The organism is Aporhodopirellula aestuarii, assembly GCF_023701485.1.
GTDB lineage: Bacteria > Planctomycetota > Planctomycetia > Pirellulales > Pirellulaceae > Rhodopirellula > Rhodopirellula aestuarii.
Map to the genome: position 1 here is coordinate 230,687 of NZ_JAMQBK010000060.1, position 57,671 is coordinate 288,357.

At 55.4% G+C, this 57,671-nt stretch carries 42 protein-coding genes (2 of these 42 running past the window's edge); 23 read left to right on the top strand and 19 right to left on the bottom strand.

From position 1 onward, the window contains the following. On the bottom strand, positions 1-1,540 hold the 5' portion of the coding sequence (gene rtcR, locus NB063_RS21515; RefSeq protein ID WP_250930859.1) for an RNA repair transcriptional activator RtcR. It extends 74 nt beyond the left edge of the window; 1,540 of the gene's 1,614 nt are visible here — the first part of the coding sequence; the start codon lies at positions 1,538-1,540; its stop codon lies off the left edge, out of view. Positions 1,541-1,745: 205 nt separating this feature from the next. Here rtcR and NB063_RS21520 point away from each other — a divergent pair, with 205 nt between their 5' ends. Both NB063_RS21520 and rtcA read left to right on the top strand, forming a co-directional pair. Then, entirely contained in the window at positions 1,746-3,263 is a 1,518-nt protein-coding gene (locus NB063_RS21520) for an RtcB family protein (protein WP_322975275.1), read from the top strand. A gap of 6 nt (positions 3,264-3,269) precedes the next feature. Next, complete coding sequence (rtcA, locus tag NB063_RS21525) at positions 3,270-4,307, top strand: RNA 3'-terminal phosphate cyclase (RefSeq protein ID WP_250931177.1); 1,038 nt, start codon at positions 3,270-3,272, stop codon at positions 4,305-4,307. Here the strand turns inward: rtcA and polX are convergent. Next, complete coding sequence (gene polX / locus NB063_RS21530) at positions 4,296-6,029, bottom strand: DNA polymerase/3'-5' exonuclease PolX (protein WP_250930863.1); 1,734 nt, start codon at positions 6,027-6,029, stop codon at positions 4,296-4,298. The two genes, rtcA and polX, sit on opposite strands and share 12 nt — an antisense overlap. Before the next feature lie 201 nt (positions 6,030-6,230). On the opposite strand from polX, the gene NB063_RS21535 reads away from it, so the two are divergent. Further along, entirely contained in the window at positions 6,231-6,707 is a 477-nt protein-coding gene (locus NB063_RS21535) for a DUF6960 family protein (protein ID WP_407652681.1), read from the top strand. 433 nt (positions 6,708-7,140) lie between these two features. Here NB063_RS21535 and NB063_RS21540 read toward each other — a convergent pair whose 3' ends face one another. Next, positions 7,141-8,508, bottom strand: coding sequence for a PQQ-binding-like beta-propeller repeat protein (locus NB063_RS21540; protein WP_250930866.1), 1,368 nt, complete (start codon positions 8,506-8,508; stop codon positions 7,141-7,143). Between the two features lie 185 nt (positions 8,509-8,693). Here NB063_RS21540 and NB063_RS21545 point away from each other — a divergent pair, with 185 nt between their 5' ends. Then, complete coding sequence (locus NB063_RS21545) at positions 8,694-9,215, top strand: SixA phosphatase family protein (protein WP_250930868.1); 522 nt, start codon at positions 8,694-8,696, stop codon at positions 9,213-9,215. Between the two features lie 11 nt (positions 9,216-9,226). Further along, entirely contained in the window at positions 9,227-10,405 is a 1,179-nt protein-coding gene (locus tag NB063_RS21550) for a metallophosphoesterase (protein ID WP_250930870.1), read from the top strand. Positions 10,406-10,473: 68 nt separating this feature from the next. Here the strand turns inward: NB063_RS21550 and NB063_RS21555 are convergent, their stop codons facing one another. From NB063_RS21555 to NB063_RS21565, 3 genes are all read right to left on the bottom strand, one after another. Beyond that, complete coding sequence (locus NB063_RS21555; protein WP_250930871.1) at positions 10,474-11,679, bottom strand: helix-turn-helix domain-containing protein; 1,206 nt, start codon at positions 11,677-11,679, stop codon at positions 10,474-10,476. Between the two features lie 148 nt (positions 11,680-11,827). Next, positions 11,828-13,000 carry a cysteine desulfurase family protein gene (locus NB063_RS21560; protein WP_250930873.1) on the bottom strand — a complete coding sequence of 391 codons (1,173 nt, stop codon included), beginning with the start codon at positions 12,998-13,000 and terminating at the stop codon, positions 11,828-11,830. Further along, positions 12,997-13,629, bottom strand: coding sequence for a hypothetical protein (locus NB063_RS21565; protein WP_250930875.1), 633 nt, complete (start codon positions 13,627-13,629; stop codon positions 12,997-12,999). The genes NB063_RS21560 and NB063_RS21565 overlap by 4 nt, the downstream gene beginning before the upstream one ends. Before the next feature lie 220 nt (positions 13,630-13,849). Between NB063_RS21565 and scpB the strand changes: the two genes are divergently transcribed. After that, positions 13,850-15,145 (top strand): SMC-Scp complex subunit ScpB, encoded by a 1,296-nt coding sequence (gene scpB / locus NB063_RS21570; protein WP_250930876.1) that lies wholly within the window; start codon positions 13,850-13,852, stop codon positions 15,143-15,145. Positions 15,146-15,314: 169 nt separating this feature from the next. Here scpB and recA read toward each other — a convergent pair whose 3' ends face one another. Next, a complete protein-coding gene (gene recA / locus NB063_RS21575) occupies positions 15,315-16,436 on the bottom strand; it encodes a recombinase RecA (RefSeq protein WP_322975266.1) in 1,122 nt (373 codons plus the stop codon). Positions 16,437-16,631: 195 nt separating this feature from the next. Then, positions 16,632-17,165, bottom strand: a complete 534-nt coding sequence (locus tag NB063_RS21580; RefSeq protein ID WP_250930878.1) for a hypothetical protein — start codon at positions 17,163-17,165, stop codon at positions 16,632-16,634. Positions 17,166-17,608: 443 nt separating this feature from the next. Between NB063_RS21580 and NB063_RS21585 the strand changes: the two genes are divergently transcribed. Both NB063_RS21585 and NB063_RS21590 read left to right on the top strand, forming a co-directional pair. Continuing rightward, positions 17,609-18,502: an HDOD domain-containing protein gene (locus tag NB063_RS21585; protein WP_250930880.1), complete on the top strand. Its 894-nt coding sequence runs from the start codon at positions 17,609-17,611 to the stop codon at positions 18,500-18,502. Positions 18,503-18,684: 182 nt separating this feature from the next. Beyond that, positions 18,685-19,551, top strand: coding sequence for an SHOCT domain-containing protein (locus NB063_RS21590; RefSeq protein WP_250930881.1), 867 nt, complete (start codon positions 18,685-18,687; stop codon positions 19,549-19,551). A gap of 2 nt (positions 19,552-19,553) precedes the next feature. Here the strand turns inward: NB063_RS21590 and NB063_RS21595 are convergent, their stop codons facing one another. The 4 genes from NB063_RS21595 to NB063_RS21610 form a co-directional block, all read right to left on the bottom strand. Continuing rightward, positions 19,554-23,018, bottom strand: coding sequence for a hypothetical protein (locus NB063_RS21595; RefSeq protein ID WP_250930883.1), 3,465 nt, complete (start codon positions 23,016-23,018; stop codon positions 19,554-19,556). Then, positions 23,019-23,582, bottom strand: a complete 564-nt coding sequence (locus NB063_RS21600; RefSeq protein WP_250930884.1) for a KdsC family phosphatase — start codon at positions 23,580-23,582, stop codon at positions 23,019-23,021. It abuts the gene before it with no gap. After that, a complete protein-coding gene (locus NB063_RS21605; protein ID WP_250930886.1) occupies positions 23,579-24,712 on the bottom strand; it encodes a KpsF/GutQ family sugar-phosphate isomerase in 1,134 nt (377 codons plus the stop codon). Before NB063_RS21605 ends, NB063_RS21600 begins: the two co-directional genes overlap by 4 nt. Before the next feature lie 103 nt (positions 24,713-24,815). Then, positions 24,816-26,606, bottom strand: coding sequence for an arylsulfatase (locus NB063_RS21610; RefSeq protein ID WP_250930888.1), 1,791 nt, complete (start codon positions 26,604-26,606; stop codon positions 24,816-24,818). A 1,036-nt stretch (positions 26,607-27,642) separates the two neighbouring features. Here NB063_RS21610 and NB063_RS21615 point away from each other — a divergent pair. The 3 genes from NB063_RS21615 to NB063_RS21625 are packed head-to-tail and all read left to right on the top strand — an operon-like array spanning position 27,643 to position 30,467. Beyond that, positions 27,643-28,698 carry a DUF1559 family PulG-like putative transporter gene (locus NB063_RS21615; RefSeq protein ID WP_261367506.1) on the top strand — a complete coding sequence of 352 codons (1,056 nt, stop codon included), beginning with the start codon at positions 27,643-27,645 and terminating at the stop codon, positions 28,696-28,698. Beyond that, positions 28,689-29,108, top strand: a complete 420-nt coding sequence (locus NB063_RS21620) for a hypothetical protein (RefSeq protein WP_250930892.1) — start codon at positions 28,689-28,691, stop codon at positions 29,106-29,108. The genes NB063_RS21615 and NB063_RS21620 overlap by 10 nt, the downstream gene beginning before the upstream one ends. An 18-nt stretch (positions 29,109-29,126) precedes the next feature. Continuing rightward, a complete protein-coding gene (locus tag NB063_RS21625) occupies positions 29,127-30,467 on the top strand; it encodes a hypothetical protein (RefSeq protein ID WP_250930894.1) in 1,341 nt (446 codons plus the stop codon). A gap of 199 nt (positions 30,468-30,666) precedes the next feature. On the opposite strand, the gene NB063_RS21630 is transcribed toward NB063_RS21625, so the two are convergent. From NB063_RS21630 to NB063_RS21645, 4 genes are all read right to left on the bottom strand, one after another. Then, positions 30,667-30,963, bottom strand: coding sequence for a DUF1559 family PulG-like putative transporter (locus NB063_RS21630; RefSeq protein WP_250930896.1), 297 nt, complete (start codon positions 30,961-30,963; stop codon positions 30,667-30,669). Beyond that, positions 30,846-31,244 carry a hypothetical protein gene (locus tag NB063_RS21635; protein ID WP_250931182.1) on the bottom strand — a complete coding sequence of 133 codons (399 nt, stop codon included), beginning with the start codon at positions 31,242-31,244 and terminating at the stop codon, positions 30,846-30,848. The genes NB063_RS21630 and NB063_RS21635 overlap by 118 nt, the downstream gene beginning before the upstream one ends. 104 nt (positions 31,245-31,348) lie before the next feature. Beyond that, positions 31,349-32,110 (bottom strand): SDR family NAD(P)-dependent oxidoreductase, encoded by a 762-nt coding sequence (locus NB063_RS21640; protein ID WP_250930898.1) that lies wholly within the window; start codon positions 32,108-32,110, stop codon positions 31,349-31,351. Between the two features lie 179 nt (positions 32,111-32,289). After that, positions 32,290-33,831 (bottom strand): hypothetical protein, encoded by a 1,542-nt coding sequence (locus tag NB063_RS21645; protein ID WP_250930900.1) that lies wholly within the window; start codon positions 33,829-33,831, stop codon positions 32,290-32,292. 395 nt (positions 33,832-34,226) lie between these two features. On the opposite strand from NB063_RS21645, the gene NB063_RS21650 reads away from it, so the two are divergent. The 5 genes from NB063_RS21650 to NB063_RS21670 all read left to right on the top strand — a co-directional run bounded on the left by NB063_RS21650 (position 34,227) and on the right by NB063_RS21670 (position 42,407). After that, the gene (locus tag NB063_RS21650) at positions 34,227-37,163 is read left to right on the top strand and encodes a serine/threonine-protein kinase (protein WP_250930902.1); all 2,937 of its coding nucleotides are present in this window, start codon (positions 34,227-34,229) and stop codon (positions 37,161-37,163) included. A gap of 195 nt (positions 37,164-37,358) precedes the next feature. After that, positions 37,359-38,309: a diguanylate cyclase gene (locus NB063_RS21655; RefSeq protein WP_250930904.1), complete on the top strand. Its 951-nt coding sequence runs from the start codon at positions 37,359-37,361 to the stop codon at positions 38,307-38,309. A 168-nt stretch (positions 38,310-38,477) separates the two neighbouring features. Beyond that, positions 38,478-39,539: a hypothetical protein gene (locus tag NB063_RS21660; protein WP_250930906.1), complete on the top strand. Its 1,062-nt coding sequence runs from the start codon at positions 38,478-38,480 to the stop codon at positions 39,537-39,539. Continuing rightward, a complete protein-coding gene (locus NB063_RS21665; protein ID WP_250930907.1) occupies positions 39,540-40,274 on the top strand; it encodes a hypothetical protein in 735 nt (244 codons plus the stop codon). It begins immediately after the preceding gene. A 120-nt stretch (positions 40,275-40,394) separates the two neighbouring features. Continuing rightward, entirely contained in the window at positions 40,395-42,407 is a 2,013-nt protein-coding gene (locus tag NB063_RS21670) for a serine/threonine-protein kinase (protein ID WP_250930909.1), read from the top strand. Positions 42,408-42,575: 168 nt separating this feature from the next. On the opposite strand, the gene NB063_RS21675 is transcribed toward NB063_RS21670, so the two are convergent. Then, on the bottom strand, positions 42,576-44,405 hold the full coding sequence (locus NB063_RS21675) for a Xaa-Pro dipeptidyl-peptidase (protein ID WP_322975267.1): 1,830 nt from the start codon (positions 44,403-44,405) through the stop codon (positions 42,576-42,578). Between the two features lie 538 nt (positions 44,406-44,943). Here NB063_RS21675 and NB063_RS21680 point away from each other — a divergent pair. The 3 genes from NB063_RS21680 to NB063_RS21690 all read left to right on the top strand — a co-directional run bounded on the left by NB063_RS21680 (position 44,944) and on the right by NB063_RS21690 (position 48,588). Beyond that, on the top strand, positions 44,944-46,659 hold the full coding sequence (locus NB063_RS21680; protein ID WP_250930912.1) for a sulfatase-like hydrolase/transferase: 1,716 nt from the start codon (positions 44,944-44,946) through the stop codon (positions 46,657-46,659). A 203-nt stretch (positions 46,660-46,862) separates the two neighbouring features. Then, on the top strand, positions 46,863-47,588 hold the full coding sequence (locus tag NB063_RS21685; protein ID WP_250930914.1) for a LamG domain-containing protein: 726 nt from the start codon (positions 46,863-46,865) through the stop codon (positions 47,586-47,588). Between the two features lie 115 nt (positions 47,589-47,703). Then, positions 47,704-48,588 (top strand): ThuA domain-containing protein, encoded by an 885-nt coding sequence (locus NB063_RS21690; RefSeq protein WP_250930915.1) that lies wholly within the window; start codon positions 47,704-47,706, stop codon positions 48,586-48,588. 86 nt (positions 48,589-48,674) lie between these two features. Here NB063_RS21690 and clpB read toward each other — a convergent pair whose 3' ends face one another. Together clpB and dnaK are read right to left on the bottom strand one after the other, a co-directional pair. Further along, positions 48,675-51,353: an ATP-dependent chaperone ClpB gene (gene clpB, locus NB063_RS21695; protein WP_250930916.1), complete on the bottom strand. Its 2,679-nt coding sequence runs from the start codon at positions 51,351-51,353 to the stop codon at positions 48,675-48,677. A 191-nt stretch (positions 51,354-51,544) separates the two neighbouring features. Beyond that, on the bottom strand, positions 51,545-53,476 hold the full coding sequence (gene dnaK / locus NB063_RS21700; RefSeq protein ID WP_250930918.1) for a molecular chaperone DnaK: 1,932 nt from the start codon (positions 53,474-53,476) through the stop codon (positions 51,545-51,547). A 464-nt stretch (positions 53,477-53,940) separates the two neighbouring features. On the opposite strand from dnaK, the gene pheA reads away from it, so the two are divergent. The 4 genes from pheA to NB063_RS21720 form a co-directional block, all read left to right on the top strand. Beyond that, on the top strand, positions 53,941-55,002 hold the full coding sequence (gene pheA / locus NB063_RS21705; RefSeq protein WP_250930919.1) for a prephenate dehydratase: 1,062 nt from the start codon (positions 53,941-53,943) through the stop codon (positions 55,000-55,002). A gap of 177 nt (positions 55,003-55,179) precedes the next feature. Next, positions 55,180-55,788 (top strand): 30S ribosomal protein S4, encoded by a 609-nt coding sequence (rpsD, locus tag NB063_RS21710; RefSeq protein ID WP_250930921.1) that lies wholly within the window; start codon positions 55,180-55,182, stop codon positions 55,786-55,788. A 23-nt stretch (positions 55,789-55,811) separates the two neighbouring features. Then, on the top strand, positions 55,812-57,251 hold the full coding sequence (gene lpdA / locus NB063_RS21715) for a dihydrolipoyl dehydrogenase (RefSeq protein ID WP_261367509.1): 1,440 nt from the start codon (positions 55,812-55,814) through the stop codon (positions 57,249-57,251). A 370-nt stretch (positions 57,252-57,621) separates the two neighbouring features. Beyond that, on the top strand, positions 57,622-57,671 hold the start of the coding sequence (locus NB063_RS21720) for a TIGR04053 family radical SAM/SPASM domain-containing protein (RefSeq protein ID WP_250930923.1). Its footprint extends 1,159 nt past the window's final position; the window shows 50 of its 1,209 coding nt (coding positions 1-50); its start codon is at positions 57,622-57,624; its stop codon lies off the right edge, out of view.

Consider the following 57,671-nt stretch of genomic DNA (forward strand, 5'->3'; position numbering starts at 1 on the left):
TTTTGGCAAGTCGTGACACTTGAAACAATTCACGACCAGCGGCAGATAGCGTTTTGTTTTCGCGGCATACCTGAATGACGTCAGCCAATTGTGTGCGGTCGAATCGGTCAAGATTTTCGACGGCCTCTTCGCCCAAATAGGTTCTCAAAACTTCTTCGCAGCTTGGGCGGACGGAGGATGACTGCCAGTTCGCTTTCAAGCGTTCGATCTCTTCTCTAACGTGAGATAAGCCGATACGGCCGCCATCGGCGAGCGTTGCCATGCGAGTGATCGCTGCATTGAGGTCTCTGAAATTTGCTTTCCACGGTGTAGCGGGGTCGTTTGCAAATGCGAGAAACGCTTTGCGAGCTTCCCGATTCATGGTCACTTTATCACCCGTGGCCCGCGTGTATTGTTGAAGTTCAAAATCGATGTTGGGGTCAATGTCGGCGCGCCGTTCGGCGAGGCCAGGTAAGCGAAATGTCCAGAGGTTAATTCTCGCTAGCAAATCTTCTCGAAACACGCCTGCTCCGACTTCTGCGACAAGATCGCGATTCGAACCCGCGATCAATTGGAAATTGCTTTCGCTTGGTCGGTCTGCACCGACAGCCATGAATTGCTTTTCCTCGATTGCGCGCAGCAACATTGCTTGTTCGTCTAAACCGAGTTCTCCAATTTCATCCAGGAAAAGCATTCCGCCGTCAGCGGATTGAAGGAGGCCGGCGCGAGCACCGCTTGCCCCGGTGAAGGCGCCTTTGGTGTGCCCGAACAGGGTGGACATCGCTTGTTCCCCGCGAATCGTCGCACAGTTGACTTCGACAAACGGGCCTTCGATTTGCCGACGGTTTCGCTTGAGTTCGTAGATCCGCTTGGCGAGTTGTGTTTTGCCAGCCCCCGTCGGTCCCGTCATTAAGATGGGCGCCTGGGTGGCCAGCGAGACTTTTTCGATCCGGTCGATCAACGCATTGAACGACTTGTCCTTCGTTTCGATGCCGCGTTTGAGAATGGAGGTCGCTTCGTCGTGTTCTTGACTGAAACGTGTCGCCAATTGGTCGTACCGGGAGAGGTCCAAATCAACGATCTGATAAGACCCTTGCACCACATCCGCTGTGCGGTCTCGTGAACTATTGCCCGATGCGGGCGGCGATGATTGCAATAGTTTTGCCGGGATATGACGTGATTCTGTTAAAAGGAACAGGCAGATTTGTGCGACATGTGTGCCCGTGGTGATGTGTACCAAATAATTCTCGTGATCCGGATCAAAGACATAGTCGCGACTGAATTGATGCAGCGTTGAATACACCTCTTCGAAATCCCAGGGATCACTCAGGCAGATGGTATGCGTGTGGACGGTCGTTTCAGGAGAGACCGATTCAATATCTGACACCACTTGTCCAGCCAACTTCGTGTAGCGACGTTCAACCAACAATTCGAAGCGATCGACGATCAAATCGTCCTGTTGGCAGATGCCGACCGAGGGGCGCCAGGTGCCCCAGCGGTCACGAGATTTTCGGGGTTGATCGAGCTGCACGCCGAGAAGGCCAATGACGACAGTTTTCATGTATTATCCAAAATTATAAAGATGCCTCCTGTAGGATAGTTCAATATTGCTTTCTCTGCTCAGGTGACATTCGTTGAAATGACGTAAATCACTGCTGTGGAGAGAGTTATGGGTTTGGTGGGGTGTTTGGCACGTGCTCTGCATACGGAATAGTTAAGATTTGACTAGATACTCGAGTTACGAGGTTCCCATGACTGCAACGACAATGAATCGCCGCCCAACCAATGATCGAACCACTTACACGGGACCTCGCATGATTGCGACCGGCGAGGCGACGGCAATGCTGCCAACTGAAACGACGCCACCGATCAAGGTGTTCGGAACGCAAGCGATTCGAGAGACGTTTGACGATCTGTGCTTGCAACAAGCGGTAAACTCACGCTTAGCTCCAGGGGTGACGGATCTGGTGCTCAATCCGGATGCTCACTGTGGTTACGGTGCTCCGGTGGGGTGCGTGATGGTGTCTCCGACGCATATCTATCCAGGTCCGGTTGGAGTCGACATCAAATGCTCGATGAGTCTTCTGCAGTTAGATCTTCCCGCTGAAGCGATCGAGGACCGAAAAGTGCGTCGCGAGTTAATCTCCGCTATTTGCCGACGAACCCCAACGGGTGCGGGCAAAGGACAACGGCACGCGGAGAAGTCACGCCACGTTAATCGCTCACTCGGACGACAATTGGTTGTTGAGGGTGCCAGTGAAGACGTATGTCAATCGCTGGGAATTCCCACGTCGTGGACGTTCCGGTGTGAAGACGCATTTCATGTCGGACATGATGAAACGAGCGATGCACTCGGCGCGAGATTGGAGATGCTATTGGAGCGCCGCGATATGAGCAACTTCAGCGATAAGATGAAACAACTTGGTTCGTACGGTGGTGGAAACCACTTTGGTGAGTGCGAAGTCATTGAAGTGGGGGAGGGTGAACACGCTCGCGCAACTGCCGCCACCTTTGGACTGAAGGATGGCAATGTGGCATTTTTGTCGCATTGTGGATCACGAGGTTTTGGTCACAACTTGGCATCGGGACAGTTCAAGCATTTGCAATCGAAGTTTGATCAGTGGGGAATCCCGCTTCCTGCCGGCGATCGCGAGCTAGTCTACGCGCCGCTCGGCTCCGATGAAGCGAATGATTACATCAATGACATGTCGCTTGGTGCGAATTTCGCGACCGTGAACCATTTGCTCATCAACGCTCTCGTATTGGAGGCGTTTCAGGAAGTCATTCCGGGAACGAAAGGAAACCTGGTGTACTTCATTAGTCACAACATCGCACGAAAAGAGATTGTGGATAATCGGCCCGCATGGGTGCACCGTAAAGGTGCGACTCGCGCGATGCCGGGGGGACATCATTCTCTGGTGGGGACACCGTTTGCAAAAACGGGGCACCCAATCTTGTTGCCTGGAAATCCGCGAGACGGTTCGGCAGTGATGGTCGCTGATGAGGGAGCTTCCGCATCGTGCTACAGCGTGAACCATGGTGCGGGGCGTGTCCTCGGACGGCGTCACGCGAAGCGGGTGCTGGATCAAGCAACCGTGGATAGCGAATTCACCACGGGAGATATCCTGAGTAATTGTCGCAACTATCCGATCGACGAGGCTCCGGCCGCTTACAAAGACTTCGAAGAAGTCTTGCGATCGGTAAAAACCGCGGGACTGGCCAGCGAGGTTGCTCGCTTGAAAGCTCGTTTTGTCATCAAGGACGCTAGCAAGGCGGATGACTAAGTGAAAATGATTGAGATCGATGGAAGCGAGGGCGAAGGAGGAGGGCAAATTGTCCGTTCCTCCCTCGCCCTTGCGGCGGTCGCTGGAGTGCCGGTAAGGCTGATCAATATCCGTGGCGGTCGAAAAAAACCAGGGCTGTTACGCCAACATCTTGCCGGCGTCAACGCGATTGCGCGGATTAGCAATGCGGGGGTAGAAGGGGCGAATCTCGGTTCGCAGGTATTAACGATCACACCGGGCAAGCTTTGCGGTGGTGGGTACGCGTTTGAAGTTGGTTCAGCCGGGAGTGCAATTTTGGTCGCGCAAACGATCCTGCCTGCTTTGTTGCACGCGGATCGCGAGTCGACAGTGACAATTGGAGGTGGGACGCATGCCGCGTGGGCACCGCCATTCGATTTTTTCGCGAAGTGTTATCTGCCGCTGCTCGCAAAGATGAATGGTAATGTTAACGTGTCGATCGAATCGCACGGATTTTATCCGGCAGGTGGCGGCCGAATCGTGATGCAAGTTCAACCAACGTCGGCGCTGCGTGGCCTCTCACTGATGGATCGTCAAGGCGAATTGGACCCACTGGTGCAAGCATTGGTTGCTCGGATTCCTGAATCGGTCGGTAAGCGGGAGTGCGAAGTCATTCGTCGAAAAACCGCGTGGAACGATGATGCGTTTGAAGTGCATCCGATCACGAAGTCTGGAGGTCCAGGCAACGTTGTGATGATTGAGTGCGGTTTCGACAATGTGACGGAACTCGTGATCGGTTTTGGTAAATTGGGAGTCAAAGCCGAGCACGTTGCTCGATCAGTCTTACGCGAAGCACGTGTGTACCTCGCATCGGGAGTTCCCGTTGGCCCGTATCTCGCCGATCAATTGTTGCTGCCCATGGGGCTGGCTGCCAATTCAGGGCATGCGAGTGAATTTCGCACGACGTCGCTTTCAAAGCATAGCCTTACTCATATCGAGGTGCTCCGTCGCTTTCTAGAGATCGACGTTGCGGTATCCGAAGGTGACGATGGATCGGTCACTTTACGCGTGGGATCACTGTCCTAGTCGTTTGCGTAGTTTTAGGAAGTCTTTAAGGTCGAGCGTGTTAGCGATGTCGCCGGCGGTCAATCCGCCACGACGTGCTTGCAGAATACCGAATCGCATGACGTCCAAACCATCAATGTTGTGTGCGTCCGTGTTAACGACGATCGGAATTTTTAGGCGTTTTGCCGCGGCGAGATGAATGTCGTTCAGGTCCAAACGCGCCGGATTTGCGTTGAGTTCAAGGAACTTGCCATGTTCTTTGGCAGCTTTCATTACCGCGTCCATATCAACCGCGTAAGGGTCCCTGCGGTTGATCAGTCGGCCGGTTGGGTGAGCGATACAGTCGACGTGCGGATTTTCGATCGCTCCGAGAATGCGATCGGTGATTTGGTCACGTGGTTGTTTCTGTCCAAAATGCACGCTTGCCAGCACCCAATCCGCTTGGGCTAACACATCGTCGGGAAGGTCCATGCCGCCGGCTTCGAGGATATCGCACTCGATACCTTTGAAAATCGTTAAACGATCTTCGTATTCAGGTCGCACCTCATCGATGATTTTCCATTGCTCAAGCAGTCGTTCGGCCGTCAGTCCTCCGGCGACAGTGACACGTTGGCTGTGGTCGGTGATCGCGATGTATTTCAGGCCACGCTCGATCGCGGCGTCTGCCATCTCACGGATCGTATTTTGACCATCGGTGGCGGAAGTGTGCATGTGCAAGTCGCCTTGGATCTGGTCCAGTTCGACGAGTTCCGGTAGCTCATTTTTTTGCGCCCATTCAAATTCGTGTCGATCTTCTCGCAACTCCGGTGCAAAAACGGGTAGCCCGATCGAGGCGTAGACATCTTCCTCGGTTGCTCCCGCGATACGAGTGTCATCTTCGATTTTAAACACACCATATTCGTTGATTTTCAGTCCGCGTTCTTTGGCGATGCGTCGAACATGAATGTTGTGGGCTTGGCTACCGGTAAAGTACTGCAATGCTGCGCCAAATTGATCGGCGTCGACAAGCCGCATATCTACTTGAAAGGACTTAGCCACTCGAATTGAAATTTTGGTGTCGCCGCGGGCGATCGTCGAAGCCCGACCTGGGTAAGCCTCCAGATGATCCATTGCTGCGGCGCGGTCGTTGGCCACCGCGAGAAGATCGAGATCGCCTACGGTTTCGCGGCAACGTCGATAGCTGCCTGCCCACTGCATTTGCGAAATGCCGTCACAACCACGCATGTGTTCACTCAGCTCGGCGACAATCTTATCCGCAGCGGCCCAGTAAATTCTCTCGGACGCTGCTTTCGCGATCGCGAGTCCATCCAGGATTGAACTCTCAGTCTTCTTCCCAAAACCTTTGATCGCGGCGACCTTTCCTTCTCGACACGCAGCGGCGAGGTCGTCCAGCGATTTGATGTTAAGTTCATCGTGTAGCTTCGCCGCTTTCTTCGCTCCCAAACCGGGAATGCGGGCCATGGCGATCACGACTTCTGGAACGGCCTGTCGTAGTTCGATCAATTGCGGGAGGGATCCAGTGCTCAGCAAAACGCCGATTTTTTCAGCAAGCGTCTTGCCGATCCCGGATAGTTCTGCGAGATCGCGGTCGGAATCCGCTGCGATCTCACTAATCGGTTCATCCAGATCACGGATCGCGCGAGCTCCATTTTGGTAGGCACGGATGCGAAACGGGTTTTCGCCGCGAAATTCCAAGAGTTCGGCGAGTTCTTCGAAGACGGCGGCGATTGCAGAGTTGTCCATCGAGTTTATTTGCGAGCACGGAGGGGGAAGTTGAAAAGCGGAATCGCAGTTGGAGCGAGGACGTCGATCGCATTTTGCCATGAAGCACACGCTGCTGCTATCCACAGCACGGAGCCGCAAGGTTGGATTGAGGGATCTATTTCGGTTAAAAATGTGTGCTTCGTCTTCTGATTCCTATTTTTGATTCGTGTGCGTGTCGTTTTGCTTACTTTCCCACAATACGGACTGATGCCGCGTTGGCCTGAAAACGGGCAAGAGTTCATTCATCCCGAAGATGTCTCGCTGGTCAGTCGGCTGATTCCGAGTGAACGGGTGCTGCGACGTGACTCGTTTGACGGGGCGTTTTATCACTATCGCTACGGTGATCTTTCGTTTCGGCTGCGACCCTGCATGTGGTTGCCGATCCAAGGCGAGGGGCTAGATATTGGCGACGAGGTGGAAACCGTCGGGCTCGGGATGGAACGTGACCTTTTTATCGGCGTGATTAACGGAATGTATTACGTGCGGCGGAAAGCACGGATTCTGTACCGACTGCGACGCGGTGATCAGACGTTGAACAAGCTGTTTGTTCAGGAACACTTAAGACTACTGACTAACAAGCAACGCGTCCGGCAGGGTGAGATCGAACACCCAACTCCCACATGGAATGGTGCGGGGGAACGTATCACCGATTGGTGAGCGAGCATGAGTGAGACACGTGCCGCCCTGAAGGCCTGCTGAGTCAGCAAGCAATGCGGCTGGACGATTTATCCGGCACTGATTTGCGGTGACTCTGCGGATTGCGGGTTCTTTTCCGTCGCCCGTATTATTCTGCGGGTTTACGAGTCTAGTTGGCCGATACCTACTCATGCGGCGTCGGATACTCCGCATGGAAATCAAATGCGATCGCGTCATATCAGTGGCGCTTCTGCACTCAGGCCAGGGAAACGGCCCATTTTCTCCGTTCCCGATAGGTCAATCGATTCGTGTCCGAACGATTCGATGGCCGTGCTCTCTCTTTGCCTGAGGTTGCCCGCATGAATGTTGATGCAATTCACACCGCGTTTGGAATCACCTTTACATTCGTTTGGTTGCTCGTCGGCCAAATCATTGTTGGTGGTCGATAAAACGTCTAGTCCTTCGCAGCTGATAAGCTTACGGCAATAATCTCGCGATCATTGCGGATGTAGGCGGTTCGGTTTGCATAGGCGGGGTGAGTCCAAACGACGTCGCGTCCGAAAGCTTCGCCCGTTGGTTCGATCGCATGGTAGCGGCCGAGTTCTTCGTAGCCGCTGCGAGTCAGTCGAGCCATGATCAGATCGCCGATCTCGCTAAAAAGCAGATAACGATCGGTGTCCCCGATGCGTGTAATGAACGCCGTGCCGTGTTTGACAAAACGCTTCTCATCGGGGCGGGTGGGAAGAAAACTCGTCCACAATCGGTCGCTCGTTTTGGCATCGACAGCGATCATGTTTCCGGTATTGCAATCGGTGCCATAGATGACGCCATCGACGAACATCGGGGTGCTGTTGCTGCAATAAACTGCCGTATCCCGTTCGCCTCGCCAAAGTTCGCTCGCACCAGGAGACTGGGCATCGAGTTTGATCATCACAGCTTCGTTTCGAATACCGCTCGCGTAAAGCATGTCGCCTTCGAGCATCGGACGGGCGATTGACATTTCAAACATGGGACTGAGGTCGACGTGCCAGAACGATTCGCCGGTGAGAGGATCGAGGGCGTCAACACCAGTGGGATTGAATGCGATCAGTTGGAGTCGACCGCCGAATTCAATAATCGTAGGAGCGCAATATCCCGGAGGGGTGCTCAGTGCCTTCCAGCGAACTTCGCCGGTCAGTTTGTCAAATGCCACGATGCCTTGCCCTTCACCACCGACCATCGTGTAAAGCAGGTCACCGGCGACGAGCGGATGGGATGCATATCCCCAGATCGCAACGGTCGCCCCAAAATCTTTCTTGAGGGATTTGCTCCAGACGACTTCACCAGTCTTCACGTCAACGCAGTGCAGATCGCCTTCGCTGCCGAGCGAATAAACGCGGTCGCCATCGACGGTTGGGGTGCACCGCGGACCCGCCGGATAAGAAATGCTGTAGGCGCATTCATATTCATGTTGCCAAATGACTTGGCCCGTGGCGGCGTCTAGGGCAGTCAGCCTTTCCTTTCCGGTGACGCTGGCACGCTCGTTCGGGCTGTTGAACGCTTCGCCGGATTGTTTCTCATAATCAAAAACGAATACTCGGTTGTCTACGACCGATGGTCCGGCATACCCGCCCGCGATCGGTGTCCGCCAAAGAACAGTTAATCCGGCATCGGGAATTTGATCAATGATCCCTTCTTCCCGGTAGACGCCATCTCGGGAATCTCCCATCCATCCGCTCCAATCGTCGGCGTGAGCGATGGGCTGCAAGCCGATCGAAATTGCGACTAGACTGATCGCGACTACGACCGCGTTTGATTTGAAAAGATGTGGGTGTGCAAACATTGCGTTTTCCGATCGAGGAGTAGTTTTGCCGGAACTTTATCGCCGACGATGTCGGTTTCAAGTGTAGGCAGCCAATTTGTGAGTCTATGTGTTCCAACCTTTCGTCCAACCATCGCATGCCGCAATCACCAGATCAATCATCGCAAGCACCTAGTCGATCCGGCGAATTTCTGCACCTTCTCTTAATGCGTCACGCAAAGAGTGATTGGTCAGAGGCGAATCTAGCGGATCATGATCGGCCTTTGAATGCTCGCGGGCTGCGAGATGCCCCCGCGATGGCACGGTGGATCAGCGAGTCAGGTTTTTTGCCCGACTGCATATTATGTTCATCCGCCAAGCGGACGCAGCAGACGGCGGAATTAATGCTGTCGTATTGGAACCACACCGGCTGCGAAACCCCAACTCTATTGATCAAACCAGAGTTGTATTTGGCAGGGGCGGATCGGATTTTTTCGACGGTTCGCCACAGTTGTGGCGCATCGGGTGAAGATTGCGCGAATGTCTCGCGAGCGGTTTTGGTGCTCGGTCACAATCCTGGAATCAGTCACGCGGCCTCGATGTTGTCGGGCGATGCGGTCGGACTGCCGACAGCGGCGGTCGCTGTGCTGCGGTGCGAAGCTGCCGATTGGTCGATGCCTCTCGATTTTGAGAACTCGCGCCGTGTTGCCGAGATGAGACCGAAATCGCTCGATCGCGACATCCATTAGTGCTTGCTTCCATGAATTTCGTTCTGTTGGTTCTCGCATTGGTTTCGCATTTCGGATTGCGGCTTGCGTTTTACAATCGGCTCAACTCATTCGGCTGGCCTCGGCGACGAATCAAACGTATTGAAAAGGTTGCGTTCGTTGAAACGTGGGTGACCCCGTTTGTCATCGCTTGGTTCTGGTACGAACCGCTCCGCGAGATCATCCTGGCGGGTGGTGCATGGAACATGCTGCCGGTCGCACTGCGAGTCTACGGTTTGAGTTGTTTGATTGCGGGCGGAATTCTATTCGGGTTGTGGATCGTATGGCGCCCCATTTTTCGTGTTCAGCATGCTGATGTATCGCGAACGACGCGGACGATTATCGCGGGGAAACAGGACGTCGAGCAATTTGCGAGGACGAGTAAGTGCCGGGCTGCCGCAATGATTCCGGGCAATCAGATGTTGGACTTGGCCGTCGAGCATATCGACATACTGCTGGCGAATTTGCCGCGGTCATTGGACGGTTACCGCATCGCACATTTGTCTGACATTCACTTAACTGGTCATCTGCACCAAACGTATCTATCTCGCGTCATCGAATCCGCATCGGAGTGGCGACCGGAATTGTTCGCACTGACGGGAGACATTGTCGACGTCCAGGAATGCGTGGGTTGGTTGGCCGAGTTATTCGGGCCAGCATCGGCGCCCGATGGCAGTGTTTTTATCTTGGGAAATCATGACACTCGTGTGTCTGACCCGTCGCAGGTTCGCGACGAGATGGAACAGGCAGGCTGGACGAATATTGGTGGACGTTGTCAACCTTATTCACTGCGTCAGACAGATGTCGTCATGATGGGAAATGAAACGCCATGGTTTGGACGCCCGTCTGCGGAGGAAATCGGGCAAGTAAGAGAGTCGCTGGCAGATGACGCGTTTAAGATTTGTTTGAGTCATAGCCCCGACCAATACGATTGGGCGCGACGCCACGGTGTCGACTTTTTGATGTGCGGTCATACGCACGGCGGGCAAGGACGTTTGCCCTTGGCTGGGCCCATTCTGAGTCCGAGTTGGCATGGAAGCCGTTGGGCGTCTGGCGACTTTTACCGCGCCCCGACGACGATGCATGTATCGCGTGGGCTGGGGGGCGTGCATTTATTGCGGATCAACTGTCGACCCGAGTTGTCACTCATCACGCTACGACGAAAAAGGTAACGCTTGTTTGTGGGTAATACGCCGGCGTCTCCGGTTGCTACAAGCAAGCCTCACCCGTTCCGGCGGCATTAACCTGCTAGCCGCTCGGTAATCTGGTCAGCGGCGCGGCGCAGGTCGGCGTCATCATCAAAGGATGCTTCCATTTTCCGAATCGCGTGCAGCACCGTCGAATGATCACGCCCGCCAAACGCGTCGCCGATGTGAGTCAGGCTGGAGTCGGTCAGTTTTCTCGCGAGCCACATCGCCAGCGATCGCGCTCGCACGATATTTTGCCGGCGTGATCCGCTTCGCATTTCCGATGACTTCACACCCAGTTGTCTCGCTACTGCCGAGGTAATGGATTTGATCGAGATCGTGTCCGCTTCTCCAGATTCGCCCACAACCGATTGGAAGGCTTCGGGACAAACGGATGCATCGTTCATGCGACACCACATCGCGACCTGCTTTACGCCGGCCTCCAATTCGCGAACGGTGACGCACGACTGGAGGCCCCCATCGAGTAACGCCCAAGTGTCTGGGTCTGCGTCAGGGAGGTGGGCGAGCATGAGTTCGCGAATGATCGCTTTGCGAGTCTCACCTTGAGGCGGACGCAATTCGACGGTGAGTCCGGGTAGGGTGCGGCTGACCAGGGGTGGACGCAATCCGCGAATTTCGGACGGTAATCGGCGGCAGGTCACGATGGTGATCCGTCCCGCCGCGTCGCGAGCCTCCAAGCGTGCGGCGAGTTCTTCCTGCGCGGGCGTTTTGTCAGCGATCAAATGCAAATCGTCGATGACCCATACGCAGGCCTCGTCGAGCTTCTTACGCATCCGCGGCATGTCTTTGGAATCGATCGACGAGGCGAATTCGCGTGCGAAATCCACCGCAGGCTGATAGAGGACGCGGGAAGACAAGACTTTGCTGGTGATGTTCGTGGTCGCCGAACCCGCCCCGGATCCACCTGCTTCACCGACCTGTTCGTGCGATTGCTCGTGAGGATAGTTTGCCGGATCGGTCAGGCTATCCCACACCGAATCAATGCCGATTCGCTGCGCAAGGTGCAAAGCGAGAGCGGTTTTGCCGACACCAGATGGCCCCACGAGAAGCAACGGCCGGGCGATTTCGAGCAGCGGCGAGATCGATTGATCGCAAACGTAGCCCGCCAACCGGTTCTCCGCGCCATAGTAAAACAGCGGCGTTACCGCTCGCACCACCGGTGGTTCACGGCGACGTCGGCGCAGCGTCGGACGCTCTAACGCGAAGGAAGAAACGGCGGGAGGGGAAGCAGCGACCACGGAGGTTCTGAAACGAGCGTCATGTGAGTTCGATCATTCGAACTCAACGAAGTGTGGTATTCCGCGTCACACCCCCTGGGGGCGTTGTAACGCGACGACGGGTTTCGACATTCTATTCAAGGAAATGCTGAAAAGCCAACTTTCCCACCTAGTTTTCCACATGTGCAAAACGGCTTCCAGACTGCAGTTTTCGGGAAATTAGTTCGATCGCTCGATCAATTTCTTCGTCCGTGGAAAACTTTGACACCCCAAATCGCAGGGCCGAGTCAAGCATCGACTTATCCGCCCCCATCGCGGTCAGTACGTGACTCGGTGGGCTACTGCCGCTGCTGCACGCCGAACCGCTGCTGCAGGCGACGCCGGCCAAATCCAGCGCCATGAGCACGGTTTGGCGATTCGTCCCAGGTAGCGACAGACACGTCGTCGACGCGATTCGCTCTTTCTGCTGGCCGTGAATCGCCATCGTCGGATGCCGACGAACCAGTTCCTGTTCGAGATGATCTCGCAGCCTCGCCATTTTGGCCGCGGATTCGGCTTGCTCCTCCACTGCCAACGCGGTCGCTTCGGCGGCGGCTAAAACCAGCGGAACCGGTTCGGTGCCCGGCCGGGTGCCGAGTTGTTGTTCACCGCCGTAGATTGTCGGGCGAATCGATGTTGCCGGGGCAAGCCACAGAAAGCCGACGCCGGTGGGCCCGTGATACTTGTGCGGCGTAAACGTCACGCTTGCGGCCCCCCAGTCACTGAGCTGGATAGGGATTTTCCCGATCGCTTGAGTCGCATCCACGTGCAGTAAAACGCCATTTTTCCGGCAAATCTCTGCCGCAGCACGGATCGGTTGGATCACGCCGGTCTCATTGTTCGCCGCCATGATGGAGACCAACTTTGCCGGTTTTCCCAGTCGGGCGGTTTCGGTGATCAAATATTTGAGGTGATCCAATTCGACGGTGCCGCCCGAGTCGACTTCGATCTGTAAAACTAAGTGTCCTCTTCGTTCCATCATCCCGGCGGAAGCCAAAACGCTGGGGTGTTCGATCGAGCTGACCAAAATGGTCCCATCTTCGGGGGCGAGACCAGCGATCGCGAGATTGTTGGCCTCGGTACCCCCGCTGGTCACGATCAAACGTGCCGCATCAACGCGAGTTAAATCGCTGCCGAGACACCGCCCAATCCGATCGAGCGCGGTTTCAAGGGCCGCACGAGCTCGCCGGCCAAATTGATGCTGGCTGGAAGGATTCGTTGGTCCCGACGTCCACGCCTGCGTGATCACCGCCGCGACGCGAGAGTCGAGCGAAGTAGTGGCGTTGTTATCAAGGTAAATCATGAGTGTTCAGCGGCGGATTGCGTGGAAATGTTCTCGTCTTCGGCCGCCTCGGCCGATAACGCGTCAGCCAATTCGTTTTGCCCTGCCGCTCGCATGTCCCGAATCAGAGACGCATATTCCTGGGTCAGATAGTTAGAAATCGTCGACTGCAGGGCCGGGGGGCTGTCGATCTGCCGGGCCATTTCTAGCAACCGCGGCATCAGGATGTAGAGTTCCCGATCGGCCAGTTTTGCCACGGCAGGCCATAAGGCACCGGCGAGTCCCGGATGATCTTGGCTCCATTTTCTCCACACGCCAGTGCCGTTCGCTCGCAGTCGGAGTTGGGTCAAAAGCAGGCTCGCGTCGGCGTTGTAAGTTTCCTCCATACCGCGTTGTAGCGAAACCAGGTGCCAATCGACCGGGTCGCCCGGAGGCGGCGAAACCCAATTCTTTTGCGTAAAAAGCAATGCCGCAGGTGGCGTCGTTGATTCACGTTGGATCGGCGTGATTTGCCAATGGATCAGCGGGATTTCATAGAACGAGAATGTTCGAGAACGAAAATGTGTCGGTGAAAATTCTTCACCTTCGACGTAACCCATGGTGCGAATCACGATCAACAGCAGAACGCCCAAGGCCACTGTCGAAATCACACAGATCCAAATCTGAGAAGCGCTGATTTGTCGGCGCGGGCTCGGGCGTGATGCCGGCGGCGAACTCGGCGGGGATTCAGACGAAGACAAAGAGAGAATTCCTAGGGAATGACGTTGTGAAAAGCTTGGCTTTTCATTCTAACCGGTCTGGTGATTGATGGACCACTTGTCCATGATGCCGCTGCGCACGAGCCATCGAATTTCCCACACTAGATCCACAATGACTCCTTACGGTGCCCCCTGGCAACGAGCGATCACGACCGGACGAGAATTGGATTCTCCATATGATCAGCGTGCGTTGACGCTGCGAGCGGTCGCAGAGAGGATCGGCAAGAAAAAATCTGCCTCCGAGTTCGGACTCAGTTTACTCAGCGGTGACGCTCTGGGCGGGCAGACTGTCCGGGTTGTCGCAGACAAGTCGGACGGCGACAGGGGCTCCGATCCATTGGATCCCGCGATCGCCAGAAGCCGCGTGGAGGCGCTGCTCCTGATTGCCAAATCACCGCTGAATTACAGGAAAATCGCGTCCTTAGCGGGGCTCGAGGACGCGACCCAAGCCCGCACGCTTGTGGCTGAGTTGAACGAACTATACGATTCGCTCGGTCGTGGGTTTCGGATCGAACAACTCGCCGGCGGTAGCCGCATGGTGACGCGGTCTGTCGTCGCACCCTGGTTAAGAAGACTCGGCGTTTTAGCTCCAGCGATCCGTTTGAGTTGGCCGATGATGGAAACGCTCGCCGTCGTGGCCTACCGGCAAGACGTGACGCGGGCAGATGTGGAAAGTGTTCGTGGAGTAGCCTGTGGCGAGATTCTGCGGCAACTGATGCAGTTGGATTTGGTGCGAATCAGTGGACGCAGTGAAGATCTTGGCCGACCCTACCTTTACGGAACTACCAAACGTTTCTTAAAAATCTGCGGATTGGCGTCCATAAACGCCTTGCCAGCGATTGACTCACGGGGATTCTGTGATGATGTTTCTGGTTCCCAAGACGTCGCAGATGTTCGCGATAATTCTGAAAATTCACCCTCTCATGAAACGGCGGACCCCGCCGCTTCCCAAGTCCCCAAGGAGTCCGACGTGAGTCTCGCTGTGACCGACGCTCTCGCCACCGATTTGGTGTTGTCCGCTTTCACAACCGGCATCAGTGATGCAGCCGGTGAGTCGATGGATGCGGACGCTTCCATGTCGGCTGCCGGCGCAGTCAACGACGGTGCCCCCGTGGCCGTCATTGAAGACGAAGAAGATGATCTCTTCGAAAAAGGTCTCGACGACGACGACGATGAAGATTACGTCGACGACGATGATGATTGGGACGACGACGACGATGACGACGAGGATGATGAAGACGACGAGGACGACGACGAAGAAGAGGATGACCTCGACGTCGAAGACGATGTCGATGATAGCTGGGAAGAAGTCGACGACGACGACGCCGATGAAGATTGGGACGACGACGATGACGACGACGAAGATGACGACTGGGATGAAGACGACGACGATGATGACGATATCTAATCGTCTTCCCGGCAGTCCTGCTCTAATCTGTTGATGACGCCGGACTAACGGCGTCATCGATCCATGTTCTCCTCGAAGCCAGATTCCCGAGGAGATGCTACCAACGGGCGATCAGGCGATCACACAGGCCCACGTGACCGAGGACCTGATCGCAGTGTAAAAGACGCGATCAGCTGTTGCCGACATCGGCGTCATCATCGGATTCGCCATCGACCGCTTCTTCGTCCAGTGGAGCGGCATAGCCACCTTCGGCGAGAACCTTCTGTTTGATTTCGTCCCGTATTTCGGGATTTTCAATCAGGAAGTTCCGAGCCTTTTCTTTGCCTTGGCCGAGATAGGTGTCACCGTATTTGAACCAAGCACCGCTGCGATTGACCACTTTGTGTTCGGTTCCCAGGTCGAGCAAATCGCCCTCGAAACTGATCCCGCAACTGTGCATCATGTCAAACTCAGCAATGCGAAACGGTGGCGCCACCTTATTCTTGACGATCTTCGCTTTCACGCGTTGACCGACCTGTTCCTCGCCCTCTTTCAGCGCGCCGATGCGGCGAACGTCGATCCGGCATGAACAATAGAACTTCAAGGCCCGACCACCGGGAGTGGTTTCGGGGCTGCCGAACATCACGCCGACCTTCTCGCGGATTTGGTTGATGAACACGACGGCCGATTTGCTCTTGGCGATCGCCCCGGTCAATTTCCGCATCGACTGACTCATCAGTCGAGCTTGCAAGCCGACGTGGCTGTCACCAATTTCACCGTCGAGTTCGGCCTTGGGCACGAGCGCGGCAACCGAGTCGATGATGATCACGTCCACCGCGTTACTCTTGACGAGCATCTCGCAGATCTGCATCGCCTCTTCACCGTTGCTCGGTTGGCTCACAAGAAGGCTGTCGAGTTCGACACCCAATTTCTTTGCCCAGCTCGGGTCGAATGCGTGTTCGGCATCGATGATCGCCGCTATGCCACCCATTTTTTGAGCTTCGGCACCGATGTGCAGGGCGAGGGTCGTTTTACCGCTCGATTCAGGACCGAAGATTTCAATAATCCGTCCTCGCGGAATGCCCTGTCCGCCCAAGGCCATGTCCAGACTCAGCGAACCGGTGGGGATTCCGTCAATAGTCAGTTTGTGTGACGCACCCAAAGGCATGATGGCGCCTTCACCGAACGTCTTGTCGATTTGTTGAAGTGTGGTCTTGAGGCCCGGCTCCTTTTCCAGGATGCGTTTCATTCCCGGATCGAGTTTGACGCTCTTAGATGCCGCTGCGGTCGCCATACGTGGTTGCTTAGCCATATCCCTGAAATCCTTATTGATTCTTTCCCTGTCCAAACGCGACGATGAAATAAGAACGCCGTGTACTGAACATCACCGTACGAAGTAGCCGGCTGATGGTATCGCTAAAAATTTGGCTGGACAATGATTTAGTTTCGCAAACATTGATTTTCGCAACGAATACCAACCGAAACAGATGATTTGTCAGACACCTTTTCAACAATGACTCTTGGTCACCGGGCGAGCCCCGTTTGGCTCACGAAAGAAGTATCGCCTCCTTGTTGGACACGTTTGGTCACTCTGATGACGCGAGGCTAGAAAAAGGACTCCGACGGCTGTCAACTGAGCAATCGCGATCCAACCTGGATGAATTTGGCGCAACATCGCCATGCCTTCCCGCAACCAGGGGGGCTCTGCATCGCGCTGAGCGATCACGTGTTCGGTCAGCGATAAGGTTTGGTCTGGAATGGCGGACCACGTCGACACATGTTGCCATCCCGAGGCTGTCCGGCGCCATCCTTGCGGAAGCACGGCGCGAGGTTGCTCCGTCATGGACGGCTTGGTTTCCTCGGAGGTCGTTCGAACAGACCAGCCGGTTCTCGACACAGCCGAGACGGTTTGGACGGCGAACAGGATTACGGCGATCCCCAGTGTCACACGCAGCCGACGCAGCATCCAAGCGTGCGGTTGCTCCCAAGGTGACGGCGGAAGGTGGCGGGGATCGGTATCAAGGATGGAGAGAATTCGCATCCGAGCAAGACATCGCAACCGTCGCACCAACTGACTGTCGCTGGCCAGTCGGATTACGCCAAGTCATTCAAATGAAACGACTTACGAGGAAAAAGGACTCGTGATGTCGCCGGTCCTGTTGAGTCTTGGAAACCACGAATGTGGTGAAGACGCAACAGGAGTGGTGACCGGGAATCAGACGACCGGGTTTGCAATTTCTGAGGCAAATCCATCGGGCCGCGCCACTTGGCGATGATCGCCTGAACGGCCTACTCGTTCTCTAGTTGGTGCAATCGCTACTGCCGTCATAGTCGATCGGGGGAGGTGCTTGTTGTGCTGACATGGCCAACTTCTGTGCGAACGGATGCCTACGTCGTGATTTTTCTGTCCTAGATTTCGTTGATCGGCCAACGTTCTTCGCGTCTTTCAACAATCCGCCCGCCCGCACTTGAGTCAAGATTTCTATGAGTACTGTCGCAGAAAAAGCTAGTTTGGAAGAAGTTTTTCACACCGACGTTCTGCCCGCGTTGCCACACTCAGCAATCAGTTTGTTGCAGTTGTCCCAACGAGACGATGTCGGCCCCAACGATTTTGCTCGACCTATCGAAGCGGATCCAGGGCTGATGGGCCAAGTACTTCGATTTGTGAACTCGTCGTATTTCGGATTCAGCCGCGAGATCATGAGCGTGCCGCAGGCGATCACGTTGGTGGGCTCACGTGCGATCACCAACTTCGCCTTGTGGAACGCGGTCTTCAGCGTGATTCCGAATCCGACGTTTGGTCCGTTCGATCTCAAATCGTTGTGGCAAGACTCGCTGCGACGAGCGATTTTCGCCCGCAAAGCTGGCCGATCGCTCAAGTTGGCCGAGGCCGAAGACTTGTTCGCCGGTGCGTTGCTGCAAGACATGGCTGTCCCGTTGTTGCTTAAAGAATTACCAGAACAATACGAGCCACTGGTTGAGAAAAGAGCCGCCGAAGGCATGCGGCTCAGCGGTCTCGAACAAGAAATGTTCGGTTGGGATCACGCCGACGCGGCAGCCCTCTTGGCCAAACGCTGGAACCTGCCCGAAGAGTTCGTGTCATTGATCGCTCAGCACACCCAGATGGAAGATTTGCTCGGCAAAGGCGATATGTCGCGTGGAGCCGCCTGCGTTGCTCTGGCGTCTCTTCTGCCTTCCTGTCAGGACAAAGAATGGCACGAGAAGGAGCAGTTTTTGTCTGCTTTTGCGAGATTGATTGATCCGTCCGCCGACGTTCTGCAAACGATTTTGTGCGAAGTCGACGAACAAACGGCTGAGTTCGCACCACTGCTGAAACTGCCTGTTCCCGAGCGAACTTTGGTAGCGTTTGCTGAATGAGTCGCTTTTCTTGCGAGCGATAATGGCCAACGGGCTCGAATCGGAGCCTCGTGGAAGACATCACCAACTTTGTGGCTTCCCTGTTTGACCATTAGGAGAGAGAATACGAGTTCTAGGCGGTTTCGAACTTCCATCCCCTCCATTGAATAATTCGGCCCAATATGCCGGATACAGGAAACACAGTGCTCTCTCTTTCAGATTCAGGTCGCCAAACCGTCAACGACCTCGCCTCGCGCTACGGTATCTCACCCGACGGCGTTACGCACATGTTGATTGCCGTTCACAACGGCCGCGGAACCATGGCGCAGTTCAGTCACCCCGATTTCGGCGGCTCCGGCCAATGGATGCAGGGCGGCATGACCATGGTCAGCGATCTCTTCAACTACAACCTTAAGAACCTCGTCAACAATCTGTGCAGTGAACTCTCCACGATCCTAGCTAACAATCAGCATGGAACGTTCTCGGGATCGTTCCAATCGCAGAGCCAAAACGGGTTCGATTCCCAAGCTCAAACGGCTGGTAATTGTGGTGTCACCAATAGTCTGTTTGTCCCCGATCCGGCGGCACAGTGGTGGCCTCCACACCTTGGTACGCCGAGTGCGACGGGTAACCAGAATCAGACCAAGTACGCTTACTTTGCCGATTCACATCGCCTGGCGGTGACCACCGGTGGACCTGCATGGGTTTATGACACCCTCGATCATCAGATCGGTGGTTTCGGTCAACAACAAGGCGGCGGTGCGTCGATCACCTTCACCAGCCAGTACGGCACTGTTGACTTGGCGTCGTTGCCGGTTGTTTGGAAAGACGGTGCTCCGTTTACCACGGCGCCACAGTCGGTTCCGCAACCGGTGGAACCAACACCGCCTGCGGCGCCGCAAGAGAACTTCAACCCTTCGCCGTCGAACGGTAATGGATCCAACGGCATCTCTGACGACGTCTTCGATCGCCTCGAGCGGCTCGCGCAACTGAAAGAGAAAGGGATTCTCACCGAAGACGAATTCAACGCAACCAAAAGTGCGTTGTTGTCCAAGATCGGTTCGCGGTAACGTTACCGGTTGCTGGATGTCATTGCCGGACGCATTCCGGTACTCAGGCTTTCGACCTTGGACGAAACCAACTCAAACGGCTTTAACCGCAACGTCATGTTGATGATCGCGAGCGTGACAGGACGCCCGGTCAAAGGGGTTTGTTGAAATCGAGCGGGACGCCCCGGAGTTCCCTCGATGGTGACCAAATCTTTAGCGACCGCGTATCCACAGCGGTCTGCTGTCGCTTCTGATAGTCCACGGTCGGTGCGGCTGCGAAACACGATTCCGCCGGATGCTTCAATCTCGAACGCCGGACTCGATCCGCCGGTATCCGCGGAGAATCGAGATTGTTGCACGGCTGCCGAGGGATCGATCGCGAGGCGAATTTGATCGCAATCGAGCGTCAACTCATCCTCGGATAGCAAGTTCATGTCGGTCGCATCGAATCGTGAATCGAAGTCTTCGACGATCTTGCGCCCGATCCGGATTCCGCGCCGGAACGTGAGCGATTTTGCCATGAGGTCGCCTTGCATGCCGTCTTGGAAAACGAGATGGACGCCCGTGATGTAGGTTTCTGGCGGCGAGTTTCCGGCTCCTTGGTTTTGCCGGTCAAACGCGCCCTGCTGGTCTTCGATCATGCCTTCAAAGTACACCGATGCGTCGGCCCCGTTGTCGGCAATGCCTCGTGTCTTGATTGCGGTCTTGTCGGCTTCATCGGATTGTTTGGCAGTCGTGCGGATCCACCCTCGATACGAACCCGCCCCCGGCGCATAAACCTGTCCCGCTAGGGGCGATGCAACTTGGCGCGATTGATTCATCGGGTAAGTCGTCAACGAGGCTGCCGTTCCATTCTCGGTCGTAGCGCCTGGTATCCACGTCAGTTCCGACAACAACATTTCGTGACGTGACTCACGGCGGCCATCGGCGGCGAATCGGTCGACAAAGATTTCGACGGGCTGTTGTGAGGTTTGTTTGAGTGAAATCTGTGCGAGTTGAGTTGCTTGAAACGTCGCCGGCGTACGGAGATCAACGGGGGTTTCGAGCGTGAACGAAAGCTTGTCACCCTGCATCCTTAAATCGCTCGGTTCACGCCCTTGAGCAATCGCCGCCTCCAATACGACTCCACCGCTGAGCGTCGCGACGCGTCCGTCAAACGTCATCGAGCCACCAAACCGCCCACGAGGACTCTGTGTCCAACGCATTGCCTTTGCCGGATCACGACTCGATGCCACGCCGCCGAGTGCAGGAAGGAACGCACTCGGAACAACAAATTCTCCGGCCGAAGGAATCCAGATGTAATTGTCATCGGGACGTACTTGGATTTCAGGGCCGATAAAATAACCGTCACCCAGCTCCAAACGTGCCGGTGTTTGAGACTGGCTGCCCAATTGCAGAACGTCGCCTCCACCATCGCCGTCACGCAGTCGCAAATGATCGCCGGTCATCACAGCGAGCATGGTTTGCGTTGGCTGATCCGTTTCTGGATTCGAATTCGCACTCGTCTTCTGGCGTAGCGTTAGTGAATGCGTGACCTCCACGTTCCCGACAACGCTCAAATCGGTCGCGGTCAACTCTCCATCACCGAACGTCAGTTTGGCCGTGACCTGATCACCTCGAATGGTCGCCGGTGGCTTTGCCGGCTTCGCAACCCCATTTGCCGCAGCGACGTTCCTGCCATTATTCAGCGTTCCCGCATCAGGCTGGCTGACCCATTGTCGCAATGACGATCCGTCTCGCGGCACTACGGCATTTTTCGCAGCAGGTGCTGCCTGTTCAAAGAACAAATTCATCTGAGGCGTGCTAGCTTGCAGCGTACTGGAATTCACACGCACGTTGCCGATCGCGGAGAAGCGATCCGGAAACCAACTGTGATCGAGCGACGCATCATCGGTTCCCGAGGCGTTGTTGGCGGTGTGGGCACGGGAGTTTGGAGAGCGTTGCACGACCGGTTTAAGGACACCCTCGATACGATCAGTTTGGAACGTACCGCCATCCGCCAGTAATGAACGTATATCGCCGTCGCACCACACACCAAATCTTACATTCATCGCATCCGCGGTGGCGGTCTCCAATGGAGACACACGCAGACTGTCACGCCACGAGAAAGATTTGAAAACGGAATCGATCGAGCTGTAATCGACCCGTCCTTTGCCGTCGACTTCGACGGTACCGAGTTGTTGCGGATGCTTGGGATCAAAACGGTAGACGATTCGAGATAACGTCGCTTGCATCTCGCCCCGTCGAAGTCGAACAAATTCAGTGAGTCGTGGGTCGCCACCAACCGACGTTGCGAGCGGCATGGCACCGACGGGAGACGGACCGGCGATCAACCAACCTTCCAGTGGGTCAAACAACACTTGTCCAGCCGTCAGGTCGAATTGCTGCGACCGTACAGACAATCGAACCGGCCGTCCAGTCGCTTCGATCCGATCGATCCAATCGATGGCGGTCTTGCGAATGCGATCCGAGTTAAGCGGATCTCGCAGTGTCATGCGAAGTGAGTCGCACTCAAACTGATCAAACAAGGATGGGTCCGAATTCCCGGCCGATCGTGTGTCGGTCGTCGCCTGATGTACGAGTCGCACGTTGCGATCGAGCAGCAATTGATCCATTGCAAAATCGTATTCAATCCGACCATCGCAATGGACTTGCACCATTCCCCGATTGTCGTCGTCTGGTGACCAAGCGTCTTGTGGCTTTCCGAGCGGCAGCGTCAACTCGCGTAGATAAATCAACTCCATCCGGTCGAGAGAGCGGGCCAAGTTGGCTTGTGAAGTGGCTGTCCCAGTGGATGCTGCCAAGTGAAGGGTCAAGTCTCGCCCGACCATGACTGCGCGACCGACGTGCATTTCAATCGCTTCGGTCGTCCAGATTTTTCTGCGGTCGATACCGACGTTGGCGGTGCGAATGTCGAGGGTTTGGTCGTCGCTGAGTTCGGTCTGCGTAGGACGCACGTGATAAGCCGAATCAGCCTCCGGATCGTTGTTTCCAGTTGTTTGCGTGGGCTGATGGGAAGCGACGCGTTGAATATGGACGTCGCCGAGCAATTGCCCGCGTTGGATCGTCGGGGCCACGCCGCTCATGACGTCGAGTGCGGCGCTGAATTCAATCACCGCGCCTTCGGCTGCCTCGATCAGGATCGGTTCGCGTGAATCGTCCGCCGACAACCCGCGTCCGATGACCATCGTGATCGGCCACAACCGCCATTTCTTGCCGCCGTCACGATCGTCTTTGTTCTGTTCCCAATTTTGAAACAACAGCATGCCGTCTTGTGTCTTCAACCGGATCGCACGACCGCGTTGCCAGGCATCTTCCGGGTACAAGTCGGCCAGGGATTCATCGTTGTCGCTGAGAACGCGAACTGCGATCGGCGCGTGCTCGATCTCAGGCGGCGTGAGCCACTTCGCTGCGGTCACTTGATAACCGCCCATCGCAACGAGCACTAAGCTCAATCCGATGATATAGTCGCGAAACGAGCCCGCCATTCAATCCTCTTTCGTCAGATGTTCATTCCAACGATCGCCGCCACGCAATAGTCGTTCGATTAACTCACGAATCACACCTTGGCCTCCGTGTGCGCGCATGGTCCAGTGAGCAAACTCGCGGGCATCCGTCGCGGCGTCGTCCGGCGCCGCGGCCAACGCCACCTGCCGCATCACACAGATGTCGGGCAAGTCATCGCCGATGTAACAGACCTGCTGAGGCTTGACGCCCATCGATTTCATCATCGCTTGAGCGGCCAACCATTTATCGCTGGCCCCTTGCGATACATGCTCAATTCCGAGTTCAGCGGCGCGATGGGCGACCAACGGGCTCGTGCGAGCGGTGATGATGCCAAAGTGAAAACCGCTTTTCATCCACAATTTAATTCCCAGACCGTCACGAACATGGAACGATTTGGTTTCGCGGCAATCGCCGTTTTTTTCGACGCTATAAGTGATCTTGCCGTCGGTGAGCACTCCATCGACATCGGTCAAAATGCATTGAATATCTGCGGCAATCTCGGCATCGCTGCGTAGCCGACTCTGAATAGGAACGTGCGACGTCACGATGATTGTTTTCCGGTGGTGGGAGGAATCAAAGGGAGCACCGTCGCGGTTGAGTCACAGGTCGAGATATCACCGGCCGTGATCAGGTCGGTGATGTCGATCATTCCGATCGGGTGGCCATCTTCATGGATCACCGGCAATTCGCTGATGTGTCGCTGCGACAATACGGTAACCGCCTTTGCCAGCGGGGTGCCGCTGCGAATCGTGACCGGCGTCCGAGTCATTACTTCTTTGATCGGCTGATCGAGGCTGTTTTCTTGGCGACGTTGTAATAGTTTGACGAGATCGCTGTCGGTGAAAATTCCGGTTAGTTTTTGATCGGAATCGACCAGCATCACGGCCCCGCTTCGTCGATCGGGCGTTTTGCCCGCGATCGCATCCCGCACCGGTAACGTCTCCGATGCGATTCGGCATTCGTGAAGCCCACGCATCACGTCGTCCACATTGGCCAGCTTGCGTCCTAAGGCGCCCCCGGGATGGAACCGGGCGAAATCCTGTGGACCAAATCCTCGCAGTTGTGAAGCGAGCATGGCGATCGCGTCGCCTATGGCGAGCATTACCGATGTGCTTGTCGTCGGTGCCAGCCCGTTGGGGCAGGCTTCGCGGTGACGCCCCATAGGCACGACGAGGTCCGCCATCTCGGCCAACGGATTGGCGTCGTCGGCTGTGATCGCGATCAAACAGTTCGCTTGAGTCTTGAGGTGTTCGCAAACCCGGACGACCTCTTCGCTGCGGCCCGAGTTCGAAAAAGCGATGACGATGTCGGTGCCCTGAACCCGGCCCAAATCGCCGTGAATCGCTTCGCTCGGGTGCAGAAAATGCGATGGCGAACCGGTACTGGCCAGCGTCGCGACAATTTTTTGGGCGATCCATCCTGCTTTGCCCACGCCGGTCAAAACGACGGACCCGGTACATGCCGCGATCCGTGTGGCGGCTTCCACGGCGGCGGTCGAGGCAACGGATTCCGCGGCCCGAATCGCGTCCGCCTCGGCAAACATCGTGTCTCGGATGATCCGGACACGCTCGACTTGAGAGAGCGATTTTGCGGAATTATGTGAGCCGGAGACGCGATCAACGGCGAAACTGCCGTCGTCACGCGACGCAATTGGTTGAGGCGACACGGGGAGCATCCATGCAAAACGTGCGTATTTTGGCTTCGCAGACGGGGCGAAGAGAACCGATCCCAAGGCTACCCAAAGGGCTCCTGCGGTCGCAAGACGAACCGAACTCGCATCAACGCCGCATTCCAGGCAAAACGAAGCTTTTCTCAGCATACTCCTGCCACATCGCTGCGAGTTTTTCCACGATTTCAGGTTTCTCCTGACTCAGATCGTTCTGCTCGCTGCGGTCACGGGAGATGTCGTACAGTTCCCAGGCACCCTTGGGGCCTTTGGCGACGAGTTTGTAGTCACCTGCCCTAACGGCTCGGTTTCCCTCGTGTTCCCAGTAAATCGCCTCACGTTCTATCGGCTGACCGTCGAAGAGTGGCCGCAGACTTCGACCCTCCATCGGGTGGATTTTGTTGCCGCCATGAGAGGTCGCCGGATATTCCGCACCCGATACATCGACGGCCGTGGTCATCAGGTCGATCAGGTGTCCCGGAGTGGATTCGATCTCGCCGTGGCGGGAAATGCCGAGCGGCCAATGGGCAATCAAGGGGGTGGAAATGCCTCCCTCGTGTACCCAGTGCTTGTATTCGCGAAAAGGTGTGTTCGATACCGTCGCCCAGCCGCGCCCGTAGGCGACATAGGTATCTGCCGGCCCCGCCATCGCGTTGTGCCCATTCCGTACCGGAAAACCGTCGCGGGTTTGTTTGGGAACCATGTCCATTTGCAAATGATCAGCCGGCAGCGGTGTCAAAGTGGGCCCATTCGCTCGTGGCCCGTCCTTGCCATTGCGACCAAAATTCTCCGCACACCCGCCGTTATCTTGCAAGAAACAAATCAGCGTGTTGTCGAACTGGCCGGTCGATTTGAGCGACTGCACGATTTTTCCAATGCCTTGATCCATCGCATCGATCATCGCCGCATAGACCTCCATGTTGCGTTTGTCCCAATCCCAATGGTTCTTCACCTTCCAATCGTCTGGGATTGGCCAATTCACGGTGCTCTCCGCTTGGATCACTCCGAGATCGAGCATCCGTTGATAGCGGGAGTCTCGAATCGCATCGTATCCCGCGTCGTATCGACCCTCGTACTTCGCGATGTCACGTTCTCGCGCGTGCATCGGCCAGTGGGCTGCCGTGTAAGCGACGTAGAGAAAGAACGGTTTGTCCGCCGACTGTTCGTGATGTTCCTGAATGAAGCGGGTTGCGTGATCGGTAATCGCGTCGGTGTAATAGAACTCGCCGTCGACCTGTGACTCGAGCGGATACTCCGGATCCGCAGCAGGCGAAATTCGTGTGTTGTCACGAGTCAGTGAGTTCGGATCCCAAAAGCTACCCGCGCCATGAATGGTCCCATAGAAACGATCGAAACCACGCTGTCGTGGCCAATTCGCTTTGTCCGCATCGGGGGCCTTGTTATTAAAAGGGGTCACGTGCCATTTGCCGGAAATGTAAGTTCGGTACCCGGCCGGACGCAGCACCTCGGCAATCGTGACGCAGTGACGATTGAGTTGTCCGCGATAACCCTCATGCCCCCGATCCTCCATCATATGGCCCACGCCCGCTTGATGCGGATACAAACCCGTCAACAAACTCGCCCGCGTCGGACAACATCGTGCCGTGTTATAAAACTGCGTGAACCGCAACCCGTTTTCCGCCAACGAGTCCAAAACCGGCGTCTCAATCTCGCTACCGTAACACCCGATGTCCGAGAAACCCATGTCGTCAGACAAGATGTAGATGATGTTGGGCCGTTGGATTGATTCGGCTTGAGCGTGTATCGCGATCAGGAATAGTGAACACGTGACGACACCTGACGCTAAAACGAATCGTTTGAATCGTGGCAGAAATCGATCACAAGCGTTTGTGAGGCGAACTGTCGATTTCGCACGCAACAAATTTGCGGATAACGGACGCATCGAGGACTCCAGTCGTGGATAAGGGCGGTGATACAGTTGCATGCCTGCCGCGACAGTATAGGTGCTCGGCGCCGTGGGAATGCCTCACTGAATCGGAAAAAAGGAAGCTACCTATGCAAGCCAGATACAACTGTGTTCGCGCCGCAATTGTGCGGTTGATCTTGATTCAGAAAAAATGAGATGGATCACGAACCGTTTAATAGGGTGTCGCGTACGGCGTGCTTGAGTCTTTGGTCGGACCCGCACCCCTTTCGTATTTGTCTCCCTGTTGGGTGATTTGTGGTTCCGTCGATCCGTCCATTAACGACTTTCTTGCTCAGCGTGACGCTGGCGTTGGGGAATGCTCCAGCCTGGCTGCATATCGCTAGTTGCGATCACGATTGTTGTGGGCACGTCGCTTGCGAGCACGCGAGCTTATCGCCCGACGAGTCACAGCTAGGGCATTGTTCGCACCAGCACGCGGGTTGTTGCCACACGCATGATGTCGAAGATTCGTGTGCATCGACGAGCGATCGTGATGCGTCCACGGAGATTCTCCTGTTAATAGGTGGCGATTCTTCGTCACATGATTCGCATACGTGTTGGATTTGCCAATCGATCGCCAGTCCCAGCGGATTGGTCCGAGGCAGCGAAATCCATGTCGACTGCACCAAAGCAGCTAATGCCGAGTTTCCCCGCTGTCGTTCGGCTGATGTCGAACCTGCGTACTCTCTGCCGCCTCTACGCGGCCCGCCAGCGGTCTCGGTCTGATTCGCTGTTGCTTCCCTGTGCTTCAACCCGTTTGCGTTCCCGCATCCGGTGCGCGCCGACTGATCGCTGACTGATGCAGTCACGTCATGTCATCGACATTCGTGTTGAGGTGGGTGCGGTGGAAAGTGACCGCGATCAGAACATGACATCGCTTCTTCAATTCTGCTCCGCGTGTGCGCGTGCTGACGTTTGACTCCCGGTCCGACCAAACCTGTGTCGATCGATGTGCGCGTCACGCGGGGCTCTTTCTGCCTTCCTGCGCAGTTACCTCGTACATCCAAAGACTATGAACATAAAACTCTTTCGACTTCGCAGTCGTTTTTTCAGATCTGCGTTCACCTTGATCGAATTGTTGGTGGTTGTCGCCATCATCGGCATTTTGGTCGGTTTGCTGCTGCCGGCGGTGCAGTCCGCGCGTGAAGCGGCTCGTCGCATGTCGTGCAGCAACCGTATGAAACAAATCGCCTTGGCGACTCACAACTACGAAAGCACGTATCAACGGATCCCGGCCATGACGGGATCGAGCAGCTATTCCGTGCAAGCACGGGTGCTGCCATACATCGAACAAGCCGGCCTGAGTGACTTGATCAATTTCGAAAAGCCGCTGTTAGTCGGGCCTGCCTGGGCAGCGCTCTATAACCCTGACCTTCGGTCCGCGGTTGAAACGATTGTTCCCACCTACCTCTGCCCGAGTGATGTCGGCGAGCCCAAATTCTCGACAACGTTCGCCGATAGTTCAGAGGGATATTCGGCGGGGTTGAGCTACATGTTCAGTTACGGCAGCGGGACTGACACACACTATGACGATCGTTATCGCACCGATGGTATGGTGTGGACGGATTCGTGGGCGAAGTTTCGAGATTGCCTAGACGGCACGAGCCAAACCGTATTGCTCGCCGAAACGGTCTTAGGGGATCAGACCAGCGGATTGACCGAACCGACGCCCAACGGGCCACACCGGCGGATTGCCAACTGGAGCGGCACGTCGGCGAACGTGGCACCGAACCCCGGGTTCCTTGATGGAGGAACGCTGATTCTGAACCCCGATCTGAACACGGTTTTTCCAGCCAAAATCAGTTCCTACACTGGGAACCGCGGTGCCAGTTGGATTCGAGGTGTGCCGTACTCGACGGTGATCAATGGCTATTTAACGCCTAATTCACCGCTACCTGATGTCGGCATGCACGGTCGCGGATTCTATTCGTCGCGGTCGTATCACACGGGAGGTTCGACGCACGCGATGCTCGACGGCAGCGTTCATTTCATCACCGAATCGATCGACCGTGAGCTCTATCACGCACTGTTTTCGCGAGACGGGCGGGAGGTTGTTCAATGGCCGTAGCAACTCCGAGTTGGTTCTGTCTTGCCGGATGTTGCACGATCGCCTTGCTCGGTTGTGACGCTCAATCGCAAACAGAGACGGGTGCCGAAGAGGCATCGGTAAAAGTCGTTTATCAAAGCAATCCGCTCGCCAATGTGCTGATCGTCTTGAAACAGCCAGCCGACGGGAAGCCGCTCGCCCACGCGATCTCAGCTCGCAGTGGTCGTGCATCGTTCCAAAGTTTGCCGAATCCTGAACCCGAACAGTACGTCGTCTCGATGGAGTCCAACAGTGACGGCGGGTGGATTCTCGACTCCAATATCATGGCGAAGTTTTGTGACTCGCTGCGACTAAAACCATTTTCTCAAGTCCCAAACCAACTCATTGAACTGCCAAATCGAGCGGTTCGATCACTCTCACCCTCTCATTGAATTTAGGAAGACAAACACATGTTACTGCGACACCTTGTAATGACCATTGCGGTCGTTTCGATTTTCAGCGACTCGTACCTACACGCCGAAAACCGAACGGTCGCACGCTTGTTTTGGCAAGACCACGAGAACGCAACGTTGATGTGGGGAAACCTACAGAAGACTGATGAAGGTTATTCACTAAGTGAAAACAAAGTTGAGGGATTTCCCGCTCTCGATGTGGACGAACAATCATTGGTGCAAATGCAGAGCGATGACGGGTTGATCGTTGTCGGCGTTCGCGACGAAGCGGGCGGTGAAATCGGTAGCGGTTGGGTTGCGATCGAATCGGGGGCCGTTCGGGAGGAGCATGGCGACCACTACCACTGGCGTTTCCCGACGGTGCCTGCCGTCCACACGACACGGATCGACGCGTCCCAAGGTAATCCCGCTCACGTCTATCACTACGACGACGCATTTGTGATGGCGAATGACCAGCACAATGGATTCACAATGTTGACGGCGAAGTCCATTCGTGAATCGAAATCGCCTGAAACGGCGGGGCGATTCATCAGCGGGGGTGGAGGACATATCACCTTAGCCGTCGCCGATGGCAAGGTCGCGTACAGCACATGGATTGATCGCGAAGGAGAAAACGCTGGTCGTGTGGACGTGGTCGGGCTAGGTGAGCAATCAGGGAAAAAGTATCGTCTGGATTGCCCAACGGGCAGCCTGCATGGGGCGACTTACAACAGCGGGAAAGTGTTCTTCGCGCCGTCCGATGGTATCTGCTGGGTGAACGCGGATCTCGATCTGAACGACGATCCGAAATCAGTCGCGGTGAATCATCTGGAGATCGGGACGGACGCAGACGGCAAGCCATTTCGCACGGGGGCATTCAAGAATCTCGGCCGTCACGTCATTTTCTCGAGCGGCAAAGCGGACCAATCGCGACTGTGCTTCGTTGACGCTTCCAAGCCCGAACCAACGATTGAAACGTTGATGTTGGAGATGTCAGAACAACAGTCGATGTTGACGCCGATCGTCGGAACCGGTCCCGGTGGCAGCCCGATCGCGTTGTGTTTTGCGGAGTCAAAAGACACCCCCGAGAATGATCAACTTTGGGTCGTCGATCTCGATCCCGACGGAGATGGGAAGTTCTGCGATGCGAAAGCACGCGAGCCCATCGCGGTGGGACGCAGTCGAATCGAAGGCCACTTCGGACATCACGATGCCGTGTTCTTGCCTCGTGGCCGACAAATCGCGGTTACCAACCCAGGCGACTCGAGCATTTGGATCATCTCGCTCCGCGATCAGAGTGTCATCACGAAATTCGACTGCAAAGGGACACCGACCAGTTTAATCTCGATCTCGGACTGAGTCTGGGTAACGGAAACGTTGCTTTGCCGGCTCCGGCCTTCGGTTAACGTAGGCCGGAGTCGCGAATAAAGCGACGCTGCTCAGCCGATGAGTGATGAGTCAATGTGGTTTCTATTCCCCCGCCGAATGGACGCCATGCATGCTCCACGCTGTCGCGTTTGAAAAATTCCATTTGGTGTTTGTAAGCGTCACCTTCCACTTAGAGTGCAACGTACTTGGTCGGATACCGGTGCACCGAATCGCTGCCTGCATCGATCGAGTCAGCGGTCAATGTGATCGCCCCATCGCTCATTAGAAGGTGACAGCAACCCACATGGTTGCTTGATGGGGTAATCATGTTGCCGTTGTACTGGCCGCAAGTCTCAGGGTTAAGCGGATTCAATTCTGATCCGGAAATAGCTCGGTGGCAAGGACGCCAATTGTGAGGATGGTCGCGATGAGTGTTCCGCCAATAAACATCACCCAACGCGGCCACCTTCGAGAGTAGCCCAGCCATTTCACGTATGTTTCAATGGTTGGACCGGCGAAGTATGCGAAGTTTGCGAAGACCGCACCCTCCAATATCAAAAGCAACAAGCGTCGATTCAAGAATCCGGCCGGCCCGACCAACAGCACCGTGATCAAGGTGAGAATCGCAACGTAAGCGATGCGTAGTTTCTCCCAAGCCAGAAACGTTCTGCGTGCAATTGTCTGTATGGAGCGATCGTTCTGATCGTCTGCATCCGGCGATGTCGGCGGACTTGGTGCAGTCGGCGAGGAATACGGGTTCTCTGTCATAGGTGCTGCCGGCGAATCGTTGAGATCACCACGAATGTATGGTGGATCGTGAAATGGAAAGTCGGAACGCCGCTTGGTTTGTTTCGGTCTTTTGTCTTCGGTGGCTACTGGATCGTGAGCATTTGCCCACCGTCGACGGCGAGAAGTTGGCCAGTGGTGACCTTCGTGCCGATGGCAAAAAACAGGACTGCGTCGGCAATGTCATCGGGTTGCGATGGTTGGGGAATGGGGTAGTTCGCAACCATTTCAGTGAGATCCCAATTGGGGTTCCCTTCACGAATCCACCGGCTGTCGATCGGTCCCGGGCACACCGCGTTGACACGGATTTTTGGACCGAGGGCGCGGGCCAGCGATTTTGTCATTGTATTGAGGCCCCCTTTGCTGGCGCAGTACGCGATGCAAGACCCGGCACCGGTAAAGCCAGCGACGGAACTGACGTTGACGACGCTACCGCCCTCTCCTTCGGCCAATAGTTTTGCGGCGGCCCGGGTAACGAAGAACGGTCCCTTCAAGTTGACGCCCAAGATTCGGTCCCAAGCCGCTACGGTCATCGCGTCCAAATCGGAATGCTCAACGAATTCGGTCGCGGCGGCATTATTGACCAAGCAATCGAGTCGTCCGTATTGATTGCGGACCTGATCCAACATCGATTGAACTTCCGATTCCACCGATACATCTGCTTGGACGACTGAAACGGGAACGCCGAGTGCCTCGATATCATTCGCCGTTTGATCGGCCTCTGCTTTGCTGCGTGAGTAGTTCACGACGACCGCGAATCCGCGCCGCGCGAATTGCATGGCGCAGGCACGTCCGACTCCGGTGGCGGCACCCGTGACCAAAGCGACGGGGCGATCAGAAAGATTCATGGGAATTCCGGTGGACGGCAGTTGACGAGAGCAGAAATTGGCTGACCGGCGCTACACGCGGGCTGACCGGCACGCTGCAATGAAACCAAACCCATGTGGATTGGGCAACCAGACTCAATCTCTGTCTCTCATGGTGACGCCCGCGAAACTGCTCGGCATTTTGCCGATCACGCTCACGACTACTCGGCGACGTCGGTTGGGTACAACCAAGTGCAACGATCAATCGGGGTGCCCAGTGCGTCGGCGAGTTGGAAGATGCCTGACTGACCTGGGAAAAGATTTGCAACGATCTGTAGCCCTAGCTCTTGCATTTGCTGTTCGTTTTCAGTGGTGAGCATCGACGCGATCACGCGCATTTGAACGCAAGCAACATCCGAGTCCTCGTCTCGCAAAAGTTCGAGGTGCATTGCACCATCGGGATTAAAGAGCGAAATCTCCTGAAAGTAGTCGGCCGCGGCTCTGGCAAACGCCTTGTCGAACGATGCGTCGTAGAGGAGGCGATTGTTGTCACAGGCAATGCAGGCGTTTGCCCGCGTGTTGATCGGGAACGAATGAAGCGGCGTGAACTGGTGGTCGCAAAGCACCATTTCGAGATCGACCTCGGGAGTCAATTCGGCTTTGATTCCCGCTCCCGTGGCGGCAAAGCTGCGTTGGAGTGCCAAATGTTGTTCGCGAGATTTCTGCGATGTCGGTACCAGCACTTGGACGTGTTCACCCGTTTGCTGAATCCACATGTCGATCGTGATGTCGCGGCCAGGGATCGTTGGCAAACGAGTCGCAATTGCATCGAGCGTTTCCTCCGACACCGATTCGTCGGCGAGATAGAGCATGCACCCGTTTTTCGCTAATGCAGTTGGTTGAAAAGGCGGTTGGTGCGTGAAGCATCGGATGTCTTGCAGATCAGATCCGATCAACGAGAACTGGGTTGTGCGTCCGCCAAAGAGCGTGAGGCTGAGATTGGTCGCTCGATCACGCAGGGTGGCCGTGAGCACATCAGGATCGATTTGTAAAACGATTGCTTCGTTGCTGACGACTTCGACACGTCCTCCTTCATCGTTCTGACGAATGAATAGGAGCCCAAAATCGGCGGAATTGGGAAGCATGCCCAAGGATCTTAAGCCGAGGAGGGCTGTGTTGAGTTCATCGTCAGCAAGCTCGGTATCGAAAAAGATGCTCTGATTTCCGTCGAACCAACAAGTCGCGACGTCCGAACGAGACGCGGCGATGACGGGTGTGTCGTTTTCGCTGTTGAGAAGACAGAACTGTGTGGGTTCGCCGTTGAAGCATTCATGGCTGAGAATGGACGCCATATATCCATATATCGGTGTGAGTTGGTGACAGACGTTGAGCGGAAGTGGGCTATGAAGCTTCAGTTCGTGTAGCGGCTGTTTGTTCGCAAGATTGGACGTTTCCAACGTGAAAAGGTGGTCCGTGTCGCTCGAACCGAACAGGCATTTGGACCCGAGGACCGCGAGAATTGCTTCGGCTTTTTGACTCGAAAGAGACGGATCAGCGAACAGCGTGACGGCGTCAGTCTGGTATCGACTCAGCCCAACGGCGTCTTCGTCGTCTGGTCCCGAGTGCGAGATGGTTCGTGCGGCGGCCGTGTGGGGCTCATCGGAGTTCGCGTCGGTGCCAATCGTCGCAATGACGACAAGAAGGGCAACGATGCCAATCGGAAACGCGATGACAGCGAAAAGGATGGCTTTGAGAACACGCATGGAAACGACTCGCGGGCGGAGACCGGGGTGCTGAGAAAAAAGGAACAGGAAACCACGGCTGCGTCTCGCTTCGGTAAGTCCCGACTGAGTGCGGTTGACGTTCGCGTTTTATTTCCGAGCAACTCAAGCTGCTCGATTTTGCTGGTTCCGTTGTAGGGAAGTTAGGACGCCACCTCGATGAGTATGAGATCAAAGTTGATTCAATTCGGACGTGCTGAGAGACGCGGGGAAACTTAGTAGGGTTGTTCCAAAAGTTGCGATTGTGCGGGTTCTATTGCGAGGCAGTCGTGGTCGATCTCCGACATGCCATCAATGTGCGACCTAACCTTTGGGTGCTCACGGTGCGGTCACCGCTGCGCGCTCAGTCTCATTATCGGAAACCGGCACTCTCGGTCATGTCAATCGATTCATCCAATCAATCTTCACCGGAACAGACTCGCGCGATCGGTCCGCTCACCGGCAATCCGTCCAAGGAACCGGTTTCGGGATCGATCGATGGCTCACCGGAGTCGGCGTCGCCGGAATCGAGCAGCGATTCGAAAAGATCTCGGCGGCGTATTCGATCGGGTGTCCGTGGGTCAAAACGTTCTCGTGCCCGCGGTGCATCGTCCAATGACGAATTGCGAGTCTCACGGAGTAATTCACCTGCGACTGCGCCCAATGGCGGGGCGTCGCGATATCAGATCTTGGGCGAGCTCGGGCGTGGCGGGTGGGGCGTTGTTCAAAGTGCGATCGACAAACATCTCAAGCGTCCGGTCGCGATCAAACGAATCAGCGGGGCGACACGGCCATCAAATAACGTTCGTGATCGATTCCTGCACGAAGCCGTCGTGACAAGCCAATTGCAGCACCCTGGCATCGTGCCGGTTCATGAACTGAGTGAAGACGAGACCGGGAACGCGTACTACGTGATGAAGTTGCTCGATGGGCAACCGTTTCATCATCTGATTCGACAGACACACACCGCAATGGGTGCTGCGTACCACACTGCGGCTGTGAGCAGCGGAGTGCCGGAGACTGGTGCGTCGAAAGCGGGAACATCGAAGCGCGACGTATCGGACGAAACCGTCTCTGAAAGACGTTGGCTAATACGTGCAAAGCGGCCGCGTCCTCAGCGTTTGGCGGAGGCGGTTTTGCCGCTACTGGAACGTTTTATCGACATTTGCAATGCGGTCGCGTATGCGCACGAGCAAGGCGTGCTGCACCGCGACTTGAAGCCCGCCAATGTGATGATTGGCGGATTTGGCGAAACCATTATCGTTGATTGGGGATTGGCCAAGCGTTTGCACGAGGAAACGCCGATTCGTAATGAATCGGTTGTCGAAACCGAGTTGGATGCGGCGACGCGATGGATCGAAGATGCCGAAGGAGACACGGATTCCGCTCGCACTTCAGCCGGGTCGATTATTGGAACTCCCGCCTACATGCCACCCGAGCAGGCGTTGGGCAACGTGGATGGATTGACGCCCGCATCGGATATCTATTCACTTGGCGTGATCTTGTATGAAATTCTGGTCGGGCATCACCCCTTCAAAGGTTCCAATATTGAAACCGCATTGCGACGCGTTCGAACCGGCGATTGGGTTTCCGCCAAACAGGTCCGCCGTGATGTCCCGCGAGCCTTGTCGGCAATCTGTGAACGGGCGATGTCACATGATCCCCGCGATCGCTATGCATCCGCGGAATCACTCGCTGATGACGTGCGACGGTACATCGCAGGTGAAGCGGTCCAGGCCGATCGTGAAAATTGGATGGACCGGATCGGTCGTTGGTGCCGTCGTCACCGCACGGCCGCGATCAGTTTTGCGGGGACGTCGTTAGTTCTCCTTGTTGCGTCCTCGTTCTTTAGCTACTTCATTCACCAAGCGCACAACCAAGAACGTGCGGCACGTGTTGCGACGGAAGCGGCACACAAAGAATCGTTAGAGTTGTTAGGTGAAAGCCGCGTTGCTGCTGATGCATGGTTGATCGATTTGAGCGGATCGCTCGAATTTTATCCCGGCTTGTTGCCGATTCGAAATCAGTTGATTGAGCAGGCGACCGAACACTACGAGGACTTGCTCAAACGAGAACAAAATGGCCCTTCGCCTTGGTCGGATGAAAACGCGTCCGAGGTGCTGCGATGGCGCCGTGGAGTCGAGCGATCCAAACTTCATCTGCGATTGGGAGACCTCTATCGGCTGCGTCAGAGTTACGACGTCGCAAGGAAGCACTACGAGAATGCTGAAAACGTCCTCGCATCGTTGCAAACGCTGGCGGACCCCGATCGCGATTCGTCCGAAGAAGTGGCGCTACAGAGTGCAAACGTCGCGATCGGAAAAAGGTTGATTGACGCCGCGATTGACGATCAAGAGCCCGCTCTCAAGAACGTCATGTCGTTTGAGCCGTACGAGCGAAGGGTTGAAGCGTTGTTGGCAACCTACGGGGTGACCGATCCGAACGAACCGTCAACGCAGGAGTTGCCCCGCCGGGCGTACGAGCTCGCGTCCTGCATGTCTCGGATGAATTTGGTGAGCGGACGAACTCCGTCGGCGGACATGGACTCGTCGATGGTCATTGCGTATTTCGAACGAGCATCCGATTGGGCGGAATGGCTGCGTCTTTCACGTGGCAAACCGTCCGATCACCGACTTGCGGTAACGACCACGACAGATTGGGCAACGGCAATGCAGAATGTCGGGCGTCACGCCGAAGCGATCGACGTTTGGCAGCAGTTGGTCGCGAATCTCGAGAAGCAGATTGAGCTCGTTCCGGATCGGATCGACTATCAGCAATCGTTGGCACACGCGCGACTGCAATTGGCCAACGCACTAACGCGGACACGAAACCTGGATCAAGCGCGTTCGGAATATATTCACGTGATCGAAGAGCTGAATCACGCTTGGTCGTTGTCGGATTCCGATGGTTTCTATCGAATCAATTTGTCCGCGGCCGAAAGCAATTTGGGGATGCTGTTGGCGAAGGGGACGGACGAAGAACGCGAGCTTGCGGTGGCTCATCTTACGAACAGTCTGCGAACGCTCCGTCGCCTCATTCAAGAAGATCCAAACAGCGACGGAATCCGCCGCTTTTGCGAAACCAGCCACACGTTGGCGACCGCCCAATCGTCGCTTGCAGGGGTCGATGCCATGCCCGCTCTGGTGGATGCGAACGTCGGCTACGAAATTCTGACTGACTACGGGATGTTGCTGCCAGGTGACGCGCAGCGATGGACGCGGGTCCTCGCCGAGCTGGCGAACGAATACGATCGGCGGGGTGCGACGCAGCAAGCGATCGATGCCCGCAACAAAATCGAACAGCTGAAGTCCGTGGGGCCGAGCAAATCAAGTTGATGATTCACAGGAAGACGCCGGTGGTGGAGATATCAATATGACCCGCACGATCGGATGCTCAGTCTGCGTAAGGAAGCAAGTCGATGAACTTCGTGATCGTTCTTTTCCCGCGTCCCAACTCGTAACCTAGTTTTGAATCAACTGACCCCTTTTAGCCCAAATGCTCGGGCTAGTAACCTCCGCTGCGATTGTTTCATGACCGATCTAATCAACCACAGTGTTCTTCAGCGTGTTCCGGCCCCCCGTCATTTGGTGAACGAGGCGGAAGCCGAAGCGACAATGCAGCAACTGGGCTTTCATACACCGGACGACGCGGTGGGCAATGAATCCTGTCTGGTTCAGATTTACCCCGCCGACGTGATCGATGGGATGTTGTTGCTCGAACACGACTTTCTAGCGATCGGACGGGACATTTCCTGCGACTTGGTGTTAGACGACGCCAGCGTATCGCGACGGCATGTGCAATTGATTCAAACCCTCGAAGGACACGCCCTGCAAGATTTGGGCAGTACGAACGGGACCCTGGTCAATGGCACTCCGATCGAAGGTCGCCACGTGCTGAGTTCGGGTGACAATATCTCGATCGGCAGTTTTATCTTTAAATACTTGTCTGCCGGAAGTGTCGAGTCGCAATATCACGAAACAGTCTATTTGTCGCTCACCCGCGACGCGTTGACAGGGACGATGAACAAACGGTATCTGCTCGAATCGATGCAGCGTGAGATGGCCCGGTCGCTCCGTCGTTCTCAATCGCTTGCCGTGGTGATGATGGATATCGACTTCTTTAAGAGTGTCAACGATACGCACGGGCATTTGGTTGGTGACGAAGTGCTTCGCGAGTTTGGCCGACGACTGTTGTCGACATGTCGCGAAGATGACTTGTTGGCACGTTATGGTGGAGAAGAGTTTTCGCTCTTGATGGCATCGACCGAACGCGATGAAGCGATTGAGATCGCTGAGCGTTGTCGAATGGTGATCAGCCAAGATCCGTTCGAGACCGCAATTGGACCGCTCAACATCACCGCGAGTTTCGGAGTTGCGTGTTACGACGGCGGTCAGACGATGAAAGCCCTCGAGCTGATCAAGATCGCCGATGATCGGCTCTACGAAGCCAAGCGAGACGGCCGCAACCGAGTCGTGTGTTAAACAGCGGATAGAGACGCGGGCGGGTACGACACACGCTTATCTGACCGATAGCGAAACTCGTCACGAGTTTGGGAGCTGAAGTTCGGCTGTCGATCGTTTTGAAGACTTCCGCGACGACAGAATCAGCTCGCTTGCGTTGCGTGAACACGTTTTGCTATGACGCGAAGCGTGAATTTCTATGATGCAGCGATTATCGGGGGCCGATTGAGCGTTTTCGCCACGGTTGGTCGCTGCGCGATAGCTTCTGTTACTGCAATCGGGTTGGTCGCAGTTTCACCGATTGGTGTTTCACGCGGGAACGCTCAGGCACCAGTTGCGATGGAGCAGCATGGCTACGGCTACGACCCATACGTTGCCAGTAGCCAGTATGATCCGGGGGATATGATCGTCACGGATGAGTATATTCCCGTTTCAATACCGCTCGCGTTGGAGGTTCCCGTTGAGCGGTTTCGACGGGGTTTTTATCAGGGCAGTGAAGTCTCGTCGGGATACGTCCTGGGGCTCGGCGATCGTGCTGGTGGTTTGAATCAAACGTTCTTTGAGTCACGCGTGGCCGTGGGTGTGCCTCTGGGAAGTTTGAAGAACATCTTGGCGGTGAGTCCGTTTTTCCGCGTCGATTTGATCGACGGGCCGGCGACGATTGATGTTCCCGAAACGCTCTACAGCACCGGCGTGACGTTGTTACAGCGGAAGGAGTGGTCCGAACGTGTTGCGACGACCGTTCTGCTAACGCCTTCGGTCCGGAGTGATTTCACGACCGGGGAAGACGCATTTCGGCTGTTCGGTTTGGGGATGGTCAGTTGGCAGTTGTCGACGGATTGGAATGTGTCATTGGGGGCGGTCTATTTCGATCGTTCCGACCTGAGCGTTTTGCCGGTGATCGGTGCGACGTGGACGCCACGGCCCTGGTGCAAATTGGATCTGACGATGCCGCGTCCTCGGTTGAGCTATCGGATGTGGAAAGAGGGCGGCCTGGCTGAAGCATGGGCGTACGTCGGAGGTCAGCTCGGAGGGAACACCTGGGCGGTCTCGCGTGATGACGGATCAAACGATGAGCTGACGATCGGGGAGTTACGGCTGTTGTTGGGATACGAGGTGATCCGCCAAGGCAACCGCGGTTTACTAGTCGAAGCCGGATACGCATTTAACCGGAGCGTCGAGTATGAACGGGCCAATGTCGAACTGGATCTGGACGACGGTTTGTTCCTGCAGGCGGGGTGGAAGTTCTAGATGAAGACACACAATCTTTGTCTGCCACCTCGCTCGCGACTTCGAATCGAGGTGATCGGTTGGCTAGTCATGATTGTGTTGTGCATGTTCACATTCTCACAATCATCGCAGGCACAATTGCCAACCGGAATTACCAAATCGCGCTGGGCGATGGATGATCCGGACTATGCCCAGAAATATGCTGATGGCGCTGAAAAAACCGACGTGCCCGGGAAGATCAAACAGGCAGCGGACGCGCGTTTCTTGAAAGATTCTTCGGGGCTTTATTTCTCCGGTGGACTGAGCGCGTTCGGGAAATCGGCGAATCCGCTAGGCAGTCTTGAGCTCGGTTACACCGGATATTGGACATCCTATCTCACAAACCGCACGGGATTTGTAGCGGCGGCCAATCTCGACGACTACTATTTTGGCGGCGAATTCGGGATGCGTTTTCAAACGCCAACCCGATTAGCGCCGTTTGCCGGGTTCGGCTTGTTCGCCGGAGTTTCGAGGACATCGGAGTCGGCCGACGATGACAATATTGACAATGACGACGATGGCTTCATCGACGAATGGGGCGAGGAAGAGGAATCGTTTGATGGGGCGTTGATAGCGGTCTATCCCGAAACAGGGATTCACTTTTGGTGGACGCCGCGGATTCGGTTGAGCGGATTTGGACGCTACATGGTCACAACCGAAGGCCGTGACGCAGATGCTTGGTACTACGGTGCGTCGATCGCGATTTTGTCGAAGTAAAGTAAAGCGGCCGTTCTTGTCCGTCGGATGCAGATCCGTGAGGTCCTGGATCACTCTCTCGTTTCGGGCACGAATCGTCAATTAGCTGCATCGCGCCTTCGGCCGTGCTAGATTAGCGGCATGAGTTCATCTCCTGAAATCGAAGAGCTTGTTCGTCAATGGCAGCACCGGACTCGGAGCGGTGAGGTTGGCGTTTTGAAGCGATTGCAAGAGGACCATCCTGAGCTTGCCGAGGAGATCGCGGCTGAGGTTTCTAAGCTGCAAGATCGGGAAACGAACGCGTCGGCATCGGATACTCAGCTCAGTCACTCGGCTTTCCAGACGGATGAATTCGCTACGAGGCTGCCCGAGAATCTAGAGCAACGTCGTGAGCGTGTTGAGCGCGACCGCATCCCTCAATCACTCGGTCCGCAGGGGCGGTATCGTGTCATTGGGTTGTTGGGAAGTGGTGCGTTTGGCGATGTGTATTTATGTCATGACGAAAAGCTGTTTCGTGATGTGGCGATTAAGGTTCCACGAACCGAGTGGTTGCGAGACCGTGGCAACGTCGCCGACTTCTTAAACGAAGCCCGCGCGGTTGCGGCGCTGCGTGATCCGGGGATTGTGACGACGCACGATGTTCTCGAAGAGCACGATGGCACGATTTTGTTGGTGATGGAGTATGTCGATGGCGGCACACTGCAGGACAAACTCGACAAGCTGCCATCCCAGACGTCACGGATGGCAGCGTTGGGCGTTGTCGAGATTGCGAAGATCGGACGGGACATCACGGCGGCACTGGTCGAGGCGCACCGTTTGGGGTTTGTTCACCGTGATTTAAAGCCGGCCAACGTTCTGATCGGGCGTGATCGGTTGCGTATCACGGACTTCGGGCTCGCGATCTCGACCGCGTCCGATTCGCCCGCCAATACTGCCGGAACGCCATTGTATATGTCTCCCGAGCAGTTGAATCCTCGGAATTCGCAGCTCGATGCGAGGTCAGATTTGTGGAGCATCGGCGTCATTTTGTATCAAGCCTGCACCGGAAAGTTCCCCTTTCCCATGCCGTCGTCAGACGAGGAATCTGGTCGGAATCGGACCCGAGAGTTATTCCGTCGCATTCAAGAAGATCCACCCATTCCGCCGAGGCAATGGGACAAATCGATCCCGACATCGTTAGAGCAAATCATCCTTCGCTGTTTGCAAAAGGATCCATCGAATCGATATCAAACTGCGGAAGAACTTGGTAACGACCTGCGTCTGTTGGCGGTGCCCGATGTTGCCGGAAGACGCTGGGAATGCCTCGCCATCCCTGTTGGTGGGTTCCTAACATTCGTTGGAATCATGGGGCTCGTCGCGATTTACACCTCAATGTTGATGATCCCGCATCTGACCGTCAATGGGCTCGTAATGGACGGGATGAGTTCCTATATCTTTGCGGCGGTCACGTTGGGGATTGGGCCACCGTTGATTGCGTTAGGAAACTGGTGTTGTTGTCGGCGGGCAATAGCCCAACGGGCGAACGCACCCACATTGCCATGCCGTGTCAGTCGCTACGCGGTCGCATGCGTTGGTGTAGGATCGGCGACGGCGGGATGGGGTCCGCCCTCGGTTTTGTTGACGATCGTATTGGCGATTCTCGCTTGGCGAGATATTCGGCGGAAGAAGCATTGGCTGTCCGGCGGACGCCATGTGGTTGCAGGCTTAGTTCTCGCTTGCGTGTTGATGATCCCTTGGGTGTTCTGGTGGTTCACGTTCGTGAAGATTGCGGATTCGACTCGTTTGATCGAGGCTGCGGATTCGGCGATCACGACTTCCAATTACGGATATGCCGAGCAGGTACTCGACCAAGTCGCGAGCCGAAAGGATTCCTTTCCGATGTCGCACGCCGCGATCAGCGACGTCGCTTATGCGCTAAAGGTCCGTCTGGCATACGCGAAAGGTGAATACGAACGCGTGCTCACGATGGCAGGAAAACTCAAATCGACAAACTCGGTTCTGAGCATTGCGGACACCATGGTCGTCTTCATCCGAATGAAATCGCATGAAAAACTAAACGATCAAGCTGCCGCAGAGCGTGATCGTGAGGCACTCCGCACCCTTGTTCCGTGGAATGCAACGCAATTGCCGGTTTGGTTGTCTCTTCCCGACTGATCCCTCATGTCGACTGCACGGTGAATCTCTGAGGCAACGATCAACAGCAAAATGGAGGCAGGGCGATGAACCAGACGGCCTTGAATGCGAATGTTTTCGACTTGTTTAAAACAATCTTCAAACACATCGATTTTCGAACTCCCTGCGATCTTCGTTACAGCATCCAGTTCAATTTTCTGGTTTGAACTGCATGGTTCCTCCGACGACCGGCAAGCTTAGGTGGGTGTGTTGAAGATCGATCGTGAGTTCAGTACCTGGAGTGGGATGCAGCGTAAAGTCTCGATCGCTTGAGAAGATCATCAAACCGATTTGCTGTCCTTTCGCAATCATCTGATCGTCTGGTTGGAGATCGAATTCCACATCGTAGAACTGACCGGGGACCAGCGGTTCGCTCTCGCGTATTGATTTGGTGTTCTGTGGGTCCGCCCATCCGCGAGTGATGATATTGTCCGTAATCTTGGAATGCTTTCCGTCGTTCCACGGCAGCGAGACCAACCAGACGCTTAAGTTCGCTGCCGGACGATCGCAAGCCATTCGCAGTTTGATGCGTGGTGTTCCCGATAGATGAACCGGTTCGCTCAATTCAGGCGTGGTGTAGATCAAGCGATGTTCGGTGAATTCGGCCTGAGCAAGTGCATCGCCCGAGAAAGAGAAATTATCAAAAAGCGTTTCGGTACTCGGTTCTTCAACTGGAGTCAGTTGCAAACTCCCGCGTTGGGGAGCGCCTGCAACCGGATAAAACAAAACGTCTTTCGCCCAGGGGTGCGGGTATTCGGGATACTCGGTCGGATTGGTTTGTTCGTCGCCTTCGCGAACAATCCATGACTTCGAATCGTTTTCAACGCCGTTGTCTTCGCCATACAAGTAATGAGTGAACCACCGATTCATCATGCTGATTGGTGGAGGTCCTCCGTGTCCGCCCTGATGCATAAACAGTTGGGTTTGAACACCATTCTTTTTCAAGGCCTGATAGATACGAATGCTGTGTTCCGGGACGACGTTCCAATCGTTGAACGCATGCGCCATCAGAACCGCCGCCTTTACGCCTTGAATTCTGTGCACGTAATCGCGGGAGTACCAGAAGTCGTTGTAGTCACCTGTTACGCGATCTTGTTTTGCCTTCATGAGTTCGTCGCGAATGTGACAATCACAATACGCTTTGGTCTCTTCGTTGCCACCGCTATGGACGAAGTCATATAAGATATCGATATCTTCACCGAGATATCCGCCGGGATGGCGTACCAGTCCATTGGATCGGTAGTAATGGTAGTACGAGGTGTTGGGGGCCACTGGAATGATGACTTCGAGCCCCTCAACTCCAGTCGTTGCGGCTGCCAATGGGATCGTTCCGTTGTAGCTGGTTCCTGTCATGCCGACTTTCCCCGATGACCAATAAGCTTCGACAGGTTCACCCCCGAACGGCTCCGTGAATCCTTTGCCACGTCCGCATAACCAATCAATCACTGCTTTCGGTGCAAGAGCCTCGGGATCGTCGCCGATCGTCGGGCATCCTTGCGAGAGTCCTGTTCCTGGGGCACTCGAATGAACGACGACGAATCCACGAGGAAGCCAATCCTTGATGTGCCGTTTAGAGATGATCGGACGTGTGCCCTCTCTCTCAATCTCCGGAGCATCGGATCGTTGCGGCGGCTCGTCGCCCAGCTCTTGCCGGGCATCCCACAGATAAGAGTCATCGTCGCCCGTCGTGCCGGCAAAGTAGGGACTCGAGTTGTAGATCACTGGCAGTTTCAGTGATTGCGTATCGGTTTGCGTGGGCCGTGTGACGCTGACGTGCATCCGATCCAACTTTCCGTCGCCATCCAAGTCGAACTCGGTTTCCACCCACAGGTCGTGGCGGATCCAGTAGTCAGAGTCCTCGAGTTCTTTAATGATTTGCGTCTCACCGTCTTTGATGACGGGAATCTGGACGTCGGCACCTCGGGTAGACGAGGTCATGAATAGCAATAGGGCTAGAGCGGACAAAAAGAGACGATTCATTGTTGCAAAAACCAAGGCGGGGTTGTTGTGAGACGTCATCAGCTTAGTCACACAATCGAGTGAACTTCAAGCGACGATGGCTCTATCATTTTGATTTGGCACCGCATGTTGCGCATGACGAGTTCGTGCTGTGCGCGTTCATTCATTGAGGTGAAGATATTTTGCTAACGAACCTAAAACCGCTCATCAGAAAAATTAATCGACTGATTTTGTTCGACACACTTGCTTTCCAATAAGTCCAATTCCAAATACCTTTTTGGCAATGAACTCAAACTGATCTGGCCGCGATTGAACCGATCTCGCTCGTGGTGGATCCGGGACCCATGACTAGCAGTCTGTTGAACTGATTAGCCACGCTACGTTAGCGGCGGTTCTTGATCCAACAACCCTGGATAATGTGCGCGTCGGATAATTGATGTTGGTGTGTCAATGATAAAATCAACGCCCCGCTACTTCCGAATGGGATTTCGGAAAGGTTTGAGAATTAGTGCATCGTCCAATCTGTACGGTGCGTCGAACACCCCCTTGGGAGACCCTGATGATCCGCCTGCTTCTCATGTGCCTGTTTGCCGCGATATCGTCGATCGCGACGGCAGAGAAACCAAACGTTCTATTTATTTCATTGGACGATCTCAATGATTGGGTCGGATGCTTGGGCGGACATCCTCAAGCACTCACGCCGAACCTTGATCGGCTTGCCGCGAGTGGCACATTGTTTACGAACGCTCACTGTCCAGCACCAGCTTGCAATCCATCGCGTGGTGCGATCATGACCGGCATCTCGCCACATGTTTCCGGTCTCTACGACAACCGACAAAGTATGCGAGGCCAAATGCCGGATGCGGAACTGCTACCCCGCTACTTTTCGAATCACGGTTACTGGTCAGCGGGATCGGGCAAGATTCTGCATTACTTGATCGACGCGAAGTCATGGGACGAATACTATCCACCCAAGGAAACCGAAGATCCATTTCCCCCTACGTTCTATCCGAAGAAGCGACCAGTCAGCCTTCCTCGAGGCGGTTCATGGCAATACATCGAAACGGACTGGGCGGCGCTCGATGTGACGGACGAAGAATTCGGTGGAGATTGGCTCGTGTCCGAATGGATCGGCGAACAGCTTTCTAAATCGCACGACAAGCCATTCTTTCTAGCCTGCGGAATCTATCGTCCACACGAACCTTGGTTTGTCCCCAAGAAATATTTTGATCCGTTTCCACTGGAGGAGATCGAGCTCCCGCCGGGCTATCTCGAAAACGATCTCGACGACCTTCCGCCGGCGGGAAAACAACGCGGTCCGAACAGGTATTTCGCCCACATCCGCGATCAGGGCCAATGGAAGCAAGGCATCCAAGGTTATCTCGCATCCATCTACTTCGCCGATACCATGCTCGGCCGTGTACTCGACGCGTTGGAAAATGGACCCAACAAGGACAACACCATTGTTGTCCTATGGAGTGATCACGGTTGGCACTTGGGCGAGAAGCAACATTGGCAGAAATACACTGGTTGGCGAGCATGCACACGCGTGCCTTTGATCCTGCGTGTTCCAAAGGGTGCACCGGGTCTGCCGCGAGGGACAGTCGCTGGCACGAAGTGTAACGCTCCGGTGAATCTGCTCAGTCTATTCCCAACCCTCACACAACTTTCCGGCTTGCCGGCAGACGCCACTCATGACGGCCCTAGTTTGGTGCCGTTGCTCGATTCCCCGAATGCTCAGTGGCCACATGCATCGATCACGTACCTGGGGCGGCCTGGCAATTTTGGTGTCAGCGGTCGTCGCTTTCGATATATCCATTACGACAACGGAGATGAAGAACTCTACGACATCGAAACGGATCGCTATGAGTGGAACAATCTTGCGCCAAAGCACGAATTTGCAAACAGGATTGCGGAATTGAAAGCGCATCTTCCAAAGGAGTTCGCCGAATATGCAAACAACAATAGCGGCGAGTCACTGCCTGACCTGAAATGGACTCCGTTTAATGGAACAGACAAACTGGTTTCGCAGCCCAAAGGTGACAAATTCGAAGTTCGAGTCAGCAACGAAGCTGGAGAGCCTATCAAGATCTTTTCGATCGACAGTCAGGGAGAAAAGCACTCGTACGGAACACTTGAAACCGGCTGGAGCAAACCATACGAAACCCGTTCGGGGACCGTTTGGTTAGTTGCCAATGCCGAGGGCCAACCGTTCGGCTATTTCACGGTAGGCGACCAAGCCGCGCACGCGGTAGTCCCGATGCCGAATCCGTGAGCGGAGATCGGTTGCCGAACTGTGCACGCGTCACCTTGAGCCGAGTTGCGTCGAGAGCGTGATTAGGCTGACGCTTGCCGGTTGAGCCCGCTTCGCGTCAAAGGTGTTTTGCGTCGGGGTGTTTTGCGTTGGCATGGACGACGGAGTAGCATGTCAGGCCTTCACTTAGCGCCCCCATCGCACTTCAAAAGTTGGTCACAGCCATGAAAGTTATTGTTTTTGCCACATTTGTGCTGGTGAGCAGTTGTTTTGGTTCGGAGTTAGCCTCCGCAGAGGAAACTCGTACGTTGCTTTTCGAAGATCATTTTGATCGAAACGAATCGCAAGAGGCCAAGGAGGAAATCGGAAACGGTTGGGCTTCCAACAGCGAGAAGCGGGCCAATGGGAACAAGCAAGTCGATTTGAGAGATGGGGCGATGTACATCTATTTCCATGAATCGGCAGACCACGCCGTGTCGGTCACCCACCCCGCCGAATTCCGTGACGGACTGGTCTCGCTGCGGTTCATGTTGGAGGGCGATAGAGATAGCCTGGGATTGAACTTTGCCGATTTGAAGTTCAAAGAGGTGCACGCCGGGCACCTGTGTGTTGCGAAAATCAGCACGCAGTACGTGCAGATCGATGACCTGAAAACGGGTGGAATGGCAGCCAAATTCTACGAATTGAAGAAGGCCAAAAAGTTGACGCCTGCGATGAAGGCCGAACTAAAATCAAAGACCAAGCGGTTTCCAAACGAGCTCGAAACAGGCAAGTGGTACGATTTGAGCGTTCGCATCGAAGGCGAAACCATGACGGTATCGATTGATGGCGCGGAAGTCGGGGCGTTTTCGTCAGAGGGGATCGCTCATCCGACAAAACGTCTGTTGCGGTTGGCGGTTCCGAAGAATGCCGTCGTCGATGACGTTATGATCTACTCGTTGTCGAAGTAGTCGTCGCTTGCAGAAGGTGACTGGCGCCGGGCACTGACATACGGGGCGCCGTCATACGCGACTCCGAATCACCTCATGAATTTCAGAACACACCCCCTCAGAAAATGACACATCAATGAACTTTGTATCGATTCGCAAACTGAGCCTCGCTCTGGTCGCATTTTTTTCAGTGAGTACCCTCGGCGTGTCCGCAAAGGATGCGGCAACCGAGGCGGCTCCCTTGAAAGTGCTCTTGGTGGCCGGTGGTTGTTGCCATGACTACCAGACTCAGTCGCAGCTATTGAAGGACGGAATCGAATCGCGGATTAATGCGGAGGTTACTGTTGTGCTGAGTAGCAACAGCACGACGAAGGCAACCTTTGAAATCTATCAATCGGATGATTGGGCCGATGGCTTCGATGTCGTCGTGCACGATGAGTGTTCGGCCAACGTGACTGAGCGACCCTACGTGGATCGGATCCTCGCGGCGCACCGAAACGGCACACCAGCGGTCAACTTGCACTGTGCGATGCACAGTTATCGCTGGGGCGATTACCGAGCGCCCGTGGAACCGGGAGCGGACAACGCAGCTTGGTACGAGATGATTGGCGTCCAATCAACCGCGCACGGTGCGAAGTCTCCGATTGAGGTTGTGTACACCGACTCAGATCATCCGATCGCAAAGGGATTGGACAATTGGACGACCATCGATGAAGAGCTTTACAACAACGTCAGAATCTTTGATGGCACGAGTGCGTTGGTTTCTGGTAACCAAATGACTCCGCCGAATAAGCAGCAATTGAAGAAAGATCCGAACGCATCCGCGAAGGAATCGACGGCGGTGGTCGCATGGACGAACCACTACGGTCCCAACAAAACGAAGATTTTTAGCACCTCGCTGGGTCACCAAAATGAGACCGTCGCGAACGCCAAGTACATGGATCTGGTGGTTCGCGGTCTGTTGTGGGCGACCGGCAATCTGTCACCCGACGGCACACCAACGGCTTCATTGACGAAGTAGTTCAGTTAAGCGCGAATACACGATCACCCTTTGCTGATGATTTCTGCAAAGGGTGATTGACGTTATATCGAGGGCGATGAACCGAACTAGGTTTTCCCCGCAAAGACAAACTGATCATCTTGGTAATCGATGTAGATCGTGCTGCCTTCTTCGTAGCTGTCTTTCAATAACGCTGTGGCGAGCGGGTTTTGTACCTCTCGCTGGATCACTCGTTTGAGTGGACGAGCACCATAGGCAGGGTCGTACCCGACGGCGGCGATTTCATCGATCGCTGCTTCGGTGAGTTCCAGCGACAGACCGTTGGCCGCCAATCGTTTTCGCAAGTCTTCGAGTTGCAATTCGACGATGCGTCGGATTTGAGTCTGTTGGAGCGGATGGAAGATGACAATGTCATCGATACGGTTGAGGAACTCGGGCAAGAATCTTGCTTTGAGTGCATCCTGGACCGCGGATCGCATTTCTTCTTCGTCTCCGCCCTCGTCGGTAACACGCTGGATCACTTGGCTGCCGACGTTGCTGGTCATCACGACAACGGCGTTTGTGAAATCCACGGTTCGGCCATGCCCGTCGGTGAGTCGACCGTCGTCGAGGACCTGCAGCAAAATGTTAAAGACGTCGGGGTGTGCCTTTTCCATTTCGTCGAGCAGGATCACGGCGTACGGGCGTCGCCGGACGGCTTCGGTGAGTTTGCCGCCTTCTTCGTAGCCGACATATCCGGGAGGTGCACCGATCAAACGCGAGACGCTGTGTCGTTCCATGAATTCGCTCATGTCGATTCGCACCATTGCAGAATCGTCGTCGAACATGACTTCCGCGAGTGCTTTGCACAGTTCGGTTTTGCCGACACCGGTTGGGCCGAGGAACAGAAACGATCCGATCGGACGGTGGGGATCTTGGAGACCGCTGCGACTGCGCCGGACGGCGTCGGAAACGGCCGCGACCGCTTCGTCTTGCCCGATCACGCGTTGGTGCAGACGCTCTTCCATGACCAAAAGTTTGGCCCTTTCAGTTTCCATCATGCGAGACACGGGGACGCCGGTCCACGTGCTGACGATCTCGGCAATTTCCTCTTCAGTAACTTCCTTACGCAGCAGCCGACGCTGTTCGCGATCGGGTTTTTCCGTTCCATCGGAAGAGCTTGATTCTGTGCCGGGGGCCTGTTTGTTTGATTCGGAAGATTCCATTTCATCGATACGCGTCTGCAGTTCGCGTTGCCGCGTTTGTACCTGCAGCATCTCGCGATAGAGATCTTCGGGACTTTCACCGCGGAGTTGTTTCTCTTTCGCTTCGGCATCGAGTTTGGCGAATCGGTGTTGCAACTCTTCGGCTTCCTGACGAATCGACTGGACGTCGTCGAGGCCCATCTTTTCCGCTTCCCATTGCTCCCGCAGGCTGGCGAGTTCCGCTTTCACTTCGTCCATTTCCTCTTCGACCTCGGTGCGTTTGTCGACCGCGGAGGCTTCGGATTCATCGACGAGTTGTCGGTGCGCGAGTTCGAGTTGCCGAAGGCGTCGTTGCAAACGATCGATCGGTTCAGGCACCGATTGTTTTTCCATCGCCAAGCGGCTGGCCGCTTCATCGACGAGGTCGATGGCTTTATCCGGCAGGAAACGATCAGCGATGTAACGACTCGACAGGTTCGCGGCGGCAACGAGTGCGCTGTCGGTGATGCGTACACCGTGGTGCGACTCGTAGCGAGGTTTGAGTCCGCGAAGGATCGCGATGGTGTCTTCGATGTTGGGTTCACCAACGAAGACTGGTTGGAAGCGACGTTCGAGCGCGGCGTCCTTTTCAATGTTTTGGCGATATTCATCAAGTGTCGTGGCACCGATGCAGCGGAGCGAACCGCGGGCGAGTTCGGGTTTGAGCAGGTTGGCGGCGTCGGCAGAACCTTCGGCGTTGCCAGCGCCCACGACGAGGTGGAGTTCGTCGATGAACAGCACAACGCCGCCATCGGAATCTTTGATTTCACGCAAGACGGCTTTGAGTCGTTCCTCGAAATCACCGCGGAATTTAGCACCAGCGACGAGTGCACCCATGTCCAAGGAAACGACGCGTTTGCCTTTGAGGCTTTGCGGGACGTCACCTTCGAAAATTCGCAGCGCGAGACCTTCGGCGATTGCGGTTTTACCGACGCCGGGTTGGCCGATCAGAACGGGGTTGTTTTTCGTCCGACGCGAGAGAACTTGGATGACACGGCGGATTTCGTTGTCACGGCCGATCACGGGATCGAGTTTGCCGGTCTCGGCAAGTGCGGTCAGGTCGATACCGTACTTTTCGAGAGCTTGGTAAGTGGATTCGGCGTTGGGATCGGTCACGCGTGCGGAGCCTCGTATTTCACTGGCAGCTTTGAGAAGGTCGTCGGCGGTAACGCCGGAGAGTGACAGCAGGTTCTTGGCTTTGTTTTCAATTCTGGCCAATCCGAGCAGCAGGTGCTCGGTACTGATGTACTCGTCTTTTAGCGATTTTGCGGATTCATCGGCCGCTTGGAAAACCTCTTGCAATTTGGAGCTGACGCGAGGTTGGCCACCGCCACTGGTACGAGGCAGCTTTTCCAGTTCACTGGCGATCAGCGATTGCAACGAACCGGTGTCGACTTTGAGTTTCTCGAGCATCGGTTTGGTGATACCACCGGACTGCGCTAGAGCCGCGGCGAGCAGGTGCAACGGCATGATTTCCGCGTTGCCTGCGGCGGTGGCTTGGGCCTGTGCTTCGGCGACGGTGTTCTGTGCTTGGGTGGTCAGTTTGTCGATTCGAAAGGCCATGGGAGTGTGCTCTTATGCGTCGTGCGGTGGGGAGGGTTGCTAATCGCGGGGAGCCGTTTGGTTGGTTTCCTGTGAGTGCAGAGTGGTAAACAGTGTGCGGCTCAGTTCTAAAAAAAAGGCGAGCACTTGTGATGCCAAAGCTGGCATCACAAGACTCGCCTGAAAGGATTAACGCCTAGAGGGCGAGATTCTTATTCCTTGACTTCGAATTCAGCGTCGATGGCGTCATCGTCGTCGCCACCGGATGCGGCAGCGCCCGCGGCGGCACCGTCACCGGCTTTCTCGGCAGCATCGGTCTTTTCATAGAGGACCTTGCTGAACGCTTGCGACGCGGCGTCGAGTTCATCGGAAGCCGTCTTGATCGCGGCCAAGTCGTCGCCTTCGGCGGCTTTCTTGACTTTCTCAATCGCGGCGTTCATCGGTGCCTTGTCGGCATCGGTGAGCTTGTCGGAGTTCTCTGACATGAGCTTTTCAAGTTGGTAAACCTGTTGGCTCGCCTTGTTGCGTGCTTCGACGAGTTCAAACTGTCGTTTGTCCTCATCGGCATTCGCCTCGGCGTCTTTGCGCATTTGTTCGATATCGTCATCGGACAACGCACCGCTGTCTTTGATCTCGACATGGGCTTCTTTTCCTGTCTTGAGCTCTTTCGCCGAGACGCTGAGGATGCCGTTTTGATCGATGTCGAATTTGACTTCGATTTGCGGGACACCTCGAGGAGCTGGCGGAATACCGTCAAGATTGAACTCGGCGAGCAAGCGGTTGGCGTTAGCCATCTTGCGTTCACCTTGGAACACGCGAACGGTAACGGCGGTTTGGTTGTCGGCCGCAGTACTGAACACGTTTTTCTTTTCAGCGGGAACAGTGGTGTTGCGTTCGACCAGAGCCGTCATGACACCGCCTTCGGTTTCGATACCGAGGGTCAGCGGCGTGACGTCGAGCAAGAGCACGTCGGTCCGGTCGCCGGCCAGAACACTACCTTGGATCGCAGCACCGATCGCAACAACTTCGTCGGGGTTGACGCCTTGGTGAGGCTCTTTACCGAAGATGTCTTTGACCGTTTGGCGAACTTTAGGAACACGGGTGCTACCACCGACGAGAACGATTTCGTCAATGTCGCTCGGGCTCATGCCTGCGTCCTTGAGTGCTTGAAGCACGGGGCCACGGCAACGCTCGACCAGTTTGTCGATCAACTCTTCGAACTTCGAACGCGAGATCTTCATGGTCAAGTGTTTTGGACCCGATGCGTCCATCGTGATGAACGGCAGGTTGATATCCGTTTCGGGCAATGTGCTGAGTTCTTTCTTGGCCTTTTCGCAGGCTTCTTGGAGCCGTTGCAGTGCCATCGCGTCATTACGCAGGTCGATGCCGTTTTCTTTCTTGAACTCGTCGGCAACGTAGTGGATCAATGCTTCGTCGAAGTCGTCACCACCGAGGTGTGTGTCACCCGAGGTCGAGACAACTTGGAAGACGCGGCTTTCTTGGTCTTCATCACCACTGTCGGCCACTTCGAGAACGGAAACGTCGAACGTACCACCACCGAGGTCGAAGACGATGATGCTTTCATCTTTCTTCTTGTCGAGGCCGTAGGCGAGTGCCGCCGCGGTCGGTTCGTTGATGATCCGAGCGACTTCGAGGCCCGCGATTTGGCCGGCGTCTTTGGTTGCTTGACGTTGAGCGTCGTTGAAGTAAGCCGGGACGGTGATGACGGCCTTGTTGACCTTGTGGCCGAGGTAGGCTTCAGCGGACTCTTTGAGTTTGCGAAGCACCTTGGCCGAGATTTCTTGTGGTGTGTATTCGCTGTCACCGACTTGGATCTTGACGTAGTCGCCGGGGCCACCGGTGATGCCATAGGGGACCATCTTTTCTTCGGACTCGACTTCGTTGTGCCGACGGCCCATGAAGCGTTTGGCCGAGTACACGGTTCGCTTCGGGTTGGTGACGGCTTGACGACGGGCTGGTTCGCCGACGATGGTTTCTTGCTTGTCCGTGAAAGCGACGACGCTCGGGGTGAGGCGGTTGCCTTCGGGGTTTGGGATGACCTTCGGTTCGCTACCTTCCATAATCGCGACCACACTGTTCGTGGTCCCGAGGTCGATGCCGATGATTCTTTCGCCTTGTGCCATGATGATTTCTCCGCTGGGTGTGGCCCCGTTACAGGGCGTTTTTTGTAGTGATTAGGGTGTTGTTTATTTGGTTTTCAGCTTGCCCGATTGATAGGGGACGGCTGGTTGATGAGGATGTCAGACTTTTTCAACGCGAGTAGTGAAAGGCAAGAACTGTGCCAGAGCGTGTTTTTCGGCTCGCGTCAAAACGGCAAGATCGATAAAACGTCGTGTTTTTCTGCGTGTTTTGCGTTGAACGCGTCGCTGGAAAACTTTGCCGGAACAAACTGGCAGCCGGCGAAAAACGCGCGCGCCGGCCATGTGGCTGACGTGTCAATTCGGCAGTTTTGGCAGTGGCAACATCTCTTTTTGCAGTAGGGTTGGATCCACTCGAAGCTGCGAAATGATCGGTCTGTAACGATAAAGACGAAACAAACGACTTGTGCTCCGACCTGCAACGATGACGACAGAGGATGACCCTTGCCATGAATGAACCGAGTTCACAACCGAGCGAATCCCTTTCGGAAATTGACCGTGAAATTCTGCGATTGGTCAATCGGCGGCAACAACTCGTGGCTGACGAGCTGGGTCGAACAGAAAAGAGAGCGAATTTGGCGGCGGCCCTATTGCAGGCGGAATCTGACGTCCAAACGCGGGACGGGTGTTTGCCCGAGGCGGCTCAGAAGTCGATTTTGAGGCATATCGTCTCGGCCTGTTACCAGGCGTCGCGGCCGGAGCAGGTTGCGTTTTTGGGGCCGGTGGACAGCTATAGCCATCTCGCGGCAATGTCGTATTTCGGTGAAGGATTGGATCTGTCACCGGTGTCGAGCATTGGTGCGGTGTTTGACGCGGTCGAACGCGGCGATTGTCAGTATGGGATTGTCCCGATCGAAAACAGTACCGATGGTCGCATCGTGGACACGCTCGGGAAGTTGGCTGATAGCGAAGTCAATATTATTGGTGAGCTGCTCCTAGCGATTCACCACAACCTGCTTTCGCACAGCGAGCGTGACAAAATCACCCAGGTCCACAGTAAACCCCAGGCGTTGTCACAGTGTCGTGGTTGGCTCGCGGCGCATTTGCCGGGGGTTCAGTTGGTCGAAACGGCCTCGACCGCGGCGGCGGCGGAGGCGGCGTCAACGACCCCGGGGATCGCGGCGGTCGCCAGTCTCGCTGCGGGTAGGCGGTATGGGCTGGAGGTGGTTCAGGCGTCGATCGAAGACAATCGCAACAACGTTACACGATTCGCGGTCCTCGGCTCGGGCGAGCCAGATCCGACCGGCGACGACAAAACGACGTTGCTTTTTGAGGTGGAGCACCGACCGGGAGCATTGGCCGACGTGATGGGGATCTTTCGAGATTGCGAGCTGAATTTGACCTGGATTGAGTCATTTCCGCAGCCGGGACGACCGAATGAGTACTTTTTCATCGTCGAATTTCCGGGGCATCAAACCGATCCTGCGGTTGCCGGCGTGATCGCCACACTGCGTCAGCAAACGCAACGGGTGGCTGTTCTGGGAAGTTATCCGGTGGGAAGAAAGGTCTAGAGCGGGTCTTTCCCCTTGAAAATTCCGGGTGGCCCATTCACAATCCCCGCTCGAATTTTCGAAAGAGCTCGCTTTTTCTAAAACATTCCCGAATCCAGGCGAGAACGTCTGGGGCGAATTGTCTGCCCCTGCCCTTCGGATCCCGCCGCCCACTTTCATCCTCTAAAACGAGAAACCATGGCACGTTACACCGGCCCGAAAGCCCGTATTAACCGTCGTTTAGGCACCCTGCTCTATGAAACCGCAGGTGCTACCCGCGCCCTCGACCGCCGCAACACGCCTCCGGGGATGCATGTTCGGGGCCGCCGGCCGAGTAACTACGGTCTGGCTTTGATGGAAAAGCAAAAGATCAAACACTATTACGGGTTGGGCGAACGCCAGCTTCGTCGTTACTTCGATAACGTGGGACGCAAATCGGGTAACACCGGTGAATTGTTGCTCCTGATGTGCGAGAGCCGATTGGACAACGTGGTTCGCCGCGTCGGCTTTACCAAAACTCGCCCCCAAGCCCGTCAGGGCATCGGTCACGGTCACTTCTGTGTCAACGGCGTGAAAGTTACCAAGCCCGGTTATTTGTTGCGGGCGGGCGACATTATCGAAGTCCGTGGTCGTGAGAACTTGAAGAATCTCTATCGCGGTGTGATCGCCAACTCGCCACCAGACGGATTGGATTGGGTTTCGTTCGACAGCGAAGGATTGCGTGCGACCGTTTTGAGCCTGCCCGGCCCCGTCGATATCAGTCTCCCTGTCGACGCTAACAGCGTCGTCGAATTCCTGTCACGCTAACTCGTCTGCTGATTGATTTGACCATGCACAGTTCTGTTGTTGTTCTCGGTGGTGGCCCCGGTGGTTATGCGGCTGCGTTTCTCGCGGCTGATGAAGGCCTTGAAGTCACTATCGTCGAGGCCGAGCCCCGATTGGGCGGCACGTGTCTGTTGCGTGGTTGCATCCCTTCCAAGGCGTTGTTGCACGTCGCGAAGGTGATCAGTGAAGTCGAAGAGCTGAAAAAGGATTGGGGAATCGAATACGAAGGCGCACCCAAGATCAATGTTGATACGGTGCGTGCGCGGAAAGAGAAGGTGATTTCGAATCTGACAGGTGGTTTGGCGAATCTCGCCAAACGCCGCGGTGTGAAAATCATTCAAGCTCGTGGTTCGTTCGTCGGTTCCAACGAACTTAAGCTCGAAGGCGATCACGATTCGATCCCTGAGGATGGCAAGCTCACGTTTGATCATTGCGTTTTGGCGACGGGCAGCGTCCCGGCGATGCCGCCGAGTTTCGATATCGGCAGCGATCGATTGATGGACAGCACCGGTGCCCTTAATCTCGCGGATATTCCCGAAACCTTGCTCGTCATCGGTGGCGGTTACATCGGTCTCGAGATGGGAACCGTGTACGCGAACCTCGGTTCGAAAGTCAGCGTTGTCGAGCTGGCCGAAGGTTTGTTGCCCGGTGCCGACCGTGATTTGGTCAAACCTTTGGCGAAACGCGTCGACACCATGTGCGGTGGTCGGGTTTATCTGAACACCAAGGTCGGCTCAGTCTGCGAAGTTGATGATCAAATCGAAGTTACTTTCGAAGGCCCGAACAAATTCGGCCACGAACGGTTCGATCGTGTTTTGGTCAGTGTCGGGCGTCGCCCCGTGACCCGCGGACTCGGACTCGAAAATACCAAAGTTGTTGTAAACTCCCGCGGTTTTGTCGAGTGTGATAATCAACAACGAACTGCGGACCCGAGTATTTTCGCGATCGGCGACGTTGCCGGCGATCCGATGCTCGCTCACAAGGCGACTCACGAAGGTCGCGTGGCTGCCGAAGTGATCGCAGGCAAGAAGGTTTCGTTCGACAAAATTGCGATTCCCGCGGTTGTCTTTACCGATCCTGAGATCGCCTGGGCTGGGATCACCGAGGAAGAAGCCAAACGCGAGGGACGCAAAGTCACCGTCGAGGTTTATCCTTGGGCGGCGAGCGGTCGTGCTCAAGCCCTGAACCTGACGAACGGTTTGACCAAGTGGTTGGTTGATCCGGAAACCAACCGTGTTGTTGGCTGTGGTATCGTCGGAACCGGCGCCGGCGAGTTGATCGCCGAAGCCGTGCTCGCGATCGAAATGGGTTGTGAAGTCACCGATATCACCGAGTCGGTTCACCCGCACCCGACGCTGAGCGAAACGCTGATGAATGCCGGCGAAGTTTACTTCGGAACGGCAACCGAAATCTTCAAGCCGAAGAAGAAAGCCGCATCGGCTTAAGTTTGCCGCTGACTTTTCGCGTCTCAGGCGATCGCATGTTTGAAAGAGCACGGGCGGTCGCCGTTTCTTAGAAATCGTGCGACGTCGCTTCGTCACAGTGCCGATCTGAATTCGAGAAACACGTTTGGGTGTGATTGAATTTCTCTTCTACTCGGCTCGTCTGATGGTCCTGCGGGATGTTCCTGTTGATGCCGCCAATTCCCCGGCCGTGACAATCTGACACGGCGTTTTCCGGGGAAAACATTCTATACTCAGCAGTGCACGTTTCGATACAATTGGGCTGTCGGTGGTGGATTGTGATACCCCGTGTTAGCGAATCGTTGCGACTGATATCCACCGCCTGAGCTTCATTTTTTGATACTGCAGGTGAATGGATATGATCGCTCGAGCCAACCGTGAAACCTTTGGGCTTTCTCCCGC

Coding starts and splice junctions, on each gene's coding strand:
- NB063_RS21520 (WP_322975275.1), top strand. CDS start 1,746: ATGAATCGCCGCCCAACCAATGATCGAACCACTTACACGGGACCTCGC.
- rtcA (WP_250931177.1), top strand. CDS start 3,270: ATGATTGAGATCGATGGAAGCGAGGGCGAAGGAGGAGGGCAAATTGTC.
- polX (WP_250930863.1), bottom strand. CDS start 6,029: ATGGACAACTCTGCAATCGCCGCCGTCTTCGAAGAACTCGCCGAACTC.
- NB063_RS21540 (WP_250930866.1), bottom strand. CDS start 8,508: ATGTTTGCACACCCACATCTTTTCAAATCAAACGCGGTCGTAGTCGCG.
- NB063_RS21545 (WP_250930868.1), top strand. CDS start 8,694: ATGCGTCACGCAAAGAGTGATTGGTCAGAGGCGAATCTAGCGGATCAT.
- NB063_RS21550 (WP_250930870.1), top strand. CDS start 9,227: ATGAATTTCGTTCTGTTGGTTCTCGCATTGGTTTCGCATTTCGGATTG.
- NB063_RS21560 (WP_250930873.1), bottom strand. CDS start 13,000: ATGATTTACCTTGATAACAACGCCACTACTTCGCTCGACTCTCGCGTC.
- scpB (WP_250930876.1), top strand. CDS start 13,850: ATGACTCCTTACGGTGCCCCCTGGCAACGAGCGATCACGACCGGACGA.
- recA (WP_322975266.1), bottom strand. CDS start 16,436: ATGGCTAAGCAACCACGTATGGCGACCGCAGCGGCATCTAAGAGCGTC.
- NB063_RS21580 (WP_250930878.1), bottom strand. CDS start 17,165: ATGCGAATTCTCTCCATCCTTGATACCGATCCCCGCCACCTTCCGCCG.
- NB063_RS21585 (WP_250930880.1), top strand. CDS start 17,609: ATGAGTACTGTCGCAGAAAAAGCTAGTTTGGAAGAAGTTTTTCACACC.
- NB063_RS21595 (WP_250930883.1), bottom strand. CDS start 23,018: ATGGCGGGCTCGTTTCGCGACTATATCATCGGATTGAGCTTAGTGCTC.
- NB063_RS21605 (WP_250930886.1), bottom strand. CDS start 24,712: ATGCTCCCCGTGTCGCCTCAACCAATTGCGTCGCGTGACGACGGCAGT.
- NB063_RS21610 (WP_250930888.1), bottom strand. CDS start 26,606: ATGCGTCCGTTATCCGCAAATTTGTTGCGTGCGAAATCGACAGTTCGC.
- NB063_RS21615 (WP_261367506.1), top strand. CDS start 27,643: ATGAACATAAAACTCTTTCGACTTCGCAGTCGTTTTTTCAGATCTGCG.
- NB063_RS21620 (WP_250930892.1), top strand. CDS start 28,689: ATGGCCGTAGCAACTCCGAGTTGGTTCTGTCTTGCCGGATGTTGCACG.
- NB063_RS21625 (WP_250930894.1), top strand. CDS start 29,127: ATGTTACTGCGACACCTTGTAATGACCATTGCGGTCGTTTCGATTTTC.
- NB063_RS21630 (WP_250930896.1), bottom strand. CDS start 30,963: ATGGCTGGGCTACTCTCGAAGGTGGCCGCGTTGGGTGATGTTTATTGG.
- NB063_RS21635 (WP_250931182.1), bottom strand. CDS start 31,244: ATGACAGAGAACCCGTATTCCTCGCCGACTGCACCAAGTCCGCCGACA.
- NB063_RS21640 (WP_250930898.1), bottom strand. CDS start 32,110: ATGAATCTTTCTGATCGCCCCGTCGCTTTGGTCACGGGTGCCGCCACC.
- NB063_RS21645 (WP_250930900.1), bottom strand. CDS start 33,831: ATGCGTGTTCTCAAAGCCATCCTTTTCGCTGTCATCGCGTTTCCGATT.
- NB063_RS21650 (WP_250930902.1), top strand. CDS start 34,227: ATGTCAATCGATTCATCCAATCAATCTTCACCGGAACAGACTCGCGCG.
- NB063_RS21655 (WP_250930904.1), top strand. CDS start 37,359: ATGACCGATCTAATCAACCACAGTGTTCTTCAGCGTGTTCCGGCCCCC.
- NB063_RS21665 (WP_250930907.1), top strand. CDS start 39,540: ATGAAGACACACAATCTTTGTCTGCCACCTCGCTCGCGACTTCGAATC.
- NB063_RS21670 (WP_250930909.1), top strand. CDS start 40,395: ATGAGTTCATCTCCTGAAATCGAAGAGCTTGTTCGTCAATGGCAGCAC.
- NB063_RS21675 (WP_322975267.1), bottom strand. CDS start 44,405: ATGAATCGTCTCTTTTTGTCCGCTCTAGCCCTATTGCTATTCATGACC.
- NB063_RS21680 (WP_250930912.1), top strand. CDS start 44,944: ATGATCCGCCTGCTTCTCATGTGCCTGTTTGCCGCGATATCGTCGATC.
- NB063_RS21685 (WP_250930914.1), top strand. CDS start 46,863: ATGAAAGTTATTGTTTTTGCCACATTTGTGCTGGTGAGCAGTTGTTTT.
- NB063_RS21690 (WP_250930915.1), top strand. CDS start 47,704: ATGAACTTTGTATCGATTCGCAAACTGAGCCTCGCTCTGGTCGCATTT.
- clpB (WP_250930916.1), bottom strand. CDS start 51,353: ATGGCCTTTCGAATCGACAAACTGACCACCCAAGCACAGAACACCGTC.
- dnaK (WP_250930918.1), bottom strand. CDS start 53,476: ATGGCACAAGGCGAAAGAATCATCGGCATCGACCTCGGGACCACGAAC.
- pheA (WP_250930919.1), top strand. CDS start 53,941: ATGAATGAACCGAGTTCACAACCGAGCGAATCCCTTTCGGAAATTGAC.
- rpsD (WP_250930921.1), top strand. CDS start 55,180: ATGGCACGTTACACCGGCCCGAAAGCCCGTATTAACCGTCGTTTAGGC.
- lpdA (WP_261367509.1), top strand. CDS start 55,812: ATGCACAGTTCTGTTGTTGTTCTCGGTGGTGGCCCCGGTGGTTATGCG.